General features: G+C 36.9%; 42 protein-coding genes and 3 tRNA genes (1 of these 45 cut by a window edge). 28 read left to right on the top strand and 17 right to left on the bottom strand.

Going from position 1 to position 57671, the window contains the following annotated elements; translation table 11 throughout:
* From pyk to O0955_RS02355, 4 genes are all read left to right on the top strand, one after another.
* Positions 1 to 764: the 3' portion of a pyruvate kinase gene (gene pyk, locus O0955_RS02340; protein WP_269425919.1), read on the top strand. The gene continues 667 nt to the left of window position 1, outside the view; the window shows 764 of its 1431 coding nt (coding positions 668-1431); the start codon falls outside the window, past its left edge; it ends in the stop codon at positions 762 to 764.
* 99 nt (positions 765 to 863) lie between these two features.
* A tRNA-Ser gene (locus O0955_RS02345) sits at positions 864 to 951 on the top strand.
* Between the two features lie 517 nt (positions 952 to 1468).
* Positions 1469 to 1822: a nuclear transport factor 2 family protein gene (locus O0955_RS02350; protein ID WP_269425920.1), complete on the top strand. Its 354-nt coding sequence runs from the start codon at positions 1469 to 1471 to the stop codon at positions 1820 to 1822.
* Between the two features lie 139 nt (positions 1823 to 1961).
* Positions 1962 to 2492, top strand: a complete 531-nt coding sequence (locus tag O0955_RS02355; protein ID WP_269425921.1) for a DinB family protein — start codon at positions 1962 to 1964, stop codon at positions 2490 to 2492.
* A 40-nt stretch (positions 2493 to 2532) separates the two neighbouring features.
* On the opposite strand, the gene O0955_RS02360 is transcribed toward O0955_RS02355, so the two are convergent.
* Positions 2533 to 2712 (bottom strand): hypothetical protein, encoded by a 180-nt coding sequence (locus O0955_RS02360; RefSeq protein WP_269425922.1) that lies wholly within the window; start codon positions 2710 to 2712, stop codon positions 2533 to 2535.
* 286 nt (positions 2713 to 2998) lie between these two features.
* Between O0955_RS02360 and O0955_RS02365 the strand changes: the two genes are divergently transcribed.
* Together O0955_RS02365 and O0955_RS02370 are read left to right on the top strand one after the other, a co-directional pair.
* A complete protein-coding gene (locus O0955_RS02365; RefSeq protein ID WP_428982396.1) occupies positions 2999 to 4618 on the top strand; it encodes a glycoside hydrolase family 3 protein in 1620 nt (539 codons plus the stop codon).
* A gap of 60 nt (positions 4619 to 4678) precedes the next feature.
* Positions 4679 to 4876 carry a hypothetical protein gene (locus tag O0955_RS02370; RefSeq protein ID WP_269425924.1) on the top strand — a complete coding sequence of 66 codons (198 nt, stop codon included), beginning with the start codon at positions 4679 to 4681 and terminating at the stop codon, positions 4874 to 4876.
* A 47-nt stretch (positions 4877 to 4923) separates the two neighbouring features.
* Here O0955_RS02370 and O0955_RS02375 read toward each other — a convergent pair whose 3' ends face one another.
* Entirely contained in the window at positions 4924 to 5457 is a 534-nt protein-coding gene (locus O0955_RS02375) for a thioredoxin family protein (protein ID WP_269425925.1), read from the bottom strand.
* 111 nt (positions 5458 to 5568) lie between these two features.
* On the opposite strand from O0955_RS02375, the gene O0955_RS02380 reads away from it, so the two are divergent.
* The 11 genes from O0955_RS02380 to O0955_RS02430 all read left to right on the top strand — a co-directional run bounded on the left by O0955_RS02380 (position 5569) and on the right by O0955_RS02430 (position 19479).
* Complete coding sequence (locus O0955_RS02380; RefSeq protein ID WP_269425926.1) at positions 5569 to 6225, top strand: TatD family hydrolase; 657 nt, start codon at positions 5569 to 5571, stop codon at positions 6223 to 6225.
* 43 nt (positions 6226 to 6268) lie between these two features.
* Positions 6269 to 7063, top strand: coding sequence for a tRNA threonylcarbamoyladenosine dehydratase (locus tag O0955_RS02385; RefSeq protein WP_269425927.1), 795 nt, complete (start codon positions 6269 to 6271; stop codon positions 7061 to 7063).
* 74 nt (positions 7064 to 7137) lie between these two features.
* Positions 7138 to 7638, top strand: a complete 501-nt coding sequence (locus O0955_RS02390) for an endonuclease domain-containing protein (RefSeq protein ID WP_269425928.1) — start codon at positions 7138 to 7140, stop codon at positions 7636 to 7638.
* A gap of 80 nt (positions 7639 to 7718) precedes the next feature.
* A complete protein-coding gene (locus O0955_RS02395; protein ID WP_269425929.1) occupies positions 7719 to 10937 on the top strand; it encodes a UvrD-helicase domain-containing protein in 3219 nt (1072 codons plus the stop codon).
* Positions 10938 to 10944: 7 nt separating this feature from the next.
* Complete coding sequence (locus O0955_RS02400; RefSeq protein WP_269425930.1) at positions 10945 to 13800, top strand: PD-(D/E)XK nuclease family protein; 2856 nt, start codon at positions 10945 to 10947, stop codon at positions 13798 to 13800.
* Positions 13801 to 13940: 140 nt separating this feature from the next.
* Entirely contained in the window at positions 13941 to 14345 is a 405-nt protein-coding gene (gene tnpA, locus O0955_RS02405) for an IS200/IS605 family transposase (RefSeq protein ID WP_269425931.1), read from the top strand.
* 34 nt (positions 14346 to 14379) lie between these two features.
* Positions 14380 to 14937 carry a GNAT family N-acetyltransferase gene (locus O0955_RS02410; protein WP_269425932.1) on the top strand — a complete coding sequence of 186 codons (558 nt, stop codon included), beginning with the start codon at positions 14380 to 14382 and terminating at the stop codon, positions 14935 to 14937.
* Between the two features lie 21 nt (positions 14938 to 14958).
* Positions 14959 to 15315 carry a bleomycin resistance protein gene (locus O0955_RS02415; RefSeq protein ID WP_269425933.1) on the top strand — a complete coding sequence of 119 codons (357 nt, stop codon included), beginning with the start codon at positions 14959 to 14961 and terminating at the stop codon, positions 15313 to 15315.
* A 196-nt stretch (positions 15316 to 15511) separates the two neighbouring features.
* On the top strand, positions 15512 to 16498 hold the full coding sequence (locus O0955_RS02420) for a pyruvate dehydrogenase complex E1 component subunit beta (protein WP_269425934.1): 987 nt from the start codon (positions 15512 to 15514) through the stop codon (positions 16496 to 16498).
* Positions 16499 to 16688: 190 nt separating this feature from the next.
* The gene (locus tag O0955_RS02425) at positions 16689 to 17063 is read left to right on the top strand and encodes an iron chaperone (RefSeq protein ID WP_269425935.1); all 375 of its coding nucleotides are present in this window, start codon (positions 16689 to 16691) and stop codon (positions 17061 to 17063) included.
* 124 nt (positions 17064 to 17187) lie between these two features.
* The gene (locus O0955_RS02430) at positions 17188 to 19479 is read left to right on the top strand and encodes a Tex family protein (RefSeq protein ID WP_269425936.1); all 2292 of its coding nucleotides are present in this window, start codon (positions 17188 to 17190) and stop codon (positions 19477 to 19479) included.
* 158 nt (positions 19480 to 19637) lie between these two features.
* Here the strand turns inward: O0955_RS02430 and O0955_RS02435 are convergent, their stop codons facing one another.
* Positions 19638 to 20480, bottom strand: a complete 843-nt coding sequence (locus tag O0955_RS02435; RefSeq protein WP_269425937.1) for a hypothetical protein — start codon at positions 20478 to 20480, stop codon at positions 19638 to 19640.
* A 364-nt stretch (positions 20481 to 20844) separates the two neighbouring features.
* Here O0955_RS02435 and rplM point away from each other — a divergent pair, with 364 nt between their 5' ends.
* The 4 genes from rplM (at position 20845) to tsf (ending at position 23505) form a co-directional block, all read left to right on the top strand.
* Positions 20845 to 21288 (top strand): 50S ribosomal protein L13, encoded by a 444-nt coding sequence (gene rplM / locus O0955_RS02440; protein WP_010602007.1) that lies wholly within the window; start codon positions 20845 to 20847, stop codon positions 21286 to 21288.
* Between the two features lie 3 nt (positions 21289 to 21291).
* Entirely contained in the window at positions 21292 to 21678 is a 387-nt protein-coding gene (rpsI, locus tag O0955_RS02445) for a 30S ribosomal protein S9 (protein WP_167297320.1), read from the top strand.
* 18 nt (positions 21679 to 21696) lie between these two features.
* On the top strand, positions 21697 to 22530 hold the full coding sequence (gene rpsB / locus O0955_RS02450) for a 30S ribosomal protein S2 (protein WP_269425938.1): 834 nt from the start codon (positions 21697 to 21699) through the stop codon (positions 22528 to 22530).
* Between the two features lie 129 nt (positions 22531 to 22659).
* Positions 22660 to 23505 carry a translation elongation factor Ts gene (gene tsf, locus O0955_RS02455; RefSeq protein ID WP_269425939.1) on the top strand — a complete coding sequence of 282 codons (846 nt, stop codon included), beginning with the start codon at positions 22660 to 22662 and terminating at the stop codon, positions 23503 to 23505.
* A 54-nt stretch (positions 23506 to 23559) separates the two neighbouring features.
* Here tsf and O0955_RS02460 read toward each other — a convergent pair whose 3' ends face one another.
* Positions 23560 to 25587, bottom strand: a complete 2028-nt coding sequence (locus O0955_RS02460) for an O-antigen ligase family protein (protein WP_269425940.1) — start codon at positions 25585 to 25587, stop codon at positions 23560 to 23562.
* A gap of 86 nt (positions 25588 to 25673) precedes the next feature.
* Between O0955_RS02460 and nagA the strand changes: the two genes are divergently transcribed.
* The 6 genes from nagA (at position 25674) to frr (ending at position 34419) form a co-directional block, all read left to right on the top strand.
* The gene (gene nagA / locus O0955_RS02465; protein ID WP_269425941.1) at positions 25674 to 26765 is read left to right on the top strand and encodes an N-acetylglucosamine-6-phosphate deacetylase; all 1092 of its coding nucleotides are present in this window, start codon (positions 25674 to 25676) and stop codon (positions 26763 to 26765) included.
* Positions 26766 to 26790: 25 nt separating this feature from the next.
* Complete coding sequence (locus tag O0955_RS02470; RefSeq protein ID WP_269425942.1) at positions 26791 to 27753, top strand: MBL fold metallo-hydrolase; 963 nt, start codon at positions 26791 to 26793, stop codon at positions 27751 to 27753.
* Between the two features lie 56 nt (positions 27754 to 27809).
* Positions 27810 to 31082 (top strand): TonB-dependent receptor, encoded by a 3273-nt coding sequence (locus O0955_RS02475; protein ID WP_269425943.1) that lies wholly within the window; start codon positions 27810 to 27812, stop codon positions 31080 to 31082.
* 163 nt (positions 31083 to 31245) lie between these two features.
* On the top strand, positions 31246 to 32871 hold the full coding sequence (locus O0955_RS02480; protein WP_269425944.1) for a hypothetical protein: 1626 nt from the start codon (positions 31246 to 31248) through the stop codon (positions 32869 to 32871).
* A 138-nt stretch (positions 32872 to 33009) separates the two neighbouring features.
* Positions 33010 to 33714, top strand: a complete 705-nt coding sequence (gene pyrH, locus O0955_RS02485) for a UMP kinase (RefSeq protein ID WP_269425945.1) — start codon at positions 33010 to 33012, stop codon at positions 33712 to 33714.
* Between the two features lie 141 nt (positions 33715 to 33855).
* On the top strand, positions 33856 to 34419 hold the full coding sequence (frr, locus tag O0955_RS02490) for a ribosome recycling factor (protein WP_269425946.1): 564 nt from the start codon (positions 33856 to 33858) through the stop codon (positions 34417 to 34419).
* Positions 34420 to 34482: 63 nt separating this feature from the next.
* Here the strand turns inward: frr and O0955_RS02495 are convergent, their stop codons facing one another.
* The 3 genes from O0955_RS02495 to O0955_RS02505 all read right to left on the bottom strand — a co-directional run bounded on the left by O0955_RS02495 (position 34483) and on the right by O0955_RS02505 (position 36027).
* Positions 34483 to 35514, bottom strand: coding sequence for a LacI family DNA-binding transcriptional regulator (locus tag O0955_RS02495; RefSeq protein WP_269425947.1), 1032 nt, complete (start codon positions 35512 to 35514; stop codon positions 34483 to 34485).
* A 185-nt stretch (positions 35515 to 35699) separates the two neighbouring features.
* Positions 35700 to 35843 (bottom strand) — tRNA-Asp (locus tag O0955_RS02500).
* A 76-nt stretch (positions 35844 to 35919) separates the two neighbouring features.
* Positions 35920 to 36027: transfer RNA gene (locus tag O0955_RS02505), tRNA-Asp, on the bottom strand.
* 153 nt (positions 36028 to 36180) lie between these two features.
* On the opposite strand from O0955_RS02505, the gene O0955_RS02510 reads away from it, so the two are divergent.
* Positions 36181 to 36657, top strand: coding sequence for an Lrp/AsnC ligand binding domain-containing protein (locus O0955_RS02510; RefSeq protein WP_029287690.1), 477 nt, complete (start codon positions 36181 to 36183; stop codon positions 36655 to 36657).
* Between the two features lie 251 nt (positions 36658 to 36908).
* Here the strand turns inward: O0955_RS02510 and feoB are convergent, their stop codons facing one another.
* From feoB to O0955_RS02560, 10 genes are all read right to left on the bottom strand, one after another.
* Positions 36909 to 39017 (bottom strand): ferrous iron transport protein B, encoded by a 2109-nt coding sequence (feoB, locus tag O0955_RS02515; RefSeq protein WP_269425948.1) that lies wholly within the window; start codon positions 39015 to 39017, stop codon positions 36909 to 36911.
* Between the two features lie 10 nt (positions 39018 to 39027).
* A complete protein-coding gene (locus O0955_RS02520) occupies positions 39028 to 39243 on the bottom strand; it encodes a FeoA family protein (RefSeq protein ID WP_269425949.1) in 216 nt (71 codons plus the stop codon).
* 173 nt (positions 39244 to 39416) lie between these two features.
* Positions 39417 to 42224 carry an outer membrane beta-barrel family protein gene (locus O0955_RS02525; RefSeq protein ID WP_269425950.1) on the bottom strand — a complete coding sequence of 936 codons (2808 nt, stop codon included), beginning with the start codon at positions 42222 to 42224 and terminating at the stop codon, positions 39417 to 39419.
* A gap of 259 nt (positions 42225 to 42483) precedes the next feature.
* Positions 42484 to 42882: a VanZ family protein gene (locus O0955_RS02530; RefSeq protein ID WP_269425951.1), complete on the bottom strand. Its 399-nt coding sequence runs from the start codon at positions 42880 to 42882 to the stop codon at positions 42484 to 42486.
* A 6-nt stretch (positions 42883 to 42888) separates the two neighbouring features.
* The gene (gcvH, locus tag O0955_RS02535) at positions 42889 to 43269 is read right to left on the bottom strand and encodes a glycine cleavage system protein GcvH (protein ID WP_269425952.1); all 381 of its coding nucleotides are present in this window, start codon (positions 43267 to 43269) and stop codon (positions 42889 to 42891) included.
* 60 nt (positions 43270 to 43329) lie between these two features.
* Positions 43330 to 50526 (bottom strand): T9SS outer membrane translocon Sov/SprA, encoded by a 7197-nt coding sequence (sov, locus tag O0955_RS02540; protein WP_269425953.1) that lies wholly within the window; start codon positions 50524 to 50526, stop codon positions 43330 to 43332.
* Between the two features lie 12 nt (positions 50527 to 50538).
* On the bottom strand, positions 50539 to 51123 hold the full coding sequence (ruvA, locus tag O0955_RS02545; RefSeq protein ID WP_269425954.1) for a Holliday junction branch migration protein RuvA: 585 nt from the start codon (positions 51121 to 51123) through the stop codon (positions 50539 to 50541).
* Positions 51124 to 51129: 6 nt separating this feature from the next.
* Entirely contained in the window at positions 51130 to 53448 is a 2319-nt protein-coding gene (locus O0955_RS02550; protein ID WP_269425955.1) for an NADP-dependent malic enzyme, read from the bottom strand.
* Positions 53449 to 53604: 156 nt separating this feature from the next.
* Positions 53605 to 56133, bottom strand: coding sequence for a phosphocholine-specific phospholipase C (locus O0955_RS02555; protein WP_269425956.1), 2529 nt, complete (start codon positions 56131 to 56133; stop codon positions 53605 to 53607).
* A gap of 134 nt (positions 56134 to 56267) precedes the next feature.
* Positions 56268 to 57668 carry a lytic transglycosylase domain-containing protein gene (locus O0955_RS02560; protein WP_269425957.1) on the bottom strand — a complete coding sequence of 467 codons (1401 nt, stop codon included), beginning with the start codon at positions 57666 to 57668 and terminating at the stop codon, positions 56268 to 56270.
* Positions 57669 to 57671 lie beyond the last annotated feature (3 nt).

A 57671-nucleotide genomic window follows, 5' to 3' on the forward strand; every position in this document is an offset into this window, starting at 1 on the left:
TTGAAAAACCTGAAGCCATAGCCAACATCGATGAAATTATCGCTGTAACAGACGGTATTATGGTTGCCCGTGGCGATCTTGGGGTAGAGTGTCCGATGGAAGAAGTTCCATTGCTACAAAAAATGATTGTTGCTAAATGCAGAGCAGCTTCAAAACCGGTAATTATTGCAACCCAGATGCTGGAAAGCATGATTACTACCCCCCGCCCAACCCGTGCAGAGGTAAATGATGTAGCCAACTCTGTTTTAGATGGTGCTGATGCAGTAATGTTAAGTGGCGAAACTTCGGTTGGAGAATTTCCATTGATCGTAATCGAAACCATGCAAAAAATCATTCAGAACATTGAGGTTAACAACTATCCTTTCAATCCTGATAAATTTTTAAAACCAAAATCACCATCTTTCTTAAGTGATGCGATTTGCGATTCAGCTTGCTTTTTAGCAAAACAAACCAATGCAATAGGTATCGTTTCCATGACTTTAAGTGGTTATACCGCTTTTGAAATTTCAAGTCACCGTCCGGAAGCTTTAACTTTTATCTTTACCAGTAACCGGGCTTTATTAAATACAGTGAGTTTACTTTGGGGCGTTAGAGGCTTTTTCTATGATAAATTTGAAAGCACAGATAATACCATTATTGAAGTTAACGAGTTCTTAAAAAGTAAAAAACTGGTTAAACAAGGTGATATCATCATCAATACCGCTGCCATTCCGATGGAAGTTAAAGGTAAAACCAATATGTTAAAAATCACTGTAATAGACTAGTAACCGTTTATTTCAAAATAAAACACAAGCCCTTAACATTTTTTGTTGAGGGCTTTATTGTTTAAGCGATATAAAATTATATTTTTGCAACCCACACACGGAGAGGTGTCAGAGTGGTCGATCGAGCACGCTTGGAAAGCGTGTGTACTGCAAGGTACCGCGGGTTCGAATCCCGCCCTCTCCGCCAATTTATAAGCAAAGCCTGGCAATAGCCGGGTTTTATTGTTTATAGATTTTTGTATTTCCAGGCAACATTCAAGCACATCTGCTTCTCTATAAGCAATTTATATGCGTCTAAAGGATATTTTCACTTCATAAAAAGGGTATTTTCATTATACAAAAAGGATGTTTTCCCCCCTAAAAAAAGTAAAATAAAACTGCACTATTGTATCGTCAAATCGAGACTTAAAAATGGCACGGTGAGAAATACATTTCAATAAGTGCTAAAGTTACCAAGGGACAGGAAATGGGTACTTTCATGTATGGAGGTTCTTCATATTATCCTCTCATCCCTATAGTACAGTTTAAAAACAAAAAAGCTCTGGTACCATACCGGAGCTTTTGTTTGTCAACCATTGAGGCTTTAGATCGTTTAATTAATTTTAATAAAGAGCAGCGGCAGTGTCTTTTTGAGATAATACGGTTGCACCAAACAATAAGTATATTTAACTTGTATTCAGGATTTATTAAAAGAAAAATTAAACATGAGTAAAAATAAAGAAACCGTAACCCGTTATATGGAAGGTTTTAATGCCACTGACCATTCAAAAATTCTTTCCTGCCTTACTGATGATGTAGTATGGGAATTGCCGGGTGTTTATCTAAAAACCGGTAAAGAAGCTTTTGATCAGGAAATTGAAAATGATGATTTTATTGGCCCTCCGGAAATTACGGTAAGCAGGTTAACAGAAGAAAATGATATCGTAATTGCTGAAGGAGCCGTTAAAACTAAACGAAAAGATGGAGAAGGCTTAAACTTGGTATTTTGCGACGTATTTGAAATGGAAAATGGATTAATCAAAAAACTAACCAGTTATTTGATGACCATTCCCGCATAAAATTTTTCCTTATAGCTGTAGCCTGATTAGTCAATTAAAATATAAATACCATTTCAAAAAAATAATTTTCTTCGTAATTTCAAACTGCCATAGGGTTGTCAGTGCCGGGTATTTAATTTGTAGAAACAAAACAAAATCTATGATACAGGAACAATTATTACCGGAAACCATGGTTAAAGAAAATGCCATTACTCAATTAATGAAAAACTATGCCAACTACAATTTTTGGGCAAATATGACCCTTGTAAACTGGCTTAAAAAACAACCCTTAACTTTACTTGAACAAGAAGTAAAATCGAGTTTTAAAAGTGTAAAAGCAACATTAATTCATATTTTACAAACTCAGGAATATTGGTTTTCTGTAATTAGCAAAACGGAGTTTATAACCAACGATTATCAATGCGAAGTTGAAGAGTTGTTTGATCTTTTCCTGCAACAATCAGAAATGCTGGCCAATTATATTAATGATATGGACGCACCAGCGCTTGAGGAAAGTATTTTTGTTCAAAGCCCATGGTTTCATTCAGATTTTCAGAATTTCGAGTATGTAATGCAGGTTTTTAATCATAGCACCTATCACCGTGGACAAATTATTACAATTTGTCATAATTTAGGAATTACAGGTGCTCCAATGACGGACTATAATTATTATAATGTAAATGCCAGATAAAACACCAAAATAAAACCCCGCCAAGTGCGGGGTTTTATTTTTAATTTTTATGTTCGCGTTTCCGCTCATTGTCTTTATTTGACGTTTGATCCGACCGCTGTCCACCTCCATTGGTTATGCCCTGAATTTTCTTATCGGTCTTTATATCATGGTTGGCTCTGTCGGCTATTGAACTTCCTTGTGTAGTTGGATTGTTTTTAGGGGTGTTTGTGTTTTTCATCGCTTTATAATTTAAGTGTTTAGAATTACAAAGAGCGCTCCTTTATAAAACCACAGGTTTGGCATTATGTTTTTATTTTTTCAAAACGTTTCCAATGCTTTCATTTTCAAATATTTATTGTATAAAATCAATTACATGAACAGGTTTTTGCTTAATTGAGCTTTTGATTGTTAATTTAGCAAATTAGATAGACAACAAAACATACGTGAAAAAAAGATTATTTATCCTTGTTATTTTATGCTCTGCCGCCTTTTCGGGCTTTGCACAACGAAAAACTTATTTAGAAATGCTGGCTAATCAACCTAAATGGGTTGATTCTGTTTTTAATAAATTAAACCGCAGAGAACGTATTGCACAAATGTTTTTTGTGAGGGCACATACCAATTTGGGTAAGAAATATTCTGACTCCGTTGGAATGGTAATTAAAAAAGAACAACTGGGTGGAGTTGTATTTTTTCAGGGGGGGCCAGGCAGACAAGCGGCGGTAACAAATGCCTATCAAAAGGTAAGCCGCGTTCCCTTAATTATTTCAAATGATGGCGAATGGGGTTTAGGTATGCGTTTAGACAGTACCATTTCATACCCTTACCAAATGACTTTGGGCGCCATTCAAAATAAAGAGTTGCTTTATAAAATGGGTATTGAGGTAGCGAAAGACTACAAACGCCTGGGCATGCAAATGAACTTAGCTCCTGATGCAGATGTAAATAATAATCCTAAAAATCCGGTTATTAATTACCGCTCTTTTGGCGAAAATAAATATAATGTAGCTTCGAAGGTTGGAGCCTACATGAAAGGCATGCAAGATGGCGGTTTATTAACTACGCTTAAACATTTTCCTGGTCATGGCGATACAGATGTAGATTCGCACTATGATTTGCCTCAGCTAAACTTTAGCGCAACCCGTTTGGATACCTTAGAAATGTATCCGTTTAAAGAACTTATTAAGCAGGGTGCATCGGGTATTATGGTTGCGCACATGAATATTCCTTCTTTAGATAATACTCCAAATCTCCCTTCTACCCTCTCTAAGCCAATTATCACAGGTATTCTGAAAGAAAAATTAGGCTTTAAAGGTTTAATTATTTCTGATGCTATGGACATGAAAGGTGTAGTAAAATACTTTAAGAATGGTGAAGCAGATTTAATGGGTATTATAGCCGGAAATGATATCCTGGAGCTTTCTGAAAACAGCGACAGAGCCATTAAATTGGTCCGCAGAGCAGTAAGACAAGATAGAATCGATATGAAAGTTATTGATGAAAGCGTTCGTAAAATCTTAACTGCTAAATACTGGGCCGGACTTTACAAAAGAGATACCGTGGTTACTCAGGGCATCGTTTCAGCGTTAAACCGCAAAGAAAGTAATGCATTGGTGCAGGAGCTTGCCAATGCCTCGGTTACTGTACTAAGAGGTAAGGATTATATTAAAAATTTAATTCCAATCAGAAGAACTGCCATTATTAGTATCGGCGTTCCATCGGTAACCACCTTCCAGAAAGAGGTATCGAAAGGCTTTTATAATTCTGTTTATTACGTTTTGGATAAAGATGCCACTGCAAGTCAGATTTCTAATATAGCGAGAGAAGTTGGTGCTTTTGATCAGGTTATAGTTGGTATTCACGACAGTCGTTCAAGACCGGCGAATAACATCGCATTAAATGCAGGTGTTAAAAATTTCATTACGGAATTGTCTGGAAAAAAAGCTGTTTTTGCATTATTTGCAAATCCATATAATTTAGCTGGCTTACCGGGACTGGAAAAAAGCAGAGGTCTGATTGTAGCTTATCAAAAAGAAGATTATATGCAAATATCTGCTGCAGCAGTTGTAAATAGCAGATTGGTTCCAACAGGAAAACTACCGGTTAGTGTTGCTCCATTTTATAAATTTGGTGACGGTTTATAATATTTTTTCTAAAACAATTTTGCTCCGATAATACTTATCTTAAAATAAAACATAAATGTTATGGTAGATCCAAGAGATAACTATTCGGATGATCCGAATGATGCTTTACGCAGAGAAGATGGTGTGGATGGAATTGAAGAAATTAGTGGCGATGACATTAGCATAGAACATGATAAAAATAGGCTTGAACAAGCTGATGAGGCATCGAAACCATCATACGAATTAGATTTGGATGATGAAGATGATTTAGACGATTAACAAAAAAGCCAGGCAAATTGCCTGGCTTTTTTGTTAAATAGCTTATTTTATTTAGCCTTTGCTTTGTAAGTTTCAGGATTTACTGCCGTACTTGTCCAACCTTTTAAAAATGAGGTGATCTTTTTAACATCATGGCCTAGTTTTGCTTTACCATTTGCATCTTTTTCATCACTTTCAAGGTAAGCAGAGTTCTCAATGTGCAATACTTTTCCTTTACCATTTAAAATTAAGAAAACCGGAAAACCAAAACGTTGTGGGTAACCCAAGTCGGCTAAAACAGCTTCATTTTTATTTTCCGGGCTATAGTTTACCAAAACCGTTTCAAAATTATCGTTGATGTATTTTTTCAAAGTCGTCGTACTGTCTACCAGATTATGGAAAGCAATACACCAGCTACACCAGTTTCCACCCACCTGCAATAAAACATGTTTATTCTCTTTGGCAGCCTTCACAACTGCTGCGGCAATATCAGCCTTAGCATTAGCTTGTGGATTGTAAATATGAACAGCCTCCTTTTTTGCCTGTCCGAATGATGCAGTAGAAACAAATACCGCAACCAATAAAGTCAATATCGTTTTCATAATTTTTTAGAATGATTGTACAAAGATAATAAAGCCGACTATTTTTATAGATTATTTACAAATTCTTTACAGAGTAAATACATTTTCGCAAAAGCTTATCTTTGCACCGCAATGGATTTTTTAGACATACATACCCATAAGTCTGCTCAAAAAAAAGATGTAACCAGCATTCAAAGTTTATCGTTAACCAGCGATATTTTTCTGGCAATGCCTAAAACTAAGCCTATTTCTATTGGTTTGCATCCCTGGTACGCAACAATCGATAAACTGGAAACACAATTAAAGTATTTAGCAGTTTTAGCAAAACAGGCCAATGTAAAAATGATTGGTGAGTGTGGTTTGGACCGGTTGAAAGGCGAAACTATAGAAAATCAAACAATCATTTTGGAACAACAAATTAAACTTGCTGAAAGCCTGAACAAACCTCTTATTTTACATTGTGTTAAATCTTTTTCGGAGCTGGCTGAAATTAAAGACAGGCTTAAAGTAAAAGTACCGATGATTATTCATGGTTTTAATAAAAATGAAGAACTGGGCAGACAATTAATGGCTAAAGGATTTATACTTTCCTTTGGAAAAGCAATGCTGACCCCAAATTCTGGTGCAGCAAAATTAGTAGAATCAACTGATCATTTCTTTTTAGAAACCGACGATGCAGAAACAGCAATTGAGGAAATTTACGAAACCGCAGCGTTTTTGAAAAATTGTACTGTTGAAGTGCTTAAAGCTCGTATTTTTACCGATTGTAAAAACTTGAATTTAATATAACCATTCTAAGCTTGTCGAAGAATACAATCAAACACCATAGATTATGTCTGATGTTACCTGGCTTTCCCGCTCTGCCCTGCTTGTTGGCGATGACGGAATTGAGAAATTGCAAAGCAAGCACGTTTTAGTGATCGGTTTAGGCGGCGTAGGCTCTTTTGCTGCCGAATTTATTTGCCGGTCTGGTGTAGGCGAGATGACTATTGTTGACGGCGATGTTGTTGATCCGAGTAACAGAAACCGACAATTACCTGCGCTGGCAACCAATCATGGTGTTAGTAAGGCACAGATTATGCAAGAGCGTTTACTGTCCATAAATCCTGATTTAAAATTACAGGTGGTTAATGCTTTTCTTACGCCAGAAAAATGCCGTGAGATTTTGGAAGCCAGATACGATTATGTGATGGATTGTATCGATAGCGTAATGCCAAAAATTACCTTGCTTTCAACGGCATTAGAAAAAAATATTCCTATTGTAAGCTCTATGGGTGCTGGCGGTAAAATGGATCCAACAAGATTACGCATCACCTTGCTTCCGGACACTTATCAGTGCGTTTTCGCAAGTTATGTACGCAAAAGGCTAAATAAACTGGTTAATGCAGATAAGATCAAAACCGTTTTCTCCACAGAAGAAATGCGCAAAGATTCCTTAATTATGACCGATGGAAATAATTTTAAACGTTCTGCTTATGGCACAGTTTCTTATCTTCCCGCTGCTTTCGGAGGGGCGTGTGCATCCGTTGTAATCCGGGATTTGTTGGGTTACCCGATTGAAATGGCAGAACGTCCGGCGAGAATTAGTCATAAAGTTTTAGCAAAAAAGAAAAAGAAAGCAAATTAAACCAATTGTTAGTATCATCATTTCGGGAAAATTTTAAATTGTTGTAAGTTTAAAACACAATTCCATTTACCAAAATGCAACAATCTAATTACGGCCCGGCCAATTCTGCACCATCCAATTCCCCTCTCGAAGAGGAGTGTCTGCAATACGGGGTGTTAAAATATGGGCAGTGCACAATTAAGAATACGATAATCAAATATGCTCCTGTAACAGACCTACCCTACCAACCCCATTTAAAAGAAAGAGCAAAATCTTTAAGGCGGGCAGGGAATCTATCTGAAGTTCTATTTTGGATGCAGGTAACTAAAGGTAAATTTCATAAAATAGATTTTGATAGACAACGCGTAATTGGAAACTATATCGTTGATTTTTATGTTAAGAAACTTGGATTGGTGATAGAGATTGATGGATCAAGTCACGATAATAAAATCGAATATGATAGAATAAGAGAAGACTATTTAATCTCTTTAGGTCTAAAAGTATACAGGATAACCGTTGGAGATGTAATGAGAAATATGCATTTTGTGATCATTGGGTTGGAGAATTACATTATTACTGAATACGGAATGGAGTGATAAATATTAATTCCTCAAACACTAAAAAACACCCTGGTCTTTGACCACCCCTCCCGCAGAGGGGAATAAAAAAATAAAGTATGCCCAAACCCCTCAAAATTCTTCAAGCTTCTGCCGGTTCTGGTAAAACATTCAGTCTTACTGCACATTACCTTACGCTGCTGTTTAGCGGAGATAATAAATACCTGGAAATTTTAGCCGTAACCTTTACCAATAAGGCTACCGAAGAAATGAAGTCCAGAATTTTAGAGGTGCTTGTTGGTTTGGCAAAAGGGAGTCCTTCAAAAAAAATAGAAGATTACAGAAAATTAATTTTAGTTGCCTACCCTCTGCTAAGCGCACCAGAACTTCAATCAAAAGCCGATAAAATCTATCGCAAAATCCTGCATGATTATAGCCGGTTTTCAGTAAGCACTATTGATGGTTTTGTACAGAAAGTTATCCGCGGTTTTGCTTTTGAGCTGGGGTTAAATGCCGATTATAATTTAGAAATGAATTATGATAAGGTTAAAGACGATTTGGTTAATAAACTGGACGAAGCTTTAAATGATAATAAACAGCTTTTACAATGGATTATTGATTTAGCCATTGAGCGCATCAGCGATAATAAAAGTTGGAACTATAAAATAGAACTTTATAACCTGATTGGAGAAATCTTTTCAGAGCGGTTCCAGATTTTTGAATCCGCAGTCGAAGAGCTTGGTCTTGAGAATATTGATGAACTTTTTAAAAAGTACATTAGTGTTACTAAAGATGAAATTAAAAATTTCGAAAATGAGATTATTCAACTCGCAACAGATGCGCATGATGCTTTAAGTGTTTTAGGAGTAGAAAACGACCATTTAAAGGGAAAGTCGAGAAGCCCTTTGGCTAAAATTATATTGGTTGCCCGGGGAGATTTTTCTAAAATCGAGCCCCTTTTCAATTATATAGATGAGCCTGATGACTGGTTTCAAAAAAATGTAAGTTTTCCTGAAGCTTATGAAATCGTAAATCCGATTTTACAAAAGATTAAAACACATTATCTGGCACATTTACCGAATTATGGTTTGGCCATCGCTTTCAATAAAAACCTTTATTATTTAAGGCTAATGCAGGAAATTGCTGTTTTACTTAAACAATATCGGGCAGAAAACGATAACCTGTTAATTAGTGATGCACAAAAATTAATCTCCGGAATTACCGAAGATGCAGGAGATAATCCTTCCTTTATTTGGGAAAAAGTAGGTAACCGGTACCGTAACTTTTTATTTGATGAGTTTCAGGATACCTCAACCAGCCAATGGGGAAGTTTTAAATCCCTTTTAACCAATGCCATTGCAACACCCAGTCAGGATTTAACCGACCATTTAATTGTTGGCGATACCAAGCAATCCATTTACCGGTGGCGTAATGGCGACTGGAATATTCTGCATAAACATGCCAAACTGGATGTTGGTGTACACAATGTGATAGAAGAAAGTTTAGAAGAAAATTATCGCAGTGCGGAAAACATCATCACGTTTAATAATTTCCTTTATCGTTCTATTCCTTTAACCCTGCAAAATGAACTGAATCAAAATTTAGCTGGCAAGCCCGAAAGCATTTCGACCTGGTGGAATGAGCAGAACTACAGTCAGATTATTACGGATATTTATGCCGGTTCAACTCAAAATTTTGCCACCAATACCTTAAAAGGGGGCACCATCAAAATTAAAAAATTTGGTAAAGATCATGCACCAAACGAAGCTCGTTTTACCGAAACTGTTTTCAGAGATATTGCTTTAGATGACATCATTGCAGAAATTTTTTACCTGAAAGATGAACAACACTATGTCTTAAAAGACATTGCCATTTTGGTGCGGTCTAATAGTGAGGCTTTATTAACGGTTCAAAAATTAATGGAGCAAAAATTGCCCGTTCTTTCCGGTGATGCCTTATTAATTTCGAACAACTCAGCAGTTCAGTTAATTATCAATACTTTAAAAACCTTAATCGGCTTAGATGCTCAAACGGCGTTATATAAAGCAAATTGTATTGCGCTTTATCATTCCCTGCATGATAAAGAAGCAAATGCTAGCCATTATTTGAACCTCAACAATGTTTCATTAAGTACTTTGGCTAAGGTTTTACCACAATCGCTATGCGAAAATTGGCAATCCTGGTTACAATTGCCCCTACCAGAACTGGTCGAAATTTTAATTGAAGCTTATAATTTAAAAGACCTTAGCCAACACCTGCCCTATTTATTGGCGTTTAGAGATTTAACCGCAAACGCTGGAAAATTAGGCGAAAAAGGTATTATTTCTTTTTTAACCTGGTGGGATGAAGATGGGATAAAAAAATCCCTTCCATCACCTGAAGGTGCCGATGCGATTCAGATTATCACCATTCATAAATCAAAGGGCCTTGCTTTCAGGGCCGTTTTTGTCCCTTTTTGTAACTGGGAAATAAAAGGTAAAGCAAATGCTACTTTCTGGGTTTCATCTGAAGAAACCGTATACAAAGAACTCCGTGGCATCCCTTTGAAATACAGCGAAGCCCTGGCCGATTCTTCTATAGCAAAGGCATATTATGAAGAACTGCTTTATAACAATATGGATGCTTTAAACATGCTTTATGTAGCCACAACCCGTTCAAAAGATTATCTGTACATCGCCACAATGGCTAAAAAAGAGTTGAAATTATCCAACATGGGCGATGTTATAAATCTCACTTTCGAAAATGACTTTGATGAAAGCGGCGTTTATGAAATTGTAGATTATGTAACCAATGAAAGCAAACCAGAAGAATTAAATTTCATTAATTTAAAAAGCTACCCAACCACTTCACGTTTGTCTGAACTGTATATTCCTTCGGAAGAAAAGCATTTAAAACATTTGGTTAACATCGAAAAATCGGGGCGCAAGGGTTCTTTATTGCACGATATTCTGGCCAGTGCGAGTACCGAAAAGGAAGTGACCGATTATACCACCAATCTGGTATTGCAGGGAATTATAAAAGAAGAAGAAAAACAAAATTTAATATCATCTGCTTTGGAAGTGCTGAACAATCCTCAACTTAAAACCATTTTGAGTAAAGCGACAGAAAGCATCACCGAGAAAAATATTATAGATGTAAATGGTAAACTGCATCGGCCAGACCGGGTTTTAATCCATGCAGATGAGGTTATTATTCTCGACTATAAATTTACTTTGGAAGAGAGCGACAAACACATCCAACAGGTTGATAATTACAGAACATTGCTTGCCGAAATGGGCTATAAAAACATCAAAGGCTATCTTTTTTATGCCATAAATGGCAAATTGAAATTAGTATAACATGCAGATGAAACCTTTTTTACAGGAAGTTGCCGAAGATTTAATTACCAGATTTGGTTCTCAGCTAGAAAACTGTGCCATTGTTTTTAACAATAAACGTCCATCGGCTTATTTGCAGAAACATTTTGCAGATCTAATTGGAAAACCTTTTTTCAGCCCGTCATTTTTTACCATACAGGAGTTTTTCGCCAACTCTACCAGTTACAAAATCGCCGATTTTTATCTGCAATTTTTCACTTTACATAAAATCTATAACCAACTTCTGGCAGAGGAGAAACTGGAAAGCATTTCCAGTCATAAATTTTTCCCTTTAGCTAAGATTATTTTAAGCGATTTCAACCAGATTGACAGCGATTTGGTTGATGCTGAAAAGTTGTATCGCGATTTGGAAGATATTTCCATCATCAATAAGGATTTTGATTATTTAAGTCCTGAACAATATCAGTTTCTTTCACAGTTCTGGACTTCTTACTCAGAAGGAAAGCATAAAAAACAGCAGGAACTATTTATAAAGATGTGGCGTAGAATGCCCAAACTTTATCATAAGTTTCAGGCTACTCTAAAAGAACAGGGCTATTTAACCAACGGTTCGGTTTATCGTCATCTGGCCGGTGACATTACCAACCACCAGGAATTTATATCCAACTTTGATAAAGGAAAAATAATATTTGTTGGCTTTAATGCGCTGAGCCGTGCCGAAGCCAAAATATTTACTCAATTACAGGAAACCGGTAAAGCTTTGTTTTATTTTGACGCTGATAGCTATTATTTAGATGATGTTTCGCAGGAAGCGGGTTTATTTTTAAGAAAAAACATTAATCAGCTGGGCTTAAAAAATGTATTTGCAGAGCAGGAAAGTCTGATGAAATCGGCCGGTCATCATGTAAATGTTTTCAAAGTTCAGGGACAATCTGCGCAAGCAAAAATTCTGAATAATATTTTAGAAGAAGATTACATCGATTCGGAAACGGTAGGTAAAACAGTAGTGGTTTTAGCTGACGAAAGTTTGCTGATCCCGACTTTACAAACCATTCCAACTAAATTTAAGGATAAAGAAATTGACCTGAACGTAACGATGGGTTTCGCTCTGTCCACATCAAGTATTTTTGGGTTGGTTGATTTATGGTTAACCTGTCAGCTTGAAATTTTGCACCACGATAAGGTAACTTATAAAAATGTTGAAGCTTTTTTAACGCATCCATTAACTGGTTTAAGCCAGAAAATGCGGGAGAAAATCCAAACGGCCTTATTAAACGAAAACGAAGTAGAAATAGACCATAAACGGCTATTAAGACAAAATGGCTTATTTGAAGTTTTTTATAAAAAAATTGATAACCCACAGCATGTTGTTACCCATTTATTAGATGTGCTGGATTTCGTGCTGACCAGATTATCAAATGCTAAAACCCTTAAAAAAATAGATGCAGAACTTTTTGTAAAAACCATTCAGGAGTTAAACCGGCTGCACGATACTTTTAGTAACCACATTGGTAAAGAAGAAATTCCATTTGTTATTTATCTTGTTCAAAAGTCACTTCAGTCCATTGCTGTTCCCTTGGCCGGCGACCCTTTAAACGGCATCCAGGTAATGGGATTGCTCGAAACCAGGAATTTAAATTTCGATAAGGTTGTTATTCTGGGTTTTAATGAAGGTATTATTCCAAAATCATCTATCGGTAATAGTTTCATTCCGGATTCTATTCGTCGGGTTTATGGTTTGCCCGTTTTAGAAAACCTCGATGCCATTTCCTCTTATATGGTCTATCGGTTAATGCAAAGGGCAAAGCACATTAATTTTGTTTACAATAGCCTAACCGATGAATCAACCTCTGGTGAAGCCAGCAGAATTTTAAAACAGCTGGAATATGAAAGTGGGTTTGATTTTACCTACCATGAGTTAAACCTCGATATAAAAACGGAGCCTTTTAAAAACGTTCAGATTGAGAAAACGGGTAATGCTTTTATTCAGGAAACATTACAGAAATATCTGGATAAAAAGAAAATACTTTCGCCATCCGCATTAACGCAATACATTTCCAATCCGATTGATTTTTTCTTTAATTATATTGCCGGGATTAAAGAACCCAAAGAAATCAGTGCGGTTGTTGAGGCTAATGAAATCGGATCTATTTTGCACAAGGTGATGGAATATTTCTATCAGGATTTACGAAATGCAGAAATTACCGCCGATCGTATTAATGAGCAGCGAAAAAAAGTTCCTGCATTTATCCAAAAGGCATTCAATGCCATCATGTTCAACCATCCTGATAAGATAGTGGAATATAAAGGCATGCAAAAAGTAATTTTGGCTATTGTTGATGCCTATGTAAACATTATCCTGAATCAGGACATTTCGCAAACACCTTTCAATATTATTAGTTTAGAGCAAAAAGTTGAGGCAGAAATTAGTTTCCCGCTAAATGGCAAGGAAGAAAGTGTAAAAATATTCGGTTATATCGATCGTGTTGATGTTAAAGATGGGGTTACAAAAATCATCGATTATAAAACAGGGAGTGACAAACTTACTTTTAAAGATGTAGACGAACTCTTTAATTCGGACGGGAAACACATTAATAAGGCTTTAATCCAAACTTTACTTTACACCTATGCTTATGAGCAGTTTTCGGGTAAAACCTGTGTAGAACCAAATCTTTATATTGTAAAAACAATGAGTAATGAAGGCATTTGGTTTAAAACTGGCAGACAAAATTTATCCGGCGATTTCCTCGAAGAAATTAAACCTCAGTTTTTGGCCAGATTAAGAGAAAAACTGACTGAGCTTTTCGGTGCTCCATATTTTAAGGCCAGTGAGGTTCCTGATAATTACAAATATTCAATTTATAAAACCCTGTTTGGGAAATAGTTTTGGCTAAAGCCAATTGTTTTCCTAGCATTTAGTATTCCGCCAATAAATAACTGGCTCTCTGAATCCATTCATTGCAGTCTGCTTTAGCTGACTGTTACAAAAAAAACATTACATTGGCTTTAGCCAAAATATAAAATATGTCGTATGTAAAAATTTGGGTTCATTTAGTGTTCTCAACCAAAAACCGACATCCTTATTTAACAAAGAACATCCGTTATAAACTTCAAAATCATATTATTGAAAATTGTAAAGAGAAATCCATTTTCTTAAAAGCTATCAATGGTTATACAGAACACATACATTGCTTAGTTTCGATGGGGAAAGAACAAAGCATTGCAAAAATTGCCCAGCTCATCAAAGGTGAATCAGCTTATTGGATTAATAAAAATCGCCTAACCCATGAAACCTTTATTTGGCAAGATGATTATTTTGCAATTTCTGTTAGCGAATCGAACATAGAAATTGTAACCAATTATATCAAGAATCAGGAAAACCATCATCGAAAGAAATCATTTGATGATGAAGTGAAAGAATTTCGCTAATAAATATAAATTTGGGCTACAAAAGGAATAACAAATGCTAAATCTAAATTTCACCCAATTTCCAGCTTTAGAAACCCATAGGTTAATCCTTCGCGAGCATGCACTACCTGATGCAGACGCCCTATTTGCTTTGCGCACCAACGAAACGGTTATGCAATATATTGACCGGGAAAGACCAAAAGACTTATCAGAGATCAAAACTTTTATAACCAGCTTTAATGAAGGTTTTGAAAAGGGCGATAATTTAGCCTGGGTAATTGCGCTAAAAGAAAATCCGGCACACATGATCGGTTCTATAGGTTATTGGCGAACAGATTATGCCAATCACCGGGCAGAAATTGGTTATATGTTGCACCCGGATTACTGGAGAAAAGGAATTATATCTGAAGCACTAATTAAAACCATTGCCTTTGGTTTCGAAAACATGAATCTTCATTCGATAAAAGCTAATATTAACCCTGGTAACGATGCTTCCAGGCAAATTTTAAAGAAACATGGCTTTGTTAAAGAAGCTTACTTTAAAGAAGATTATTATTTTAAAGGACAATTTTTAGACAGTGAGATTTATGGTTTGTTAAATCCAAATCATTAATTTTAAATAGAATTTAAAACTATGCTTAAAACTGCAACTCCAATACTGGCTTCCCTAAACGCTGCTGAAACCATAAAATTCTATACAGAAAAATTAGGTTTTACTTTTCATAATAACTGGGATGGCTATTTAATTCTCAGTAAAGATGAAATCGGCCTTCACCTTTGGCCAACCGATGATGAAAGTGTTCCCAAAAATACGGGATGTTATATTTACGTAACTGAAGTAGATAAGCTTTATGCAGAGTATGAGGCCCAGGGTGTTGTACATCCAAACGGAAAGCTAAAAAATATGCCATGGGAAATGCGCCAGTTTTCTATTTTAGACAATAGTGGAAATATTATTCATTTTGGAGAAGATATTTCGAAAAAAGCATAGGCTTTAATACAAATACCATTTCAAAAACGCAATTACCCAATATTATTTTTCCTTTTAGTTTATAATCAAAAAAAGCCGCCCAAAAAACCACTAAAAATCTTCCAAACTAACTATAATTATTACAAAACACACGCATTATTGCCTTTGGTTTCAAAGCGATTAATAATTATATTTGCCGCTGTTATTAAAATTTACAATGAGAGAAATCCAATTTAGAGAAGCACTACGCGAAGCCATGAGTGAAGAAATGCGCAAAGATGACCGCGTTTTTTTATTAGGTGAAGAAGTAGCAGAATATAACGGAGCATACAAGGTAAGTCAGGGCATGCTTGATGAATTTGGTGCTAAACGAATTATTGATACCCCAATTGCCGAATTAGGTTTTGCAGGTATTGCAACTGGTGCCGCAACAGCTGGCCTTATTCCAATTGTAGAGTTTATGACATTTAACTTCTCATTGGTAGCAATCGATCAGATTATCAATGGTGCGGCTAAAATTTTATCAATGAGTGGTGGTCAGTTTTCTTGCCCTATGGTATTTCGTGGCCCAACTGGTAACGCAGGTCAGTTAGGTGCACAGCACTCACAAAACTTCGAAAACTGGTATGCAAATACACCAGGATTAAAAGTGGTTGTTCCGGCTACTCCATACGATGCCAAAGGTTTATTAAAACAATCTATCATTGATCCGGATCCTGTTATTTTTATGGAATCTGAAGTAATGTACGGCGATAAGGGTGATGTACCTGAAGGCGAATATTACATCGAAATAGGTAAAGCAAACGTAGTAAAACAAGGAACTGATGTTACCATTGTAACTTTCGGTAAAATGTTAACCCGTGTAGTAAACCCTGCTGTAGAAGAATTAGCAAAAGAAGGAATTAATGTTGAAGTAATTGATTTACGTACCGTACGTCCTATCGATTATGCAACCATTATCGAATCAGTTAAAAAAACCAACCGTTTAGTTGTAGTTGAAGAAGCATGGCCATTGGCATCACTTTCGGGTGAGATTGCTTTCAACGTACAAAAAAATGCATTCGATTATTTAGATGCACCGGTATTGCGTATTACTTGTGCCGACGTACCACTTCCATATTCTCCAACTTTAATTGCAGCCAGCTTACCAAATGCAGAGCGTGTAGTTAAAGCCGTAAAAGAGTCTATGTACGTTAAAAAATAATTTGTCATTCTGAGCATAGCGAAGAATCACATTAAAATATAAAATCCTCTAAGTTTAAAATCTTAGAGGATTTTTTGTTTTCTTATAAAGCATTTGTCATGCTGAGGCACATAAATCAATTCCTGAAACACCTTTTTAATTGCTAAAAATCCATCAAATAATTTTATATTAGGTTATAAAATAACTTTAAATGCTGACTGCAAAACCTAAAAATTTTGAAGAATACATCTTTTCCTTTCCTATAGAAACACAAAAAATATTGGAACAAGTACGTACAGCAATAAAAAAAGCTGCTCCAGCGGCCGAAGAAGTAATTAGCTATGGTATGCCGGCTTTTAAGTTAAATGGCATGCTGGTTTATTTTGCCGGTTATAAAAAACACATCGGCTTCTATCCTATGCCCGCAGCATTAATTGCCTTTAAAGAAGAACTTTCCGGTTATAAATCTTCAAAAGGGGCAGTACAGTTCCCGATAGGTAAACCTATGCCTTTGGCTTTGATTACTAAAATCGTAAAATTCAGGGTAAGCGAGAATCTTAAAAAAATTCAAAGTCAAGACCAGTAACAAGCCATTAATTCTATCTAAGTTTAACAACTTACTCACAAAATCCGGTGGAAAACTTCATTTCAAAAATCCTGATTTATCATAAATCCTGATTAGATTTGCCTCCCTTAATTTTAGAAAAAAAATGCAAGCTCATCATAAAACCATCGCATCTGAATTAAAAGTTGCGGAAAAACAAGTCACTGCCACCATCAATTTATTGGATGAAGGTGCAACTGTTCCTTTTATTTCCCGTTACCGTAAAGAGTTAACCGGAAGTTTAGACGAGGTACAGGTTGCAGCTATTCGTGATAGAATGCAGCAATTACGGGATTTAGATAAACGCCGTGAAGCGATTTTAAAATCGATGACTGAGTTGGGTAAACTTACGCCTGAATTGGAAAAGCAAATTAACGAAGCCGAAACCATTTCCCTTTTAGAGGATATTTACCTGCCGTACAAGCCTAAACGAAAAACCAGGGCCAGTATGGCAAAAGAAAAAGGTTTGGAGCCTTTAGCTTTACAGATTTTTGAGCAAGGCAGTTTCAATTTAGAAACTACAGCCGATCAATTTATAGATATTGAAAATGGTGTAAGCTCTTTAGATGAAGCTTTAGCAGGCGCCAGAGATATTATTGCTGAAATGATTTCTGAAAATGCGGAAGCCCGTACCAAAATGCGTCATTACTTTCAGGAAAAAGCCGAATTTAAAGCCGAAGTAATTAAAGGCAAAGAGGAAGAAGGCATAAAATATAAAGATTATTTCGAGTGGACTGAGCCTGTAAAAACAGCAGCTTCACACCGCGTACTGGCTATGCGTCGTGGCGAAAAGGAATTAATCCTTCGTTTGGATGCACTCCCTCCGCAAGAAGACGCCATTTCTATTTTAGAAAATCAATTTATAACGGCTAATAATGCAGCCGCTAAACAAGTTCAGCAAGCTTTAGAAGACGGCTACAAACGCTTATTGGAACCCGCAATGGAAACAGAGCTTCGTGTTTTAACCAAACAGAAAGCAGATGAAGAAGCCATTCGGGTCTTTGCAGAAAATGCCCGCCAATTATTATTAGCCGCTCCAATGGGACAGAAAAATGTTTTGGCTATCGATCCGGGTTTCCGTACTGGTTGTAAGGTAGTTTGTTTGGATAAACAAGGTCAGCTTTTAGAAAATACCGCTATTTACCCGCACACCGGACAAGGCAATGTTAAAAATGCAGAATTTACCATAGAACAACTTTGCAAGAAGTATGATATTGAAGCCATTGCCATTGGAAATGGAACTGCTGGCCGGGAAACTGAAGCTTTTGTGCGCAGTTTGAATTTACCCCACGTTACAATTGTGATGGTTAATGAAAGTGGCGCATCTATTTATTCGGCGTCAGAGGTAGCCCGTGAAGAATTTCCAACTCAGGATATTACCGTCCGTGGTGCAGTTTCAATTGGTCGCCGCTTAATGGACCCACTGGCTGAACTCGTAAAAATTGATCCAAAATCAATTGGTGTTGGACAATATCAGCACGATGTTGACCAAAATAAATTACAACAGAGTTTGGATGATACTGTAATTAGTGCGGTAAATGCCGTTGGTGTTGAATTAAATACCGCATCAAAACAAATTTTGGCGTATGTATCTGGTTTAGGCCCAACCTTAGCACAGAACATTGTTGACTATAGGAATACCAATGGAGCCTTTAAAAATCGGGAGAGTTTGAAAAAAGTTCCCCGCTTAGGTGATAAAGCTTATGAACAGGCTGCGGGTTTCTTACGCATCCGCAATGCCGAAAATGTTTTAGATACCAGCGGTGTTCACCCGGAACGTTATGCAGTGGTGGATAAGATGGCTAAAGATTTGGGCACAACCGTTTCTGCTTTAATGAAAGATACTCAGTTGCAAAAGCAAATTAAATTGCAGCAATATGTTACTAATGAAATCGGCTTACCAACCCTAACGGATATTTTAAAAGAGTTGGCGAAACCAGGTCGTGATCCGCGTGAACAGTTTGAGGCTTTTAGTTTCACAGATGGTGTAAATTCGATTTCAGATTTAAGAATCGGTATGAAATTGCCTGGTATTGTAACCAACATTACCAATTTTGGTGCTTTTGTTGATATTGGTGTTCATCAGGATGGATTGGTGCATACCAGTCAACTGGCAAACCGGTTTATTGCTAATCCAAATGAAGTGGTTAAAGTACATCAAAAAGTAGAGGTAACGGTTATGGAAGTTGATGAAGCCCGTAAGCGGATTTCTTTATCCATGAAAACGGAAGAAACACCAAGACCAAAAACGGAAAGAGAAAAACCAAAAGACAACAGACCGAAACAGGATTTTAAACCGAATAACCAAAAGCAAAATTTTAAGCCCCGAAATGAACCTAAAGATGCTGATGGTGATTTACAAGAGAAACTGGCCAAACTTAAAGGCATGTTTAAATAATCAGGTACAGAGCCGCTAAGTTTATTATGGTGTCTTCAAATTAAAATCCGTGCAATAATACAGCTAACTTAAAATGAGCAGAAACATTTGAGGTCGCAATTTGCGACCTCAAACCACCAAGAAGTGAAACTTATTTTCCTAATATTTTTACAGAGTTATCAATCACATTGATATTTGAAATTGTAAACCGAATTCCAACTCCCTCTAATATAGTTTGGAACGCCCGGATTAATTTCAGCATAGATAGTACCTATCTTCATTGAAGTAATTTTGCCTTCTGAATCCCTGGTGTGGAGAAAAGAATATGAAAATGAGTATCCTGAGCCATAATTTTTAGACATACTGGTTTGCTTTACCGAACTTAATTGATTTTTAGAAGTTTTACCAAAGAAACCAGGAATAACCTCATTAATTTCCAGGTAATAAAGCGGGTTTGCATTGCTGGTCAAATCAATAGCAATATCATTAGTATAAGTATATTCTAAAGTTTCTGTATTTCCGTTTAACGAATTAACACCCGTGGCCTTTATCAAATTTCCATCTGCATAGTTAAAAGTATAGCTCATCTGACTGCCTGAATAAGAATCTGTCTTAATTAGGCTTGAAAGATATCCATCTGCATTATATGCCAGATTAGCTTTAATCGCACCATTATAGAACTCTACATAAATAACCCTGCCTTGCCCATCTAACTTATAAATCCAATCACCGTTATATTTTGTTTTAAGGGTTAATTGAGTGGCTGTAAACAGAACCGAGAAACTTCTAAAGGCACTATCCTGAGTACTTATAATACTTTTTATATTACTTTTCTCATCGTAATTCACTATTGCTGAACCAGTATAATATGCGGCATCCGTTTTCTTTTCCGGATTAAAAACCATATCAGCGGAAACTATCCGACATTTCTTTTCACTTGTTTCATCAACTGGAAGTTTTTCTTTATTGCACGAGGAAAATAATACTACTGCGAAAAATAAATAATAGAAAGCGTGTTTCATGCTGTAAGTGCCTGGATTTTAATTCAACCTCTAAAATATTATTTTTATCTAAATAATGTATATTGTTTATGCAATTTTGCATCTACCAGCGATAGCTCTGTTCTAAGAATTCATCTAAATCGGGCAGCTTCAATCAGATTGCCACAGCAGTGCATTAAGCGCCATAACAATTCTTAAACAGCAGATAAAAAATCATTAAATCCCTTACCAATTAAGATGCTGTAAATAAATACCATAAATAGTCCCTTAAAAACACTAAACTTTTTTCAATCAACTATTTGATAATAAAAGTATTCTATCTATCTTTGCAGTCCCGAATTTTATGGGGTAATAAATAATTGTTTAATAAATTAAATACAAGCAAGTGAATACGTTAAGTTACAAAACTGTCTCGGCCAATGCTAAAACTGTAAACAAACAGTGGATTGTAGTTGATGCGCAAGGCGAGATTTTGGGGCGCTTGTCATCGAAGATCGCTATGATCATCCGTGGTAAAAACAAGCCTGAGTACACCCCACACGTAGATTGCGGAGATAACGTTATCGTTATTAATGCAGACAAGGTTAAATTGACAGGAAACAAATTCAGCGAAAAGCAATATGTTTCTTATACTGGTTATCCAGGTGGTCAACGTTTTATTTCTCCTAAGGAGTTAATGGCGAAACACCCTCAACGTGTAATTGAAAAAGCAGTAAGAGGTATGTTACCTAAAACTAAATTGGGCAAAAAATTGTACACCAATCTTTTTGTTTATGCTGGTGAAACTCATCCGCATGCAGCTCAATCTCCAAAAACCATTAAACTTTAAGAAATGTCAGTTACTAACACTTCAGGAAGAAGAAAAACAGCTGTTGCACGTATCTACTTAAAAGATGGTGCTGGCGCAATTACCGTTAACGGTAAAGATCACAAAGTATATTTCCCTACTTTACCTCTACAATATATCGTAAACCAAAGTTTAGAAGTTTCTGAGCTTGTTGGCCGTTACGATATCACTGTAAATGTACAAGGTGGTGGTATCAAAGGACAAGCAGAAGCTGTTCGTTTAGCTATTGCTAAAGCGATTGTTGAACTTGATGCGGAGAAAAAACCTGCATTACGTGCTAAAGGCCTAATGACGCGTGATATGCGTATGGTTGAGCGTAAGAAACCAGGACGTGCTAAAGCTCGTAAGAAATTCCAATTCAGTAAACGTTAATCACAGGAGGCAAAGACAATGGCAAGAACAACTTATCAAGACTTATTGGATGCAGGTGTACACTTTGGTCACCTTACCCGTAAATGGAATCCAAAAATGGCTCCTTACATTTTCATGGAGCGTAATGGAATTCACATTATAGATTTAAACAAAACTTTAACTAAAACTGAAGAAGCTGCGGCTGCGATTAAACAAATCGTAAAATCAGGACGTAAAGTTTTATTCGTTTCTACTAAGAAACAAGCTAAAGGAATCGTAGCTGAACAAGCGAAAAAAGTAAATATGCCTTTCGTAACTGAACGTTGGTTAGGTGGTATGTTAACTAACTTTGCTACTGTTCGTAAGTCAATTAAAAAGATGTCTAACATCGATAAAATGACTAAAGACGGTACTTATGCGATCTTATCTAAAAAAGAGCGTTTAATGATTCAGCGTGAGCGTATTAAATTAGAATCACTTTTAGGTGGTATCGCTGATTTAAACCGTTTACCTGCAGCTTTATTCTTAATTGATGTTAAGAAAGAGCACATCGCAGTAACTGAGGCATTAAAATTAAACATCCCAACTTTTGCGATGGTTGATACAAACTCTGATCCTTCTAACATCGATTTCCCAATTCCGGCGAATGATGATGCTACAAAATCAATCTCTTTAATTACTGATGTAATTATCAAAGCTATTGAAGAAGGTTTAGATGAGCGTAAACGTGAAAAAGATGACGAAGCAGAAAAAGAAGCAGTAGCGGTTAAAGCTGCAGCTGATGCGCCAGAGGTTAAAGAACCAAGACGCAAAAAAACTGCTGAAGCTGAAGTTGAAGCATCTTCATCAGAAGAAGCTAAAACAGAAGAATAGTAATATTTTTTAATTGCAGGTTACTGGTTTCAGGTTTTAAGTTGGCTTAACATGAGTTTAACTTAGCGCTTGTAACTTGTAACCTGTAATTGTTATAACAAGATTGTAAATTTTAAAAAAGGAAATAAAATGTCTACAGTACAAATTACTGCCGCAGATGTAAATAAACTACGCCAACAAACTGGTGCTGGTATGATGGATTGCAAAAAAGCTTTAGTTGAAGCTAATGGCGATTTCGAAGCAGCTGTTGATTTATTGCGCAAAAAAGGTCAAAAAGTATCTGCCGCTCGTTCTGGTAATGCTACTTCTGAAGGTCTGGTATCCATCAATGTTTCAGCAGATGGCACAAATGGCAAATTAGTTGCTTTAGCTTGTGAAACTGAACCAGTTTCTAAAGTTGAAGATTTCCGTAATCTAGCTCAGGCTGTTTTAGCTGCTGCAGTTACCAGCAATCCTGCTTCTATTGAAGAATTATCAGCGATTACTTTGCAAGATGGACGTACAGTTGCCGAAACCATAACTGAACTAACGGGTAAAATCGGAGAGAAAATCGTTATTCAAGAGTACGCAAATATATCTGGCGAAAAAATCGTTTCTTATATCCACTCTAATGGCAAAATGGGTGTTTTAGTGGTATTTGAAGGTGCTAATGGCGTTGATATTACTGAAGCTGGTAAAGATGTTGCAATGCAAATTGCTGCAATGAACCCAGTTGCTGTTGATAAAGATGGTGTTGATCCTGCTACTATTGAACGTGAAATCGAAATTGCTAAAGATGTAATCCGTCAAGAAGGTAAACCAGAAGAAATGGTTGAGAAAATTGCTGCTGGTAAATTAAACAAATTCTACAAAGACAGTACTTTATTAAACCAGGAGTTTGTTAAAGACAGTTCAGTAGATGTTCGTAAATTTTTAGATAACACTTCTAAAGGTTTAACGGTATCTGCTTTCAAACGTGTACAATTAGGTGCATAAGCATTAATTAAATATTAAAAAAGTCCCTTGAAAAAGGGACTTTTTTTTTGCCCATTATTTTTTAATTGAGGCACTTATATTTAAAAGCGCCTGATCTTTTGGATAAAGCTTCAGACCTTGATCAACAATTTTTCGTAGCGGGGCATCATTATATCCGGCCAGCTTAAGAGACTGAGCATAATAAGAATAAGATTGCTCGTCTTTCCTGTATGTGTTATAAAGTTTAAACATATTAATCACCTCAGCGCTGTCTTTTTTCAATCCGGCATAATAACTCGCCATCCTGTAATAGTAAAAGTGTCGTGGTTTTAAATAAAAAGCCAGTTTACTATATTTAGTGGCACTATCTATTTTACCCATCTCTGTATAGATATTACATTTTAAGTAGGTATCATAAACTATATTAGGGCTAACATCGTGCATATTATCCAGCAGCTTAATGGCCTCATCAAATCTTTTCTCCTTTTGCAGATACTTTGCCTTTTTATACGCTATAGTTTCAGAATTCTCGGCAATGTTGGGAAAAGATGGAAACATTTGATTAACCTCTGCAAACTTCAGCTTCGGCATTGCGTTTGGAATATTATCAACGCTGTTCAAATCGTTATCCACTACAAACTGTGCTTTCATCGATTTCAAAACTGTAAAATGAGCGTAAACAACAATAACACTAATCAATAATGCAGATACTCCAAAGATTTTATTAAAATTTGATTTCGAAATGCTTTCCCCTGTTTCTTTATCAGAAATAGAGTTGGTAATAATAAAAGCCAGTAGGAGTGCCAGAAGAATCTGAATATTTGGCCTTTCAGAAGGGAAATTAAAAAAGGCATCAATAAAATAACCACTCAAACTTGCAAAAATGACTATTGCCATCATTTTTTTATCAAAATCATGTTTAGAGAACACAATTTTAATGGTAAAAATAAGGGCAAGCAAAAATATAGACAAGTAGATCAAACTATTTGGAATCCCTGTTTCACCTGCAATTTCTAAAAAGTCGTTATGCGGATGTTTAGAAAATACATTATCATCCAAAAGTGTTCGGGTGTATAATGGGGAATATAATTTCCAGTTTCCATACCCCACACCCGTTAAAGGTCTTTTAGAAATAAAATTAGCAGTCTCTTTCCAGTATTTTAAACGAATACTGGTGGCATCATTATTTTGATCAGTAATGGTTGTTAATCTATTCGTGAATGTCCCATATACAGAAGTGTTATCAGATTTTAAAGCTTTATTAATTGCATTCTGACTAATAAAAAAAGCAAAAGCATATACGCCAAAAAGCAATATGGAATTAAATTTAAACTGTTTAATTTCCTTACTTTTTATTTGCAGGTAAGCCAACCCACAGACTAAAACCAATAAGCTTATAATTAAACCCAAATAAGCAGATCTGGCATTAATCAGGAAAACCGTTAAAACCGCCAGCAATAATGACAATGCACTTAAATATTTAACAAAACCGTCTCTTTTAATTAAACAATAGATAATGATTGGAATTTTTATAACCAACGCTGCTGCAAAAATATTTTTATTGCCGGCCGTGCTTTGTATGTTGTTAATCAAAATGGACAGATTAACTTTACCCACACCGCTATAAAACTGCATTACAGCAGAGAAAGATTGGGCCAACACAATTAGCGTTACAATAAAACCAATATTCTTTAATAAATTATTTCGCTTATATAGGAACAAGCCAAAAATAAAGAACGCCGTTGCAACAGTAAGTAACCGGGCATAAATAACCAGGCTTTCAACTTTGTTTATGGCAACAAATATGGATAAGCCTGAAATAATGATAAATGCAAGATACAGCCAGGTAATACTATTTTTAAAGACTGGTTTTAATGCCGCATTAAAATCTTCATTTCTAAAAATGTAACAGGCCGAAATTAAATTAAGTATAGCAATTAAAAGCCAGTGAATGCCCATTTGATCCTGAATTTCCATTGCAGGAACACAATCTACGAGAAGATACAAACTGATCATAACCAATACAATATTACTGGTTAATTTGGATGGACCGCTTGTTAAAACCTGGGATGATTTAACTTCTTTATGCTTTTCGCCCTTCATTTAATTATATTTACTGCGAAAATTACCCTTTTTTTGAGATAATACAAATTTGAATCTCATTCTAATTTTAATAGTTTAATCAGTCCATGGCAAATTTACTTCAGAACTGTAGCTTTTATAAAAACGACACACTATTACCACATCAGGATATCCTTATTCAGGGTAAAACCATCAGCGAAATTAAACCGACAGCATATGCTGAAAATCCTCAAAATCTGGTTGTTCCCGGATTTATCGATCTTCAGATTTATGGTGCTGGCGGAAGGTTATTTTCAGCTGATCCTACTGTAGAATCATTAACGATAATAGAAGATGATTTACTAAAGAAAGGAACAACCGGCTTTTTAGCTTGCATGGCAACCAATACGCCTCAAGTTTTCAATGCTTGTATAACGGCAGCTAAGGCCCACTGGGCAACAGCAAAAAACTGTCTTGGCTTACATTTAGAAGGACCATTTTTAAATCCTAAACGACTAGGCGCACATGTTCCAGAGTTTGTTCGCAAAGCGACATTGGATGAAATTAAACAATTGCTCGAATTTGGTGATGGTGTAATTAAAATGATGACCATTGCACCAGAGCTTCAGGATGATGATGTGATCCAGTATTTATTGGATCATGGCGTAGTCGTTTCTTTAGGGCACAGCAACGCTACTTTTGATGAAGCTACAGCAGCTTACAATAAAGGTATTCAAACCACTACGCATTTATTTAATGCAATGAGTCCGATCCATCATCGCGAACCGGGAATCCCAACTGCAGTTTTTAGTCATAACAAAGCAATGGCCAGCATTATTGCCGATGGGCAGCATTTAGATTTTGAAGTGGTTAAATTTGCTCAGAAACTTTTAAAGGACCGCTTATTTTTAATTACTGATGCGGTTACCGAATGTTCTTCCGGGCCATATCAACATGTAAAAAAAGGAGATAAATATGTAATGCCCGATGGAACGCTATCCGGTTCTTCACTTACAATGCCACAAGCTGTTAAAAATTGCGTAACCAAATGCAACATCGATTTACCTGTTGCTTTAAAAATGGGCACATTATATCCGGCTAAATTAATTGGTATAGAAAATTTAACAGCTACAATTGAACCTGGGCATCAGGCTGATTTTGTCGTTTTAGATGACGAATTGAATTTAAAAAACGTAATCTTTAAAGGTAATCTTGTTTAAAAGTATTTCTTCAATCCAAATTATCATGTTAAAAAAGATTAGCTTAATTCTTCTCTTATTGGTTATATGTGCTACCCATGTTCAGTCACAACAAACCAATACCGCTTTTAAAATAATACCGCTTGGCGTTAAAGGCGGAGATGATGAAAGTAATTTATCAGCGTATATGCTTGCTCCAAAAGGCAGTGAAAATTATGTTTGTTTAGATGCAGGCACCATAAATGCCGGAATACAAAAAGCAATTGACCAAAAAACATTAAAAGGCATTAGCGAAGATATTCAACGCAAACAGATAAAAGGTTATTTAATATCTCACGCACATTTAGATCACGTTGCAGGCTTAATTATCAATTCTCCGGCAGATGCTGCAAAAAATATTTATGGTATGTTGCCCGTACTAAATATTCTTAGAGATAAATATTTTACCTGGGACGCCTGGGCCAATTTTGGAAATGAAGGAGAAAAACCACAGTTAAAAAAATATACTTATACCCCACTCGAAGAAGGGATTGTTTATCCCCTTGCAGAAACTGACATGAAAGTACAAGCTTACGAACTTAGTCATGGTAAACCTTATAAAAGCACCGCTTTTTTAGTTCAGGCAGGCAATAGTTATGTTTTGTATCTTGGAGATACCGGTGCAGATGAAATTGAAAAATCGGACAGACTCATAAAATTATGGCAAACCGTGGCTCCGCTTATTAATGCAGGTCGGTTAAAAGCTGTGTTTCTGGAGGTATCTTTCCCAAATGAGCAACCAGAAAATCAATTATTTGGTCACCTTACCCCAAAACTTTTTTTCAGTGAACTTGGCAAGCTTAAAGCCTTGACGGATGCAAATGCCATTAAAAAAGTTTCTTTCATTGTAACCCATATTAAACCTCCTCAGCATAACGCCGAGAAAATAAAACAACAACTGCTTTCAGAAAATATATTTAATTTAAATTTAGTATTTCCAGAACAAGGGAAACAGTTAACAATAAATTAATATAAGTAAAACATTATCTATAAGTAAGTCGGAGTATTTTTGCTAAAAAATTACTCATGAAAAAAACCTTACTTCTGTTTACAACATTTCTATTTTTAATCCTCTTAAAAATAGATGCTGTAGCACAAAATGAAACAACAGCCTCTATAAATGGTATGGTTGCCGATGCTAAAGGGCCAATCAGCGGAGCTACTGTTATTGCTATACACGAACCATCAGGTTCGAGATATGCTACTTCTACCCGATCGGATGGCCGTTACAATTTACCAGCCATGCGTATTGGTGGTCCTTACTCAATCACGGTGTCTTTTATTGGTTTCAAAAATCAAACACAACGCATTGAAAAATTAGCCCTTGGCCAAAGTTCTACTTTAAATGTTACCCTAAGCGAAGATGCCAGCAATTTATCTGAGGTTACGGTGTCGGGCAAACAAAGCAAAGTTTTTAACTCAGGCAGAACCGGAGCGTCGCAAAATATTTCCAGAACGGCAATTCAAAACTTACCCACTTTAAACAGGAGTTTTACCGATTTTGTTAAGCTTACACCTCAGTTCTCTTTACAGTTTGGAAGCCCAAGTATTGCAGGAAGAAGTAACCTGGCCAACAATTTTACGGTAGATGGAGCCCTGTTTAATAATGCTTTCGGTTTACAAGGCACCATTGGTAGCCAAACCAGTTCTCAGCCGATTAACATGGATGCATTTGAAGAAATTACTGTAAATATCGCCCCGTATGATATTCGTCAAAGTGGTTTTACAGGTGCAGCAATAAATGCAGTAACCAGAAGTGGTACAAATGAGTTTCAAGGTTCATTAAATACTTACTATAGAAATCAGGATTTGGTAAGCGACTACAATTATGCCGGGTTAAAAGCACCGGTAACTAACTTTAGCCTTAAAGGTTACGGTTTCACTTTGGGCGGGCCAATTATTAAAAATAAATTATTCTTTTTCGCCAGTGGAGAATTAGAAAGAAGATCAGATCCCGGAACCGGCTTTTCAGCTTCAAGAGGTGGAAGTACCGGTCCAAATATATCTCAGGCAAAAGGAGAAGATTTAGATAAATTAAGTTCTTTCTTGCAAACGCTTGGCTATGACCCCGGTGCTTATGAAAACTATGCCTTGAAAACGAGAAGCGATAAATTATCGGCCAAATTAGATTACAATATTGATGATAAAAACACTTTAAGTTTAAAGTATTTCTATTTCAGATCTTACAAAGATATTTTACCAAGTAATAGTGGTGCGCCAAAAAATAACCGTCAGCCATCACAATTGGGTCTTCCGTTTCAATCGGCAGGCTACGGAATTAACAATAACATGGACAACGTTAATCTGGAGTTCAGGACACGTTTTAACAATAAATTTTCCAATCAGTTAACGGTTGGTTACAACAGCATGAACGATTTCAGAGAGTCAAAAGGTAACAAACCTTTTCCTCTTGTTGATATTATGAATCCTGACGGAAGTTCTTATACTGCTTTTGGTTACGAACCTTTTACTGCGTTTAACACCTTAAAGACTAAAGTTTACCAGATTACAGATAACTTTAATATTTATGCAGGTCGTCACGAAATAACATTGGGAGCCAATTATGAAGGCTACAGAACGCTTAACGGTTTCGCTCCAAACTATTATGGCGCCTATACTTTTAACAGCCTTGCTGATTTTTACAACAGTGCAAATAATGGCGTATCCAATGCAACAAAATACCAGATTCAATATTCGGTTATGCCTGATGGATCATTCCCTTATGCAGAAATCCAGTCAAATATGTACGGTTTGTATGCGCAGGATGCTTTTACCGTTAGCGATCAGTTAAAATTAACAGCCGGTTTACGTGCAGATTTAACCAATGTTTCTTCACCCGCATCATTTAGCAATCCAAATGTAGAAAAGTTAACTTTCGAAAATGGAGAAAAAATCGACGTTGGCCGGTTTCCTAAAAGTTCTATTTTGTGGTCGCCGCGTTTAGGTTTTAACTGGGATGTGAATAATGCCGGCAAAACACAGGTACGAGGTGGTACAGGATTATTTACCGGAAGACCTCCCCTAGTTTGGGTATCTAATCAGGCCAGTAATAATGGGGTTCAGTTTGGTTCAGAATCTATTACCAACCCAACAAACAGACCTTTTACTCCGAATGTTGATGCTTATAGAAATGTAAACAAAGCTACTGCAGCAAATAACACAGCCTATAATCTTGCTGTAACTCAACAGGATTTTAAATTTATGCAGGTTTGGCGTTCCAATTTAGCCATCGACCAGAAATTACCTGGTGGCGTTACCGGAACCATTGAAGCGTTATATTCAAAAGATATTAATTCTGTTTATTTCCGCAATGCAAACTTAAACACTTCTGCATATACCCTTTTAAAAGGTGCCGATAACCGTCCGAGATACACCAGTTCAAGAATTTATGGATCTGCAACCCCTACCCCTGCAAATCCAAATATTTCTGATGCAATTGTAATGACCAATACCAATAAAGGCCATAGCTTATCAATCACCGGAACATTATCAAAAGAGTTTGCAGGTGGTCTTTTTGCGACCGCTGGCTATACTTATACCGACTCAAGATCAGTTAATGATGGTGGCTCTATTGCTCAATCGATGTGGAGAGATCGTCAGGTTTCCGGCAGCCCAAATACAGATGCACTTTCATATTCAAGCTACATGGTTAAAAACCGTTTTATTGCATCTGTAGTTTACAGAAAAGAGTATATCAACCACTTAGGAACAACATTTTCTATGTTCTACCAATTGCAAGATGGTTTCAGGTATTCTTATACTTATGGAAACGATTTAAACAATGATGGTTTAAGTGGCAACGATTTAATTTTTGTACCGGCAAATAAATCTGATATTGTTTTAGTACCAGAAAATGCCGGTGATACCCGCACGGCTGATCAGCTTTGGGCTCAATTAAACAGCTACATCAGTCAGGATAGCTATTTGAATAAAAAGAGAGGTCAGTATGCACAAAGAAATGGCCTTGTTGGTAATGTAATCGGTACGCTTGATATTCGCCTTGCACAAGATTTATTTGCAAGCCTGAAAGGTAAAAAGCATTCGCTTCAACTTACTTTTGATATTTTCAATTTTGGAAATATGATCAATAAAACCTGGGGAGTTCCAAAATTTGCCAATAGAGCTAATGGCCTTCTTAACTTTAAAGGAGTGGATGCCGTATCAGGTAAACCTACATTTTCTTTCCCTTACCTAAATGCAGAGAACAACGTACCTTTAGTTAATACATTTTCAAGCAGTATTGATGAAACTGCCCGCTGGAGAATCCAGTTCGGATTAAGATATAGATTTAATCAATAATCTTTTTAAACTATATAAGCAATTAAAAATGGCTGGGTTGAATATCAACCCAGCCATTTTTTTATCAAAAAAGTGATAATCTAAATGTAATAAGGGGACAACAATTGATTAACATAATTAAGGTAGGTTTAAGGCATTAAACATTTTCAATCTATTAATTATTATGAAAAAACAATTAAAATTAACCGGCATCGCTTTTATTGCGTTTGCAACATTATTAAGCTTTAACGGCTGTAAAAAACAAGAAATTGAAACCAGTCAAAGTGCTTCCCTTAAGACAAAATCATTAGGAGTTGCTTCTGCAAATGCTGCACTTGCCGTACAAACTGTAGAAAATTTTGAAGTAGGTTCAACCAGCCCTAAAACGGCTTATGATGTTTCTCCTGCAGGCTCAGCAAGTGGGGATGATGTTACGCTTAACGGGAAATCGTGGAATTTATTCGATGCCTTAATCGGAAATCTTGCTGCAGATAAAAAAAATGGATCATGGTCTGCCCGTATTCGTAATTCGGGAAAAATCACCATGCAGTTTGACATTGCAACAGGCATTAATACAGTAAGCATTCAACATGCTACTTATGGTACCGATGCAGCCAGTCAGTGGGGTTTATGGTATTCAACCAATGGTGGAAGCAGCTGGACACAGTCTGGCGCTAACATAACCAGTACATCAACCCTACAAACACAATTATTTACGTTAAATCTTACCGGAAATGTTCGCTTAGAAATCAGGAAACTTTCAGGTGCTTCAAACAGAATTAATTTTGATGATATTACCATTAACGATAATGGTGGTGGCACTGATCCGGGAACAAATCCTGTAATTACTGGTAAGAAGTTTTTATTTGATGCTTCAAAACTAGAAAATGCAGGTAGTGCCGACTGGCAAATAGATGCAGATGGAACTGAAAATGTTCCAAGCTATCAGGGTGGAACAACTGTTGAACTTAAAGCACAAAGATTTCCAACACCATCTTACACCGGTATAACTGCCTCAACTCCTGAAACCTATTGGAAAGGCGCCATGTCTGCCTGGGCGGTAGAACTGGTAAAGCGTGGTGAGCTGGTAGAAACTTTACCCGTTGGTACCGCGATCACTTATGGAGATACTTCTAATCCACAGGATTTAAAAAATTACGATGTATATGTCGTTATTGAACCAAATAAATTATTTACTGCTGCTGAGAAAACTGCAATTATGAATTTTGTGGCTAACGGTGGTGGTTTAATGATGGTGGCCGATCATACTGCGGCAAGTACAGCCGGAACAGATGCCAATGGTTATAATCCTTCAGACAGAGATGGTGATGGTTACGATTCGCCAAGAGTTTGGAATGATTTAATGAGCAATAATGGCATTAACAATAACAAGCCTTTTGGTTTCAATGTGGATTATGTTGACATCAGCGAACAACCAAGTACCAAGGTTTACACTGGAACCAGCACTAGTGCTAATCTGGTTTTAAATGGAGCTGCCGGAAATGCTTCAAAATTAGCTTTCTATAATGGTGCAACTGCAACCCTATTTCCTGCGCAAAACTCTACTGTTCAGGGGTTATTTTGGAGAATGAGCAGTACTTTAGGTAGTAACAATGGCGTTATGGCACTAATTTCGACTTATGGAAGCGGCAGAGTAGCTTTTGTTGGCGATAGTTCTTCTTCTGATGACGGAACCGGAGATACAAATGATAATCTATTTAATGGCTGGTCTGGCGATGCACCGTCTGGATACACCTCTCATCCGGCTTTGCATTTAAATGCATCGTTATGGCTTGCTAAAGCACAATAACTAATCCAATCTGATAACAAAAGGGGCGATAAGAAAATATCGTCCCTTTTTATTAATTACACTTAACCTAATTAAATATTTACATCAATTATTAAAACGATAGCCCGTAAGTAAAAAATTGTTAATATTTTTGGGGTCATGAAGTACAAACGCATCCTACTTAAACTTAGCGGCGAGTCGCTAATGGGCGAAAAACAATATGGCATTGACAATGAACGTGTTAAACAGTATGCTGAAGACATAAAAGCTGTACACGATAAAGGCCTTGAAATCGCAATCGTAATTGGTGGTGGAAATATTTTTAGAGGTTTAAGTGCCGAAAAAAGTGGAATGGACAGGGCGCAGGCCGATTACATGGGCATGCTTGCTACGGTAATAAATTCTATGGCTTTGCAAGATGCTCTGGAAAAAGTTGGTTTAAAAACCCGTTTACTTACAGCCATTAAAATGGAACAAATTTGCGAACCATTTATCCGCAGAAGAGCTGTTCGTCACTTAGAAAAAGGCCGTATTGTTATTTTTGGAGCAGGTACAGGTAATCCATATTTCACAACCGATTCTGCTGCTGCATTACGGGCCATTGAAATTAAAGCAGATGCTGTGTTAAAAGGTACACGTGTAGATGGCATTTATACTGCTGATCCTGAAAAAGATCCAAATGCGACTAAATACACCGAAATTTCTTTCAAAGAGGTTTATGATAAAGGTCTGAATGTTATGGATATGACGGCTTTTACACTTTGTGAAGAAAACAAAGTTCCAATTATTGTTTTTGATATGAATAAACATGGTAATTTTATGAAAATTGCCATTGGTGAACCAATTGGTACACTGGTAAGATAAAAAAACATTTTTCCCGGCTTCAACTTCTATTCTCATAACTCAATCCCTGGTATATCATGGGCTTGCTTGTGGGATATTCACATGAATACCGAAGCAGAGAAATAAAATAATATTTATATTTTTGTAGAAATACACACAATTATGAATGACCTCATAAAGTTACAATTAATGGATGCTCAATCTTCAATGGATAAAGCTATTGATCATTGTGAATCTGAATTAACCAAAATCAGAGCCGGAAAAGCCTCGGCAGGAATGCTTGATGGTATTTTTGTTGATTACTATGGTGCATCAACAGCACTTTCGCAGGTGGCAAGTATTAATACGCCGGATGCAAGAACGCTTATTGTTCAACCCTGGGAAAAATCTCTTTTAGTGCCTATTGAGAGAGCTATACAAGAAGCCAACATCGGAATTAATCCTCAAAATGATGGTATTGTAATCCGTTTAGTTGTACCTCCTTTAACTGAAGAACGTCGTAAAGATTTAGTTAAAAAGGTAAAAGAAGAAGCAGAACGCGGCCGCATTACTGTTCGTAACATCCGTAAAGATGCCAACGAAAAGATTAAAAAATTAAAAGGGGACGGAGTTTCTGACGATGAAATTAAAACCGGAGAAGGCGAAGTGCAAAAGTTAACAGATGCTTATATCATTAAAGTAGATAAGCACGCCGAAGCTAAAGAAAAAGACGTTATGACTGTTTAAAGAACAGTAAAACTAAATATTTTGAAAAGGGAGCAGATGATCTGCTCCCTTTTTTATTTTTAACTATTTAACTGTTTGGCTCTTCCTTAAACTGGATCCTCTTATATTCAAAACAGCCGGCAAAATAGATTCAGTATATTCAGAACTGCCTTTATCTGAATTAAGTTTTGACAATAAGGTTTTCATAATTCTTTCTGCAATGGCTTCCAGTGGTTGTGCTATTGCAGTAACTGGTGGGTTACAAAACTCCAGTAATTCGAAATCATCAAAAGAAACGACTGCAAGATCTTCAAGGATATTAATTTCCATTTGTCTGAAAGTTCTTAAACCATCCATGCAAATATAATTCGCTGCAAATATTACAGCATCCAGTCCCTCTTCTGTACTAAAAAAGTGAGTCATTTGTTTAATGGAATCAGCAGAATTTACATAATTTAATTTCTTAATGTGTAAAGATAGATTGTGTTCCTTAATGGCTTGCTCATAACCAGCCAGGCGATCAATCATTTGCTGCTGTTCTGTATCAATGGTTATAAAGCCAATATTTTTATATCCGTTATCAATTAAATGTTGAGTGGCTTCATAAGTACTCCCCTGATTATCGATAACCACATAATCTGTTTTTAACTCAGGCACATACCTATCAAATAGCACGACTGGTTTTTTTGTTTGGATTAACTTACTGATTTCATTTTCCAGCCCTTCGGGAAGTGCAATAATATAACCATCAACATGCCTGTCTCTAAAAATCTGGAGTAATTCTATGGCTTTCTTCTGATCATTCCTGGTGCTGCTAAAAAGAATTTTATAGCCCATTTCTGAAGCTTTTTCATCAATAAAACGAGCGATTCCGGAGAAAAAGGGTTCAGAAATATCATCTACTAAAAAACCTAGAATCTTTGTTTTGCCGGTTCTTAAACTTTTGGCAAGCGCATTTGGCTGATAGTCGAGTTTTTCAACCAGATCCAAAACTCTTTTAGCGAGGGCGTCACTGATATTTTTTTCTTTTGCTTTTCCATTAATTACAAAAGATACTGTGGTTATAGAAACATTTAGTTGACTTGCGATGTCTTTAATTAGAATTTTCTCTTTCATTTATTACTGATACAAACCGATACGGGATTTGGGCTGAAATATAATGAATTATTTACAGTGGATAATAGCGCAGGCATGAAAAAGTTAACAAAAAATTTACACGGCCATTTAGAATAATATTTAAAAAGAAAAAGAGCAACCCATCCAGATTGCTCGATTAACTAACTTATTATTCATAAAAAATGCTGTTGGGGAAGGAGTCGAACCTTCAAGGGGTAGTTAGCTACAGTTCAAAAAATTAATTGTGGTCAACCCAATAAACTGCGTTTGTCCCATTATTCCCCACCACCGAGACAAGGAGGCGTGTCTGCCAATTTCACCACCCAACATTATATAGTTTTTAGTGTTAAGTCGAGCCTTAATCTCTATTAAAGACTAAGGGCTTCTGACTCTGAACTAAAACAGCTGTAGGGGAAGGAATCGAACCTTCAAGGAGTGGTTAGCCATTGCTGGTTTTCCATATTCTCCGCCACCGAGACAAGGAGGTGTGTCTGCCTGTTTCACCACCCTACAGTATGTTTAGCATTTAAAAGAACGTTCCTTTTTGTTAATTGCTTGATACAAATGTAAAGGAACAAGCAATATCTTGCAAATATTTTAAACATTTAATTTTATTTTTGTGATATTAATAAATTATTTTAAATTTGATTATCAAAATTCAAAAATATGCTTAAAAAAGACAATTCCAATTTAGAAATTGACAACCTGGACATTGATATATTGAAACAATTAATGCAGGATGCCACTAAACCTTATACAGAAATTGCAAAAGATTTGATTGTTTCGGGTGGCACTATACATGTAAGAATGAAAAAATTACATGAGATGGGTATTATTAAAGGCTCACATTTAATCATCGACCCACAGAAGGCGGGTTACGATATCTGTGCTTTTCTGGGTATTTATTTAGAAAAAGGGATTCAGTATAAGGATGCAGTTGCTCAATTGAGTAAAATTAAAGAAGTAGTAGAATTACATTACACTACCGGGGCATATAGTATGTTTGCCAAAATTATCTGCAGAGATACGAATCACCTGCGTCATGTATTGAATGAAGAGATACAGGCTGTTAATGGCATCCAACGTACAGAAACGTTAATCTCGTTAGAAGAAAGTATTAAAAGACAAATAGAATTGGGATAGTGTTTAAGATTAAAGCGGAAATACTAAAGTGAAAATTTAGCCTGGTGTGGTATCTGGTCTTAAATAATTATACTACAGCAGCCATTTAGACCCGATTGCAACGGTATCCCCCGATTTTTTCAATCGGGGATTAAGTGCAAAGCGGGAAGAAATTTTAATCATTGCTCTATCTCTGCTCTCCAAATCCAGAATAACATGCTTAGGCTCCAATCAGATTGCCCCAGTTACGCAAAAAGAGTGAAGACAGAAACCTATTTTAACAACTGATAAGCAACTAATGCAGCAAGATAGGCCATGGTTGTCATATAAGCCAGCTGAATTACGGGCCATTTCCATCCTTTTGTTTCTCGGTATACAATGGCAACCGTACTCATGCATTGCATAGCGAAAGCGTAGAAAAGCATTAAGGATATACCTGCTGCAAATGAGTAAACGGGCAAACCGGTTTTGCTATTTACAGAAGCAGCCATTCTTTCTCTTATGGTCGTGCTATCTTCCCCTCCGCCATCTACACTATAAATGGTAGCCATAGTACCAACAAAGGCTTCCCTTGCAGCGAAAGAGGTGATTAAGCCTATGCCTATCTTCCAATCGTAACCAAGCGGGCGTATTGCAGGTTCAATAAAATGACCAAGAATACCAACATAAGAATTTTCAAGTTTCTCTGTCGCCACTAAAGTTTTTATGTGGTCTGTATTTTTTGTGGTATCTGTTAAAGCAGATTCGTATTTTTTATCAATATTCTCAAAACGGTTTCCCGGTCCAAAAGATGCCATCACCCAAAGTATAATCGAAATGGCGATAATTACCTTACCGGCTTCAAAAACAAATGTTTTAGATTTCTCGTACATGGTATAGAAAACATTTTTCCATCTTGGCATGCGGTAAACCGGTAGTTCCATAATGAAATAAGATTTTTCTTTTGATTTAATTACAACCTTCATTACCCACGCCACTAAAACCGCGGCAACGAAGCTCACCAGGTACATAACCATTAATGCCAGTCCCTGGATGTTTACAATACCCATAATATTTCTGGAAGGTATTATAATTGAAATTAAGAGGATATAAACCGGTAACCTTGCCGAACAGCTTATTAAAGGGGTAACCATAATGGTAATCATCCTGTCTTTCCAGTTTTCGATATTTCTTGCGGCCATTATGGAAGGAACTGCACAGGCTAAACCTCCAATCATAGGCACTACCGACTTACCGTTAAGACCAACCTTACTCATAATTTTATCCATCATAAAGGTTACCCTGGCCATGTAGCCGGTGTCTTCCAAAATGGAGATAAATGCAAATAATATGGCGATTTGAGGGATAAAGACAAAAATACCGCCTAAACCGGCCACTACACCATCCAGTAAAAGATCGGTTAGCATACCTGCGGGCAAGTATTCGTGCCCGGAAGAGGTAATCCAGCCAAAACCCGTTTCAATCCAGGCCATTGGATAGGATGACCAGGCAAATATGGCATTAAAAATGATGAATAAAATAAGCAGGAAAATGGCAAAGCCCCAAACTTTATGCGTTAAAACGGCGTCCAGTTTATCGCTGAATGAAAACTTTTTAGCGGTGCCTTTATCAATAACCACATCTGATAAGATGGTACCTAAATGTTTATAGCGGGCAATGGTTTCGGCGGCTTGTGCTTTAGAGGATTCGAAATGATGGGATTGTTCAATCTCTTCAATTTCTAACTGATCTTTTTCATCAAAAAAAGTTAAATGTTCATGCTGATGCAAAACCTGCAACGCATAATAATTATTATCTGTATTTATTCTTTCTTTTATGGCATTAATAGCTTCTGGAGCAAGGAAATGAAGATCGACTTCATTAATCTGGGTGGCTATTTTAGTTGTATTGGCTATTGCTTCTTTTAATTTATCAAGACCTATATTGTTTCTGGCCGAGATGTTTACCACCTGAACACCCAGTTTTCCGGCGAGCTTATCGGTATTAATTTCAATGCCTTGTTTGGTTGATAAATCTACCATATTTAAGGCAAGAATCATTGGGATTCCCAGATCGGCAACCTGAGAATATAAAAGCATATTACGTTTCAGGTTGGATGCATCGGTAACTAAAACGATAACGTCGGGATGGCTACTATTGCCTTTATCGGCCAAAACCTGAAAAACGATACTCTCATCATTACTTTTTGGATACAAACTGTATGTACCGGGTAAATCGATAATTTCGGCTTCTTTGTCTCCGCTAAGTTTTGCAACACCTGTTTTCTTATCTACAGTAATGCCTGGAAAATTTCCTATTTTTTGATTTAACCCTGTTAAACGGTTAAAGAGAGTAGATTTACCTGTATTGGGATTTCCAACTAACGCAACTTTAATATCCAAACCAGCTTATTTATTGAATGATAATAACTTCGGCCTCACTTTTACGTAAGCAAAGTTGATAGCCCGCCACACGAATGGCCATCGGATCGCCAAGTGGAGCAAAACGCTCTACTTCTACAACTTCGCCCGGCAAGCAGCCCATTTCCATCAGTTTAACCGACATTTCCAAATCTGTAAATGCCACTATTGTTCCTGTTTGCCCAACCTTTAAATGCGAAAGTTTCATGTGCTAAATTTGTCGCAAGTTAACCTTTCTTTAGATTTATTCCAAATAAGATAAATCATCCTAAACTAAAGTTTTACCAGCCGAGTCATGAATCGGTAGAAGTGTATGCAAAAAGTTATGTATGCAAAAGAGGCTCATTAAAAACGAGCCTCTTTTATTATTTGAAATACAAATTACATTCTCATGCGCATGCCACCACCGTTGCCCCCACCACGTTGTCCGGGCATTTGCATATCAGAGCCCATGTTTCTGCCCCCAATACGGGTTAATGAATAGGTGAACGATAACATGTAGTAACGTTTTAATACATTATAATTTAAATCCGTTATAGAAGTACCTGAAGTTGTTCTTGAAATTCCTGAGTTTTGATTTAAAGCATCGTTTACAGAGAATTTAAATGTTCCGCGGTTTTTAAAGAACTGACGGCTGATATACGGGTTCAGGATTGTGTATTCCCGATTGTATAAATCGCCTCCACCAAAATTTCTAAAGTAATCTATATCCAGTGCAAGTCGGATATTGGCCGGAAGCACATAACTGATATCAAAACTTGGGTTAATGGTATAATATTGTGTATTAGCCGATTGTTGAGCGGAGAAAGTTGAATGGGTATAACTTCCGGTAATACCGCCTGTTAAATCAAACTTATCTACGTTTGTTACCAATTTATAACCGTTAGATATGGTATAACTGTTGGTTATATTTTTGGTTGGAATACTAGAACCCACCGGTGTAATGAAGTTTACATTTCTGCTGTAAGATCCATTTCCTGAAATGTTAAGGGTTAATTTACGCTCGGCCATTAAAGGTAAAGACCAGGTTGCATTTGCGTTACCTGAATAAACGCCATCAACATTTATATAACCTACCTCCTGTTTACCACCTGCAAGTGGTCTAACACTATTACCAATACTGTTAAAGGTTTGGGTTAAATTTATACCCGCAAAGAAAAACCGACCGGTTTCAATATTAAAATTGTTAAAATTGATTCTCAATTGGTTATTAAAAGATGGTTTTAAATTAGGGTTACCAACATAAGAAGTATTCGAATTGGTATTATCCGGTATAGGTTGAATCTGATCGATAGAAGGCTGATTAGTAGAACCGCGATAATTAATAAATAAACGTTTACGGTTACTGAAATTATACCTGAACTGTGCCGAAGGCGTAATGTTTATAAAATTTTGTGTACGTCTGAGCCCCGTGGTCAGGTTTGTATTTACCCTATTGGTTTGTTGCGCTGCAACGCCAATATTCCAGTTGTATTTTTTCTCGGTTGTAGTAAAACTTAACCCTGCTGCATTGGTTAAAGTACGGTTGTTATAAATATTTGAATAGTAATCATCCAATAAATCATATTGCAGTGTAAGCGGATTATAATTATACACGTCGCGTTGCGAATCGTTGTTAGAATAACCGTTTTGATAATTAAACTCCAGGCTTAAAGTTTTATTCAATGGTTCCGTATAAACAAGTCTGGTTGTATTATTGATAGAATGACTATTGGTATTATTTAACTGATTGGTTAATGGATATGTTGTAATCCCTGCCAACATAATTGTATCCTGCCTGAAGTTCAGGTTAGTACCATCATTATCGTTAATATTAGTGTTAACATTTAAGGATAAAGTACGCCCTCTGCGTTTAAAACTTTTTCTAACCAATAAATTATTGCTAATTGCGGGTGTAGAGGCACTGGTTGTATTTCGTTGAAAACCGTTCCTGGATGAAGTTACATCATCACTGTTGTAAGTAACAAGGCTGTTCCCGTCTGTTTCGGTAAAGGCTACGTTGGGTTGAATTTTAATAGATAAAGAAGGATCAATTTTAGTATCTATCATAAAATTGAAGCGGTGATTGGTCCGGTCAGTGTTACTGTTAGAGTTTTGAAAAATATTTGAAGTTGTGGTTCCCAATAAATTTTGGGTAGTTGAATTCTGGATACTTTCTGAGCTTGCTTTATTAAAGAAATAACTGGCCTGAACCTGGGTTCCGTCTCCATAGACATTGGCAAAGTTTAAACCAGCTGCATTCGTATTGGTAATACCGCCGCTTCCACCAGATCCGCCGCCACCATTACCACCACGGCCGCCACCACCTCCACCAAAGCCGTTACCCACGCCACCGCCTTGACCAAAGTTTTGTTTATTAACGTTATTAAATTGTCCGATAAAACTAATCTGCTGATCATTATCAAACTTATTAACGTTTAAACTGGCATCATAACGGTCATCAGATCCATAACCAACTGTACTGTTTCCAAAGTAACCGTGTTTCATTCCATTTTTCGTGGTAATGTTCAGAATTTTATTTCTCGTTCCATCATCAATACCAGTAAACTGCGCCTGTTCTGAAAGTTCGTCAATTACCTGGATTTTATCAACCATATCTGCAGGCAGGTTTTTAGTCGCCAATAGCGGATCGTTTCCAAAAAACTCTTTGCCATCTACTTTTACTTTCGTAATGGTTTCGCCCTGTGCTTTCACACTACCGTCTTTAGCTACTTCCACGCCCGGCACTTTCTTTAAAAGGTCTTCCACCACTGCGTTTTCTCTAACCTTTATAGATTTAGCGTCAAATTCAAGCGTGTCTTTTTTTACAACGATTGGAATTGTCGCCGTTACGTTAACGGTTTTTAAATCTACCCCGTCATCGGCCATCTGTATTTCGCCAACATTTACGGCTGCTTTTGCCACTTCAACATCTTTTGTGGTGGTTTTTAAACCTAAAAAAGCTGCAAAAATGCGGTATTTACCAGCCGCAATATTTTTGAATGAAAAAGTTCCATCCGGATTAGTTTGTCCTGAAGCAACTACACTCGAATCCTTTAGGCTTTTAATGGCCACAGTTGCAAAATCTATAGGTTGTTTATCTTTGGCATTTACCAGTTTACCACTTATAGCGCCTGTATTTTGAGCGTGCGCAACGTATCCACAGCATATAAGAACAAGTAATATTGCTCCTTGAAAGTTCTTTTTCATTAAAAAAATTTAGATATACTAATTACAAAACTATGCTATCAGACTAGTGTAATGCTGAAAGGTTTGTTAAGAATTGTTAAAAGTCAGGTAACATTTTAAATACAGCCGGATGGGGATGGGCTATATTTTGACCAGGGGATATAAAAATTGTTATTTGCGTTGTGCAGGATAGCTTTGATAATATACTTTAGGGCAGTTGCATCCTTTTTTAAAAATACCGCATCCACTTAGGCTTATAACCACAATCAGGCACATTAAACTAACTATCTTTTTCATTGAAATTTAATTTATGTAACAAAACATAACTAAAAACAGCCATACAGGCACCAAGCATATCACAGGTAAAATCCCACCATTCGGCAGACCGGTAGGTAAAAACCTTCCATTGTAATAATTCTATCCCACCACCTATTATGGCATTAATCAGTAATATTTTGAAGATCGTTAAAGTTCTGAAACCGAAGCTATGCTGATATTTTATTTTTCCGTAGAACAAAAGTACAGAAAGGATAAAGAAAAAACCCAGATGGGCCATCTTATCAAATCCCTCAAAGAAAAAACCACCGCTTTCCGTTTCAGGCATTCTCATATTACAAAGCACTAAAATGACCACAGTCCAAAAGATGGCCCATTTTTGTCGTTTTAGTGCTTTGTACATGTATTTCTATGCGCCTACTAAAGCCTGATAAGCTTCTGCGGTTAATAAACCTTCTACTTCTGCTAAATCACTTAAAGATACTTTCACCATCCAGCCTTTGCCATATGGATCAGCATTTACCAATTCCGGATTATCGTTTAATTCCGAATTGATTTCTAATACAGTTCCGGTAACAGGCATAAATAAATCAGATACCGTTTTTACAGCTTCAACTGTTCCAAAAACTTCTTCTTTAGCTACTTCTTCACCAATTGAGTTAATATCAATGTAAACGATATCGCCTAATTCACGTTGTGCAAAATCGGTAATTCCGATAAATGCTTCGTTACCTTCAACTTTAACCCACTCGTGGTCTTTAGTGTATTTTAATTCTGATGGAAAATTCATTTGTTCTTTATTAATTTGTGCCAAAGTTAAATAATATTTTGAATACGATTTAAGATTCTTCTAATTAAACGTAAACCTTAAACTAAATCCAAAATTACTGAACGATGTATTAAATGTTTGCGAGGTATATGGTTTTGTAATGTTCGAATCGTAAAATAATTTAATGTTAAATTTCTGATTCAGTACATAATCCACGCTTGGCCTTAAAGTAATGTTTTTAGCACCCGATGATATCTCCGAGGTACTAACATCGGCACGATAAATAACCGTTTTATTATCACGGATAGCCACATCTAATTTAAAGTCCATATTGTTATCCATTTTTACGCTTTTAAACCATCCAAATGGAAAACGGAATTTATTGGTGCGGTAGCCTAAACCAAACACCATGTTATTTTCTGATAACTGCGCCAGCTGGCTATTTGCTAAACTTAAACCTAACAATCTTGACCTGTTCAGTTCAAAGCTTGCTGTAATGTTATTTTTAAACCTGGTATCAATCCCAATTAATGGAGAAAAGTATTCTGATATGGTTACCTGCGCAAACTGATATTCTGGCAAAAAGTTTTGATTTGCGTCCCTGATGTTAGAAAATCCATTGTTTTCGTCGTAACGAAGCAGAGAATTAAAGCCATTAATGTTGTAAGTAGAGCGGTAACCGTGTCTGATATCTACTGATGATAATCTATCTGCAATAAAAGGGATACGGGTTAAACCACTATAAGTTAAATTCCAGTTTGGTAGCGGAATGCTTGGGAAGGAGTTTAACTTTGATGAACCGGCATCTTTACCTGTATACGCGGCCATAAATGCAGAAACTAAAACGTCCTGACTTTCTTTACCATAACCGTCTGCATAACCTCCAACAGAATTGCCGGATGAATTAGGATTTCTGGCACCAAGTCTTCTCGATATAATCAACCTGTTGGCCATAAACTGGTTAAACAAAGTGGAGATTACACTTGAATTATTCTCTTTGAAAGCTGTTCCAAGGGCGATGTAAGAAATACTATAATCACCTGAAGTAATCGCACTGAGGTTTCCAAAAGTTGAGGCACTTGAAATGTACCGGAAGTTTGAAGAATAATTTTTAGACTGTACTTTATTGGCTCTTAAAGTGATTCTTAAATCGCGGATAGGCTCAAGCTGTCCCGTGATGTTTAAATCCTCACGCATGGTATTAATGTACAAATTGGTTTGCAATGTATCCGCGGTAATCCAGCCACTGTTCACGGCCATTTCTCTAATGTCTCTTTGACTACCGAACACAAAACCAAGGCCTGGTGCGCCGAAATTATCCAAACCAAAGAATCTGGTTTTAGGTAAATAACCCGGCAGGTAAATTCCTTTAGTTTGAGTATAAGCCGCGTTAATGTTTTTTAAACTCGTTAATAATCCAATAAAGAAATTCTTGGCTTTTCCTCCAGCCTGATCATTGCCTGCTTTTCTGATAAACCCAAATTTATTGTATAGGGTTGTTAAATTTAAAGTTGGGTTAATTTGAAGGTTTCTACTGTTTTGAATGGTGTTACCTAAATTAATATTAGGGTCGAGCATGGTAGAAAGCGGTTCAGTTTGCCAGTTAAAGTTTGTTCCGTATCTGGTTTTAACGCTAATCCAGTTTAAGCCTGGTATTTTATCAATCGGTAAATTATAAGTCACATTCAGGTTGTGATTGTAATCTGTTGTACGACCTAAACGAATTAAATTTTGCCAAACCGTATCTCGTTTTGAACCCTGAATTCTTCCATCTGGTTCGTCAATAATCGAATAATTGGTGGCATTAAAATCTAACTGTAAAGAACGTGTTAAATTCCAGGCTACACCATAAATCCGGCTCATTCTAAAATTTTTGTTATATGTGGTTCCGTATCCATTTTGGAATTGCGGAATCACATTATTCGGATCGTTGTTTCTTAATGTATTTTCAGAATATAAACGGTCTACATCCACTCTAAAATTAATGGCACTTGGAAACAAGCTGATATTAAAATCTTTTAACAGCGCCAGCATGTTCGATTTAATAATTTTTTCAAAAGGTGCTATCGATTTTGACTCTTTTGAATAGTTGTATTGTAACGATGCCCGGTATGTATTTTGTAAACTGCTCTGGTTTATAAAATCGCGGTGGTTATATTGAGTGTAAGCATAACTTGCCGCAAAGTTTTCTATATCCCATAAATGTACGGGTTTTGTATTATTGGTTCTCTCTTTACGAACGTTCGTAAAATTAATACTTCTTCTAACTGTATAATCCTGAGCAAAGTTTAAAATTGAATCTTTTTGTGCTTTTGTAGATTGATCCAGCGCATTTTTCAATTCAATATCTGGTGTACGCGGATTGTATTGTGGTGTAGAAATCTGTTTCGAATAACTTACAAACATTGGAATTTTAACCCCTGATTTCTGAGGCAGGAATTTACCAAGTTCTACAGCAGATGAAACATCAAGCAATACATTATCTGCACGGTTTCTATCGCCAACCTTAGAATCAATTGTACCAAAACCAATTGTCGATTTACTTGCAGAAATATTTACATCAGCAAAATCAGCCAGTTTCAGATTTAATCTTCCGGTAGCGGCCCAGCCACCTCTTTCGTCAAATTCGGTCAAACGCAATTCGTTAAACCAAACTGTTACACTTTTATCCTGTCCGTCAGATTCAGGATCTGTCAAATCCCGTAATCTATTTTTAACGCCGAGCATGTAAACCCTTACCTTACTCATATCCGGTTGCCCTTTCACAACAATCGTCCGTACTCCATCCGAGTATGAAAAAGGAATATTAACCGGCCATGGTTGACCGTTGGAAAGTTTAGCTACATTACGGGCAAGTTTTGCATTTTGGAAGAGTTTTAAGTCAAGGTCCATCCGGTTATCTTCAGGCCAAATTGCATCCGGATCGCTGGTGCCAGGCTGTGTTATTTTCAGTGGCAAAACATACTCGTAATAGTTGTCCTGGTTGTCTGTTCCAATTCTTAAAAATGCAGCAACATCGTTATTATTGATCACCAGATTATTCACTGCCTCAGCGTGAATAAACATTTCTAAATGTTTGTAGGAACGGAAGTCACTGTAAGCTGTTTTAAATGCCGCCCTTCCATATCCATCTCTTAAATTTTTAACGGTTACCGATAAAGATTGCTCGTTTAAACGGGTATCTCCACGATAATTGCTATAATCTCTTTCTCTAAGAATTCCGGGAGGCGTAACATAAGGAATCGGACTTCTTTTTCCGTTTTCTTCAATATTTACAGTAGCCACCTCAATGGTCGAATTATCAGGGGTTAATACCGGTAAAGCAGGGTCAACAATAACCTGATCGGCTGTGTTTTTCACATTGTATTCTCTCCACTCCCCACGGATTAATTGCAGTTTCGCAAAACGCATAATTGCGGTATCTGCAAAATTGGTCATAAACATCCTGAAGAAACGGATTGATTTAAAATCCTGAATGTTTCCTACCTTTTGCTGGTAAGAACCGATTGGAACCCTGAACTGATACCAGGAAACCGCTTGTGTATTTCCATTAGCCAATCTAACCTGCGAAGTAACCTTATCGGTAATAAAATTCTGCCCAACAACTAAATCAGCCGGGCGCATAGATACTTTGTATTGAAAGTATTCGTCGCTTTGCGTCATGTTGTTATCACGGTTAATATCTTCCCCATCAGGCAAAGATGTTGAAGCTGAATTTTCAATACCTAATTCATCCTGCGATTGTTGTGAAGTTTTAGAGTTGCCCTCTGTTCCGTTATATTTTTCGTAGCGTTTTAATATGCCTGCGTTAATCTGATCTAATGCCGGGCCTCTGAAGTAAGAGTAGTTATCAGATGATGGATCGGCATCCAAAACAGTTGCTGCGGCAGCATTTAACTGGCCTTTAATCTGATTAATTTCAGCGGCAAATTTAGTTCTTTCATTTGCATCCGATAAACCATCCAAACCTACATCCTGTGCTTTACGGGTTTCCGAATTGTTATCGAAAGCCTGTACTACCGGTTGTAATTTTGGTACACGTCCCCATTTCGTTTCATCATATTGCCCCGGATCGCTACTGCCTGGCAAGCCGTTTTCTAAAGATTTACGTCCGTCTTTTAAAATGTCTTCAGATATATTTCCAAGGTTAAAGTAAACATCACCACCCGGAGAGTTTGGCTTGTAAATGAAAGGATCCATTACCCAAAACTCAATAAAACCAATATTTAGCGCTTCAAAGTCATTGGTTTCTATTTTACGCTGAAAACCGCCCCAGTTATTTTGAGGTTGTAAAAGAGAACCATCTGGTTTAAAACCAAAAGGACGGTAATTGTAAGGCCCACGAACCGTTGGGTAATAAGCCACATCAAGCGTAGTAATATTTAAAGCCTGACCAGTTGCTGTTTCTTTAAACGGAAAAACCTCCTGCTCCACGACTTCTCTAACGTAATGGTTAGATAGTTCGTTTTTATTGTTCCGGATATTGTCCGGAGTAGTTGATGCGGAAGAATTATAAAAAGTAGGATCGATATTATAAAAAGCAATTCTTGCACGGTTGTAACCATAAGCCAGATCGTTAACCAGGGTAGATTCACCGAAGAGCTGCGGCGTACCCGAAAGTTGCCATGCAATTGCACTTTTAAGATCGATTACAGATCTGGAAGCTTCGAAGTCATCCAGATAACTCACCCCATTTTTACTGCCTGCAAAATTTAAAGCTTTCGGGTGTCCCGGAAGCAATTGTGCAAACTCTCCATAAAATGAAACACTGGAAGGTGCTTTTGTTGAAATTAAAGGAATTTTATCAACCAGTTTGGTTAAAAATCTGGATGGCGAACTGTAGTTAATGTCTGCTCCCCAAATGGTATTGGAAGTTGGTTCTTCGCCTAAATTTACTTTTTGGGTAAGTGGCTTCTCCGTTAAGTTCATAATGGTACCACCCAAATTCAATTTACTATTTACCCGGTAATCCAGCCGTGTTCCAAATAACGAACGTTGCTGTAAACCAAAAAGCTCATTATTTTCTGTTGTAATATTAATAGGCTGACCAGAACTTAAAAGTGCCTGGTTAATAATACTTACTCGTCCGCCCTGATAATCTACTGTAAAATCTACCCCTTCAACTAAAGGAATTGTTCCTGCAGAAACCTTAACTGACCCTGCTGGTACATTTATAGAGTTTAAACTAAATTCAGAAGAAAATTCTGACTGATAATTTCCTTTAAGGACATATCTGTTCTGGTTCTGGAATAATTGTTTGGCAATGGTTTGCGTTGAATCGTACAGCGCCGTAAAGCTATATTTATCAATTAAAGCCTGTTCACTTGGTAAAAATTTTGCCGCTAAATCCTTTCCAAAAGGTTCGATAACCGGAAAAATAATTCTTCCTCTTGTCGGGTCAATTGTAACATAACCTGTATTGGTATTATTAATTAATGTAGAAACGCCGTTTGGAGAATATCCTGAACTCGCATTACTATTAATATTGGGATTGTTAGAATTAGGAGAAGAGAAAAAAGAACCAAATGCATTGCCAGCCGTTACAAAATCGAAAACACCATCGGGTTTGCGTTCATTTTGCTGGTTTAAACGATCAAGCTCCGTAATGCCAATCCATTGTTTATTTGCCAGATTTTGGCCCTCCGTCATAATCGGCGTTTCAACACCGGTTTGGTTATCTATTCTGTAAATATCTAACCTGAAGTTTTGATTGCTGATTTGGTAACCACCAATAGAATAGATGTTTTTCATCATCAAATCCCATGTTGGTAAATTCACTTTAGTTGTTTCGTTTTTCAACATCTTTGCAAACAAAACCTTTGGGTTATTTGCATCGAAAGTAACATCTGTAGAAAACTCCCCTACCTGATATTCAACACCATTGTAAGTATAACGGTAAGCTACTGCCAAAACCTCATCCGAATTTAAAGGATTATTTAAAGAGATGTAACCCAGTTGAGGCTGGAAAGTATATTCCCGCTCCGTTAATTTTCTGGCATAAGTAAGTTTGGCAAAGTTGTCTGTTCCGCTGGTTGCACCGCCTGTTGACTGGAAATAAGAAATAACATCGTTAGAGTTTGTAAACCTTGCCGTTGCTGGAAGATTTTGAAGCAAATTATTAGATTGCTGTGTAAATCCATTTGCAGTTGAACCGGCAGGTAATACCGAAGTGCCTCCTAATAAACCAGTATTGTAAGGTGTATTTTCGCCCAAATCCAGTAAACCTAATACATCCCTTGAATCTGTTGTGCTACCTGATTTATTGGTAATCCAAACCTCAATTTTTGTAATCTGAACCGGAGAGGTAATAATCGGGGCATTAATTAAATTTTTATTGTAGTTATTGCGGAAATACTGTGCTAAGAAATAGTGCCTGTTCGCCTCGTAAGCATCGGCGCTAACGGTAAAAGGATTTTGCTGAGATCCGTTTGTAATGTTAATCTGTCTTGATTGAGATTTCTGCTGGGTATAAACACTTGTTACATTCAGTTTTCCAAATTGCAACTGCGTTTTTACCCCAAACAGCGCTTGCGTACCGGTAATTAAACTGGTATTCAGCGGCATACTTACGTTACCAACCTCAATTTTTTTGATAATTTCATCAGGCGAACCTGTGTATTCAAGCTTAATCTGATTTTCAAAATCAAACTGAGCCTCTGTATTGTAATTACTCTTAATTTTTAATTTGGTACCAATATTACCAACAAGATCCATCTGGATTCTCTGGTTAAAATCAAAATTGGTTTGTACCCTTTGACGTTCGTTAAAAAGTGGGTTTTCATTTTTATTAACCCGGCCTAAAAATGTAAGTTCTGCTTCTCCACGTGGCTGAATATCAATGGTTGTACCGCCAAAAAGTTTTTCAAAAGACTTACTGTTTACCTGAATCTGAGGGATAACACCCGTTGTTCTGATATCACTTAATTCTGCATTGGAAATGCTGCGCCAGTTTTCTCTTTTAATCTCACTATTAACCAAGCGCTGATATTCTTCGATGGTTAAATACTGAGTTTTGGTTACATACCTGTCGCCAATTAACTCTTTAACAACATAGCGTTTGTTTTTAGCGTCGTATTCTACAACTCTCTTCATGTTGCTCGGCAAAGGATAAAATCCATTGGCTGATGAGCTTATACCGAGCAGTTGTTTTTCGCGTAAACTGAAGTTATTTTTGGATATAGAGGTGTCCGCTTTGCCGGGAACAACCTGTGAAAAGGCGTTTAAAGTAGCAAGTAGGAAAAATGGGATGAGAAATAGGTGTGTAAATATTCTCTTCAAAGGCCGTTAAGTCTATAATTTTTTTAAAGCTTGTTTAATTAGTTGCTCTACCGAAAGCGTTTCCCCAGTCTCTTTTAATATCTGATCAATAGTTTTTTCGGCGGTTTGTTTGGCAAATCCGAGCATTACCAGTGCTGATAACGCTTCGTCTTTAATTGTATTGTGTTGAGGCATGGAAATTAATGAATCTACGCCTTCTTTTTTCAATTTATCTTGTAGTTCTAACACTAAACGCTGTGCCGTTTTAGCACCCAAGCCCTTAATTCGCTGAATTAAAGGAAGGTCTGCATGTACAATTGCACTTTGTATTTCTACAGGAGTAATTGAGGATAAAATCATCCGTCCGGTATTAGGCCCAATGCCAGATACTGAAATCAGATGTAAAAATAAACGGCGTTCGCCCTCATCGGCGAACCCGTATAATGTATGTGCATCTTCTTTTACATGCAACCAGGTATACAACTTACACCTTTCTGATTCACCAAGGTTGCTATATGTATTTAAAGATATATTAATGTGATAACCTATACCTCCGGCCTCCACCACAACATAAGCCGGATTTTTGAAGACTAATTTACCATCGATATAGGCGTACATATTGTATTACTTCTTAGTTGTTTTTCCAAATATACCTTTTCGTTTCGATGTTCCTGCAATTTCTTCTTTCGCTTGCACATCAACAACAGCAATGGTAACCATATTTACAATTTCACGTACCGAACTTCCCAGCTGAACAATATGTACCGGTTTGTTTAATCCTAATAAAATCGGACCAACCGCTTCCGCCCCACCTAATTCCTGTAAAAGTTTGTAAGCAATGTTGCCTGATTCTAAGTTAGGAAAAATTAAAGTATTTGCGGGTGCATCTGCCAATGTACTGAAAGGAAAATTATCTTTCAGCAATTCATTATTAATGGCAAAGTTTCCCTGCATTTCTCCGTCAACCACTACTTCAGGATGATTTTTATGAAGAATTTTTACGGTTTCTCTTACTTTATTCGGTATTACACCATCATTTGAACCAAAGTTAGAATACGAAAGTAAAGCTACACGTGGTTTAATGTTAAATTGTTTTACAGATTTATCAAGCAATAAAGTAATATCAACCAGCTCTTCTGCCGTTGGATCAACGTTTACTGTGGTATCACCAAAGAAAACAGGGCCTTTTTTGGTCATCATCATGTACATACCCGCCACACGTTTAACACCTGGCTCAACTCCAATTACCTGCAAAGCCGGCTTAATAGTTGATCCATAGTCTTTAGTTAAACCAGAAATCATTGCATCTGCTTCACCAAACTCGACCATTGAAGCACCAAAATAATTACGGTCACGCAAAAGTTTAGTTGCATCATTTAAGGAAATGCCTTTACGCTGACGTTTTTTAAATAATGCCTCCGCATATTTTTTAGTTTTTTCAGGTTCCTGCATCTGATCGATGATTTGAACACCTTCTAATTCTAATCCATGCTCATTGATAATAGACTGGATTTTTTCTTTATTTCCTAAAAGAATAGGAATTGCAATATTATCGTCGTTTACAATTTGAGCTGCTTTTAAAATTTTATAGTTATCTGCCTCAGCAAAAACCACCCGCTTAGGATCAGATTTAGCTTTAATGGTGATGGCACGCATAATGGCATCATCCAAACCTAATCTTTTCCTTAATTCTTCCGAATAAGCATCCCAGTCGGTAATAATTTTACGGGCAACACCACTTTCTATTGCCGCTTTTGCTACCGCAATAGATACTTCGGTAATTAACCTGAAATCTACCGGTTTAGGAATAATATAATCTTTACCAAATTTTAAATTACGGGCGTTGTAAGCTAAGTTTACAGCCTCCGGAACAGATTTTTTAGCCAGTTCAGCAATGGCTTTAACCGCAGCAATTTTCATTGGCTCGTTAATTCCTGTTGCACGAACATCCAAAGCACCACGGAAAATATAAGGGAAACCTAAAACATTATTCACCTGGTTAGGATAATCAGAACGGCCGGTTGCCATAATGATGTCTTTACGGGTACCTATGGCCAATTCGTAAGCAATTTCCGGATTAGGGTTTGCCATAGCAAAAACGATAGGGTTTTTAGCCATAGAGCTTAACATTGGCGCTGTAACACAATCAGCAGAAGATAAACCGATAAACACATCCGCATCTTTCAATGCTTCTTCTAAAGTGCTTATTTTTCTGTCTGTTGCAAACTCAGCTTTAATCTCATCCAGTACTTCACGATCTTTACGAATCACACCAGAGCGATCGCACATCACGATATTTTCTTTTTTCGCACCTAAAGAAACGTATAATTTTGTACATGAAATTGCAGCTGCACCGGCACCGTTAACCACAATTTTAATCTTATCCATTTTCTTTTTCTGGATTTCGCAGGCGTTAATTAATGCGGCTGCAGATATAATTGCGGTACCATGCTGATCGTCATGCATAACCGGAATATTCATTTCTTCTTTTAAGCGGCGCTCGATTTCAAAACACTCAGGCGCTTTAATATCTTCCAGATTTACACCTCCAAAAGTTGGCTCTAAGGCTTTAACGATTTTAACAAAATCATCTACATTTTTGGTGTCAAGCTCCAAATCGAAAACATCGATATCGGCAAAAATTTTGAAAAGTAATCCTTTACCTTCCATAACTGGTTTTCCTGCTTCAGGACCTATGTCTCCAAGGCCTAAAACGGCTGTACCGTTACTAATTACCGCAACAAGGTTTCCTTTTGCGGTATATTTATAAACATCTTCTTTATTTTCTGCAATTTTTAAGCATGGCTCGGCTACACCTGGCGAATAGGCCAAAGTTAAATCGCGTTGTGAGTTTGTCGGTTTAGTCGGTACAACTTGTATCTTTCCCGGGCGACCCTGCGAGTGGTAATCCAGCGCATCTTGCTTTCTATTGGTTTTGCTCATTTCGTAACTTATTAGTGACGGCGCAAAGGTACAATTCTTTTACGAGGCAGAAAATAAATATACCTATCAAAAACATGACATAAAGTTGAGAAATGTTTATTCAATGATCTTATAATTTTCAAAAATGGCTAAACTGAATAATGATTCTGTTTTCAATTAAACCCTTCCCATTACCGGATCTGTAAAACTTTCTTTACCTGTTTCTACTTTTCCTGCAAACCGCTGCATAAACAGGCTGTTTGCATTGGTTTTAATTTCAAAATCATACCAACCGTAACTGGATTGCAAATTCAAAATTATTACTTCTTCCGTCTTTGATTTTATTATTTTCTGCAAATTATTGCTTTTATAACCTAAGTCATTTATTTGAATATTTACAGCATTACTGCCTTCATTTTTTACAGTTAGCTTTACATTTCCTGTCGGAATTTTAGTTAACCGGTTCACCTCAGTTTCTGCGGTTATGGTTAACAGCGGATCGTTTGCTGTACCCATAAACTCCCGGTAAAAACCATTGGGACCATTTAGGCGGAGGTGATATTTTCCAGATTCAAAAGCATTTAAAGGCCAGTTATAACGTAATTCGTCATTTGCTTTTACGGCAAAAGACCAGTTTCTGCAAATTTCTTCCGGTTGATTTTCAGCCTTGAAACTTCCTGGTGCATAAACCGTGAAAGGTGAACCCGCCGCCTGATCGTTAAAAATTTGGTTCCTGGCTGCCATATTAATCTGGAAACTTTGTTTATCATCCGAAAGTACGCCTCCAGCCAATAACTGATAGGGTAAAGCACAAGATTTACGGATACCTTTTTCTTGCTGTGACATTAATCCGGCAAATGTACCATTGCCTGCATTTTTAAGAGCAGCGTCCGAAATTGGTTTAAAACCCGTTGGTTCTTCTTTAAACTTAGCGTTATAAATGGTTTCTACAAAAGCATCCCGTTGCAAGAAAGGGAGTTGTGCCGATTTTGGATCAAAGGGCGCAAAAGCCGAAGTAAGGTTGCCCGAAATTGCCCTTCGCCATTGACTGATGTTATCAATTTTAATCTTTTTGCTGTACTTCCTGTTTACAAATTCTTCTAAAAACTGAAGGGTTGAAGTGTGGTCAAAAACCTGCGAACACACTTTACCGCCCCTGCTCCATGGCGAGGCAATTAACATCGGCACCCTAAAACCTAAACCAATTGGTGCTTCCCGGGCTTGCTTTTCAGGCACACCTTGTTTTAATTCATTGGCCAAGCGTACATGCTCGATTTCTGTTTCAATTCCGTCAGAAACTTTTCCGGTTTCTGGTTTATTATTATCTGGAATCGAAAATGGAGGTACGTGGTCGTAGTAGCCATCATTTTCATCATAAGTAACAATGAAAATGGTTTTCTTCCACACTTCCGGGTTTTTGGTTAAAATATCCATCACTTCAGAAATGTACCATGCACCATACCACGGTGCACTCGGGTGGTCTGAAAAATTCTGTGGTCCGGCAAGCCAGGATACCGTTGGTAACTTTCCATTATTCACATCTGCCCTAAACTGATGCAAAACATCACCTTCGGGTACAGTTACCTCACGTTCTTTACCCCCGTCATTATATTTTAAGGTTGAAATATTTCTATATCCCGGGTCTTTTTTATTAATTACAAAAGCACTGTAAAACAAATTTTTCTCCTGATCAGACAGTTTATCAAAGTTCTTTTTACTCCAAATCCCGAGTTCAGCAGTAGCCTCATCAAGTGCTTTTAATTTATTTTTAAGGTCTTTTTGAATTTTCTTCGAAGCTGCTTCACTGGAAGGGCTGGCTTCCTGAAGTTTATTAATTTCAGCCGGTAATGTTTCGACTTGCTTTTGTAAACTTTCAACATATCTATCTTTAAACTTAACGTTGTAAGCTTTAAAAAATTCGAGCAGATTACAGCCAAAATTCGAAAGCCATGCACGTTCTTCTCCTTTAAAACCACCACCGCAACTGGTTTCATTCTGATAAAATTTCCAGTTAATTTTATTTTCTTCCAGTAATTCGGGAAAAGTTTTCCAAACATGTTTGGTGTAGGCAAAATCATCATTCCTGATGTTCGCTTTAGGAATACCGTCTTCATCGTGGGTTATTTTCCCTGTCCAGAAAAAAGACCGGTTAGGGGTCGTACTGGTCATAGCTGAACAAAAGTTTTGATCGCAAACCGTGAAAGCATCTGCTAAAGCATAATTAAATGGTAAATCTTCACGGGTGTAATGTCCAAGCGTAAGTGGCATGTGGGCATAGTTTTTATTACCGGATTGCTTTGCCGATAGCCACTTATCGTATTTGCCCTGATTATAGGCATCAACCTGGCTGGCACGCGAATGTGGCAGCGACCCCATCCAGGTTACTTTAGTGTCTTTTATATTTAATCTGAAAGGTGCGTAGGTATTTCCGGTAGCATCAGTTTGAAACCAAACGGGTTTTTTATCCGGAAGGTGTATGGCTCTGGGATCATTAAATCCTCTTACCCCCTGCAGCGTACCAAATGTGTGATCGAATGACCGGTTTTCCTGCATCAGGATCACCACATGTTCTGCATCTAAAAACGTACTCCCCGGAGCCGGGTTTATAGCCAATGCTTTTTGAATAGATGAGGGCATTACAGTAGCTACACCTGCGGCGCCCGAAAGAAGTAAAGATTTACGTAGAAATTCTCTTCTGGTATCCATGTTTTGTCTAGAAATAATTTATGGCAAGTTTAAACCAATATAATTTTATCTAAACGCAATAAAGGTTAACTAAATGTTAATCAACAGCATTGTTACATATTGCTGCTATAGCATTTAAATTTCCTGATGTTTTTTTAACCTCTGCTGATCTTTAAAATCATACCCGGATGTAAACCTGCTTTGGGTAAACGATTATCACGTTTAATCTGATAGACTGTTACACCATCAAATTTCTCTGCTATTTCTGATAATGTATCGCCTACCTTAACCCTGTAACTCAAATAAGAAGATGGAGCCTTTAAACGGGTGCGTGTTTTAGTGTAAACTTTTAATTTTTGCCCCGGAACGATGGTTTTACTTTTCAATCCGTTCCAAACCCTTAAATCCTGTAACTCCACTCCGTATTTATCAGCAACCATGTTTAAGTTTTGACCCGGTGTAACTTTATGATAAAGTACATTTGCTGAAACTACACTTGCCGATTTCCGCTTTCTTAAATCACGCACATCATCTGTACTTGCCTGATAAATCCGGGTATCTATATCCAGATTTGTATTTAATACTTCGTAAATACCGGCGTAGTCAACATCTTTAAGTTTCGGCATTATAATCCGCCTAGGAAGATCGTCAGTACCATTTACAATTTTCTTCTTATACGATGGATTTAACGCAAACAATACTTCTTCCTCAACATTTAAAGCCCTGGCCAGCATAGGTAAAGAAACAAAACGATTTACCTGTACGGTGTCGGTTTTTAAAAATAGATTGCAAGCCTGGGCTGTTATTTGATGTTTACCGGCATAATTCATCACATAAATAGCCGCAATAAAGGCTGGTACATAGTTTCGGGTTTCCTTTGGTAAAAACGGTCTGATTGCCCAAAAATCTCTTGACCCTGCTTTATCAATGGCCCGGGTTACGTTTCCTTTACCACAATTATATGCAGCAATGGCCAGCAGCCAATCTCCAAGTTCATCAAAAGCATCTCTAAAATAGGCCGCAGCCGCATAACTTGCCTGAATGGGATCTTTCCTTTCATCAACAAAGTTATCCATCTTTAATCCATAGGCTTTACCCGTACCAAACATAAACTGCCAGATGCCGGTTGCACCAACCCTTGATATGGCATGCGGATTCATTTGAGATTCTACAATAGTTAAATATTTAATTTCCGTTGGCAGGTTATAATCTTTTAGTGCCTTATCAAAAATTGGAAAATAATAACCCGATAAACCCAACATTTTGCCGAACATATCTTTACGCTTAGCATAAATATCAATGTATTGCTGTACATATTCGTTGTAAGGCAATGGAACGGTTTTGACAATAGAATCCAGTCTGAGCTTATAAATATAATTTTGGCTCATCATTAATGGATTTTCAACAGTTACGGGAACTGCCACTGTATCCGTGTTAATGAAAATATTGTTCTGAACTTTGTGGAGGCTGTCTAATTTTAAGATTTGTTGTGCAAAAACGGGGCTTATTAAGCCTGATAATACACAAACTGTTACAAAAAGTAATTTTTTAATCATGGG

Origin of the sequence: Pedobacter punctiformis (assembly GCF_027213715.1) — a bacterium.
Lineage (GTDB): Bacteria > Bacteroidota > Bacteroidia > Sphingobacteriales > Sphingobacteriaceae > Pedobacter > Pedobacter punctiformis.

Excerpts from the sequence above, each read along its gene's own strand:
- O0955_RS02350 (WP_269425920.1), top strand. The coding sequence starts at position 1,469 with ATGAGTAAAAATAAAGAAACCGTAACCCGTTATATGGAAGGTTTTAAT.
- O0955_RS02355 (WP_269425921.1), top strand. The coding sequence starts at position 1,962 with ATGATACAGGAACAATTATTACCGGAAACCATGGTTAAAGAAAATGCC.
- O0955_RS02360 (WP_269425922.1), bottom strand. The coding sequence starts at position 2,712 with ATGAAAAACACAAACACCCCTAAAAACAATCCAACTACACAAGGAAGT.
- O0955_RS02365 (WP_428982396.1), top strand. The coding sequence starts at position 2,999 with ATGCTGGCTAATCAACCTAAATGGGTTGATTCTGTTTTTAATAAATTA.
- O0955_RS02370 (WP_269425924.1), top strand. The coding sequence starts at position 4,679 with ATGGTAGATCCAAGAGATAACTATTCGGATGATCCGAATGATGCTTTA.
- O0955_RS02375 (WP_269425925.1), bottom strand. The coding sequence starts at position 5,457 with ATGAAAACGATATTGACTTTATTGGTTGCGGTATTTGTTTCTACTGCA.
- O0955_RS02380 (WP_269425926.1), top strand. The coding sequence starts at position 5,569 with ATGGATTTTTTAGACATACATACCCATAAGTCTGCTCAAAAAAAAGAT.
- O0955_RS02385 (WP_269425927.1), top strand. The coding sequence starts at position 6,269 with ATGTCTGATGTTACCTGGCTTTCCCGCTCTGCCCTGCTTGTTGGCGAT.
- O0955_RS02390 (WP_269425928.1), top strand. The coding sequence starts at position 7,138 with ATGCAACAATCTAATTACGGCCCGGCCAATTCTGCACCATCCAATTCC.
- O0955_RS02395 (WP_269425929.1), top strand. The coding sequence starts at position 7,719 with ATGCCCAAACCCCTCAAAATTCTTCAAGCTTCTGCCGGTTCTGGTAAA.
- O0955_RS02400 (WP_269425930.1), top strand. The coding sequence starts at position 10,945 with ATGAAACCTTTTTTACAGGAAGTTGCCGAAGATTTAATTACCAGATTT.
- tnpA (WP_269425931.1), top strand. The coding sequence starts at position 13,941 with ATGTCGTATGTAAAAATTTGGGTTCATTTAGTGTTCTCAACCAAAAAC.
- O0955_RS02410 (WP_269425932.1), top strand. The coding sequence starts at position 14,380 with ATGCTAAATCTAAATTTCACCCAATTTCCAGCTTTAGAAACCCATAGG.
- O0955_RS02415 (WP_269425933.1), top strand. The coding sequence starts at position 14,959 with ATGCTTAAAACTGCAACTCCAATACTGGCTTCCCTAAACGCTGCTGAA.
- O0955_RS02420 (WP_269425934.1), top strand. The coding sequence starts at position 15,512 with ATGAGAGAAATCCAATTTAGAGAAGCACTACGCGAAGCCATGAGTGAA.
- O0955_RS02425 (WP_269425935.1), top strand. The coding sequence starts at position 16,689 with ATGCTGACTGCAAAACCTAAAAATTTTGAAGAATACATCTTTTCCTTT.
- O0955_RS02430 (WP_269425936.1), top strand. The coding sequence starts at position 17,188 with ATGCAAGCTCATCATAAAACCATCGCATCTGAATTAAAAGTTGCGGAA.
- O0955_RS02435 (WP_269425937.1), bottom strand. The coding sequence starts at position 20,480 with ATGAAACACGCTTTCTATTATTTATTTTTCGCAGTAGTATTATTTTCC.
- rpsI (WP_167297320.1), top strand. The coding sequence starts at position 21,292 with ATGTCAGTTACTAACACTTCAGGAAGAAGAAAAACAGCTGTTGCACGT.
- rpsB (WP_269425938.1), top strand. The coding sequence starts at position 21,697 with ATGGCAAGAACAACTTATCAAGACTTATTGGATGCAGGTGTACACTTT.
- tsf (WP_269425939.1), top strand. The coding sequence starts at position 22,660 with ATGTCTACAGTACAAATTACTGCCGCAGATGTAAATAAACTACGCCAA.
- O0955_RS02460 (WP_269425940.1), bottom strand. The coding sequence starts at position 25,587 with ATGAAGGGCGAAAAGCATAAAGAAGTTAAATCATCCCAGGTTTTAACA.
- nagA (WP_269425941.1), top strand. The coding sequence starts at position 25,674 with ATGGCAAATTTACTTCAGAACTGTAGCTTTTATAAAAACGACACACTA.
- O0955_RS02470 (WP_269425942.1), top strand. The coding sequence starts at position 26,791 with ATGTTAAAAAAGATTAGCTTAATTCTTCTCTTATTGGTTATATGTGCT.
- O0955_RS02475 (WP_269425943.1), top strand. The coding sequence starts at position 27,810 with ATGAAAAAAACCTTACTTCTGTTTACAACATTTCTATTTTTAATCCTC.
- O0955_RS02480 (WP_269425944.1), top strand. The coding sequence starts at position 31,246 with ATGAAAAAACAATTAAAATTAACCGGCATCGCTTTTATTGCGTTTGCA.
- pyrH (WP_269425945.1), top strand. The coding sequence starts at position 33,010 with ATGAAGTACAAACGCATCCTACTTAAACTTAGCGGCGAGTCGCTAATG.
- frr (WP_269425946.1), top strand. The coding sequence starts at position 33,856 with ATGAATGACCTCATAAAGTTACAATTAATGGATGCTCAATCTTCAATG.
- O0955_RS02495 (WP_269425947.1), bottom strand. The coding sequence starts at position 35,514 with ATGAAAGAGAAAATTCTAATTAAAGACATCGCAAGTCAACTAAATGTT.
- O0955_RS02510 (WP_029287690.1), top strand. The coding sequence starts at position 36,181 with ATGCTTAAAAAAGACAATTCCAATTTAGAAATTGACAACCTGGACATT.
- O0955_RS02520 (WP_269425949.1), bottom strand. The coding sequence starts at position 39,243 with ATGAAACTTTCGCATTTAAAGGTTGGGCAAACAGGAACAATAGTGGCA.
- O0955_RS02525 (WP_269425950.1), bottom strand. The coding sequence starts at position 42,224 with ATGAAAAAGAACTTTCAAGGAGCAATATTACTTGTTCTTATATGCTGT.
- O0955_RS02530 (WP_269425951.1), bottom strand. The coding sequence starts at position 42,882 with ATGTACAAAGCACTAAAACGACAAAAATGGGCCATCTTTTGGACTGTG.
- gcvH (WP_269425952.1), bottom strand. The coding sequence starts at position 43,269 with ATGAATTTTCCATCAGAATTAAAATACACTAAAGACCACGAGTGGGTT.
- ruvA (WP_269425954.1), bottom strand. The coding sequence starts at position 51,123 with ATGTACGCCTATATCGATGGTAAATTAGTCTTCAAAAATCCGGCTTAT.
- O0955_RS02550 (WP_269425955.1), bottom strand. The coding sequence starts at position 53,448 with ATGAGCAAAACCAATAGAAAGCAAGATGCGCTGGATTACCACTCGCAG.
- O0955_RS02555 (WP_269425956.1), bottom strand. The coding sequence starts at position 56,133 with ATGGATACCAGAAGAGAATTTCTACGTAAATCTTTACTTCTTTCGGGC.
- O0955_RS02560 (WP_269425957.1), bottom strand. The coding sequence starts at position 57,668 with ATGATTAAAAAATTACTTTTTGTAACAGTTTGTGTATTATCAGGCTTA.